Source organism: Neomoorella sulfitireducens, assembly GCF_024733845.1.
In the GTDB taxonomy this organism is placed as follows: domain Bacteria; phylum Bacillota; class DSM-521; order Neomoorellales; family Neomoorellaceae; genus Neomoorella; species Neomoorella sulfitireducens.
Map to the genome: position 1 here is coordinate 403,701 of NZ_JANRHG010000001.1, position 56,795 is coordinate 460,495.

Sequence of the window (56,795 nt, forward strand, 5' to 3'; positions counted from 1 at the left end):
AACTTCCCGATAAGCAAAAAGAGCAAAGCAATAACGGCTACAAAGGCGGATAAGGCCACAACTGCACTTTCGATAATCATTAGGTTCCCCCCTGTCTTTAATTTTAATTTTCGGCTTGATTTCTATATTCCCTTTTATAATAACCTTCTACGGCGTCCCCCCCTTGCTATTTTTAGTAAAAAAATCCTGCATCACTCCCCTCTAAAATTCAATGAACTACACCCCGGAAAAAACTCCATTTAATTGTGGGGCGTAAACACGCCCAGCTTGCTTAATGCTGCTAAAATCACTTCTTCTTTATTTACACCTGCGCCTGAATCAAGGGAAATCAATTGCCAGTTAACCGACTGATTGCTTTTTTTTACCTCCGGATCAGCGTTAATGGCTATAACCTGCCCTCCGGTCTTCAACCCCCTGGTCACATCCATGATAGCCAGGAGGCTGTTGTCCAGGACCACTACGACATCGGGGCGGGTGGCATTGGCCGAGCGCTCCCTGATAAAGTCGTCATCAATCCGAACCACCGCCTGCATCGCCGCCCCTGGCCGGTAGGCCCCGAAATTTTCAAAGACCTGGGCATATTTGCCGGCCGCCAGGGCGGCCTGGGCCACTTTTCCGGCCAGGGCGGTTACCGGCTGGCCGTAACGGCCGTGAAAGCGAATTTCGATCATGACTGCACCTCCCGGAAGCGGCGATCAACCTCGTCCTGAAGGTCCTGGATGGCCGCTTCATCCATGTTTTTAAAGCGCCCCTGGAGCCGCAGGTACTCCCGCACCGGTATCCGGCGTTCCGGGACAACCGTCACCCGCCGCCGCCCGTCGACCTCTTCATAAAGCTGCCACAGGCCACACTCCACCGCCATGCGGGCAAGCTGCACCGTCTGGTCCTCCCGGATGCCCCAGCCCCTGAAGCAGGGGGCCAGGATGTGGATGTAACGAAAGCCCTGGATGGCCATTGCCTTCTGGAATTTCTGCATCAGGTCCAGGGGATAGGCGACCGAGGCCGTAGCCAAATAAGGCGGGTGGTGGGCGGCCATTATGGCCAGCATATCCTTGCGCGGCGTCGGCTTGCCGGCAGGCGTGTCAGGCGTGATCGCCTGGTAGGGGGTAACACTGCCGGCCTGGCCGCCGGTGTTCATATAAGTTTCATTGTCGTAGCAGACGTGAATAATATTTTCCTGACGTTCGGCCGCCCCGGTCAGGGACTGGAAGCCGATGTCGGCCGTGCCGGCATCACCGGCCCAGGAGACTACATTAACGTCTTTAATCCCCTGGATGTCCAGGGCCGCCCTGATGCCTGACGCAACCGCCGGGGCGCATTCAAAAAGGGAATGGTAAAAGGGCACCTTCCAGGCAGTAGTTAAACCCGACCCGCCGATGGTAGCCATACAGGAAGCAGGAATGTTGATAATCGTCCGCGGGCCCAGGACCTTCATGGCCTGGCGCACCGCCAGGGCCGCACCGCAGCCGCGACAGCCGCCGTGACCGCCGGTAAAGAGCTCATCTTCCGGTACTTCAGCTAAAGTCTTGATTAGTTCCATGTTCCCTCACCTCCGGCTCTACAAGCCGTACCATTGATAGGGTGCCGGGGCCGTCCCGGAACCCAGTTGCTCGCTTACCTGCCGGTAAATGCCGGCCAGGTCTTCCACGCCTACATCCCGGCCCCCGAGGCCCAGGATATAACTGTAAACCGGCGCGGCCGGAAAGCCGTACAGGCCGGCCCGCAGTTCCCGGGCCAGAGCACCACCAGCGCCATAGACAATATTTTTGTCCAGGGCTATTATCGCCCGGGCTGCCTGCAAACTCTCCCGTACTGCCGCCGCCGGGAAAGGCCGGAAGAGGCGGATTTTCAGCAGTCCCGCTTTTTCCCCCGCCGCCCTCAAATCGTCGACAGCCAACCTGGCCGTGCTGACCAGGGAGCCCATGGCCACCAGGACTATATCGGCATCCTCCAGGCGGTAGCCTGACACGGCGCCGCCCCAGTCGCGGCCCGTTATGCGGGCATAAGCCCCGCTGACTTCCTCGAGTACCTCGCCTGCATGCTGCAGGGCGGCGTCCTGGTGGTATTTATAGTCCATATACAGTTCCGGGCCGGTAACGGTGTTGACCGCCAGGGGATTATTTACATCCAGTACCGGCCGCCGCACCAGGGGCAGGAAGTTATCTATTGCTTCTTGTTCCGGCACGTCTACCGTTTCCCGGGTATGGGACTGGATATAACCCTCATAATTGACCATTACCGGCAGGCGCACGCCCTCGTCTTCCCCCAGGCGGAAAGCCTGGATGAGGCTATCCAGGACTTCCTGGTTGTTTTCGCAGAATAGCTGGACCCACCCGCACGTCTCCTGGGCCACCACGTCGCCGTGCTCGGGAAAGCGGCTGTGGGGTGCCGCCAGGGCCCGGTTGACGACGGCCATGACTACCGGCTGGCGGAGCCCGGAAGTATGGTAGAGGACCTCGCTCATGTAGGCCAGTCCCTGGGAGTTGGTAATAAGGAAAGACCTGGCCCCGGCCATGGCCGCTCCCAGGGCCGCAGCCATAGCACTGTGGTCTGATTCCACCCGCACAAAATTACATTTCATACTGCCTTCAGCTATGAACTGGGTTATCTTTTCCATGACCGGCGCCGCCGGCGTAATGGGATAGGAAGCCAGGACTTCTACCCGCGCCAGGCGGGCGGCGTGGGCGGCCGCTTCGTTGCCGTTTAATAACAGGCGCATTTCCCTTCACTCCCTGCTTACTTCTCAATAAAGCCCCGGTTGCCGGCATATTCCGGTACCATGGTAATTGCCCGGACGGGGCACTCGACGGCGCAGATGCCGCAACCTTTGCAAAAACGTAAATCGACCCGCACTTCACCTTGATCTACCGCCAGGGCCGCGTCCGGGCAGTAGAAAAGGCACTCGCGGCAGAGATTGCATTTCTGTTTTTCAAACACCGGCCGCCGCTCGCGTATACGCTCCATGGCCGCCCCGGCGGCCATGGTACCCGGCCTGGCCGAAGGTACTACCGGCAGCTCTTTTACCGCCACTTTATTTCGCCTCCTCCGCTGTGACAACAGACATAAAATTATAATTGCAAAATTCATGCCAGCAACCGGTCAAATAGGCCTGGAAAATATTACCGCCCTATGTCTCCTGCCGTTTAACGCTTCTGAAAAAGTTTAAAGCCGGCAACAACAACCGGCCGCAGTTCCTTGTGTTTCAGTTTTTTAACTATTATACCCCCGGTGCAACGCCCGTATATGTTTCAGCTTGACGTTTAACAGGCGACTCTTCCTAACAACCATCTGTCTTTTTTGACATCCGTCCCCGTCCGGCCGGATAAAACCTTGATGCCAGGCAGGAAAAACATCTTGAACGTCGAATGTAACATTAATTTCTGTTTTAAATGTTTCTTATTTGCAACGTTATGCCGTAACCGGCGCAGGAGGAACGAGTACGTGGCGGAAATTGCCTTTATTGCACCCTATGAAGACCTGGCCCATATCGCCCGCCAGGTTAGCGTTGAACTGGGGCAGGACCTGACCATTCACGTCGCCCGGGTACAGGAAGGGGCCAGCCTGGCCTGTGAACTGGCAAAAAACGGCTGCCAGGTCATAGTCAGCCGCGGCGTTACGGCCTGGCTTATCCAGCAGGCCGTAGACTTGCCTGTGGTTGATGTCCCTATCGGCGGCTACGACATTTTACGCGCCTATTACCAGGCCAAGCAGTTCGGCGGCCCCATCGGCATAGCCGACGTTCCCGATGTTATCCAGGGACTGGAAAGCCTGGAGACAATTTTGGGAGAAACTTTTCTCAAGTACACCCTGAAAAACCAGCATGATGACATCCGGCAGGGCATCCTGGCCCTGAAGGAGGCCGGCGCCGAAGTAATAATAGGCAAGATTGCCATGGCCCGCGAGGCGCGCAACTTCGGCTTAAACAGCGTCATAATCACTTCCGGCAAAGAAGCGGTCTACCAGGCCCTCAAAGAGGCCCAGAGGGTTTTACAGGTCCGTCACCAGGAAAAACGCCGTTCCGAGCAACTCAAGGCCATCCTGGACTTTGCCTACGACGGCATTATCGCCCTGGATGAAGAAGGCCGCATCACCGTCTTCAACCCGGTGGCGGAAAAACTCTCCGGCTGGCGCGCCGAAGATGCTATCGGCCGCCCGGTGACGGAGGTCATCCCCGCCGCCCAATGTCATATTTTGTTAAAAACAGGAAAACCGGAACTCGGTGAGCTGCTGGACATCGGCAACAGCAGGGTAGTAGCCAACCGCGTGCCCATCATCGTTGACGGCCGTACCGTAGGTGTAGTGACCACATTCCAGAACATCTCCAGCCTGCAAAGCCTGGAGCATAAGGTCCGGCGCCGCCTGGCCGGGCGCGGCCACGTGGCCAAGTATACCTTTGCCGATATTCTCGGCGAAAGCCCGGCCTTGAAGGAAGCCGTGCGCCTGGCCCGGGAATACGCCGCCGTCCAATCTACAGTCCTTATCCACGGCGAGACAGGTTCCGGCAAGGAAATGTTCGCCCATGCCATCCACCTGGCCGGCCCCCGGCGGGACGGCCCCTTTGTCGCCGTCAACTGTGCCGCCCTGCCGGAAAACCTCCTGGAAAGCGAGCTTTTCGGCTATGCCGAGGGGGCCTTTACCGGCGCCCGTAAAGGAGGCAAACCGGGCCTTTTTGAACTGGCCCACGAGGGGACCATCTTCCTGGATGAGATCGGGGAGATGTCGCCTCGCCTGCAGGCCCGGGTGCTGCGGGTACTGGAAGAAGGGGAAATTATGCGCCTGGGGGACGACCGCATCATCCCCGTCAACGTAAGGGTTATCGCGGCCACCCACCGCAACCTTGCCCAGATGGTCAGGGAACAGGCCTTCCGCGAAGATCTCTACTTCCGTATCAATGTCCTCAACCTGGAAATCCCGCCCCTGCGGGAGCGCGGGGCCGACGTGCTCCTCCTGGCCGAACACTTCCTCCAGGAATTTTGCCGCCAGCTTAAACGCCCGGCAGGGAGCTTAACCCCGGAAGCGGCCGGGGAACTCCTCCGGTACCGGTGGCCGGGTAACATCCGGGAATTGCGCAACTGTATGGAGCGGTTGGCCCTACGCTGTCAGGATACCACCGTCAGCGCCGCCGATGTGCGCCAGGCCCTGGGGCTGGCGGCGGCACCGGAAATCGGCCTGTCCGGCGAAGGCCCGCCGGGAGAAGGGCCGGGAGAAAAATTGGCCGGCCAGGTAAACATCCTGGAGCGCGGCCTGATTATGCGTGTCCTGGCCGAAACGGGGGGCAACAAGGCCGAAGCCGCCCGCCGCCTGGGCGTCAGCCGCACCACCCTGTGGCGCAAGCTGAAAGGGGAAGATAAAGGCGCGTAAGTATTGACCGGGGAGGGGCGGGAAGTCCATATACTTGCGTTCGGACCCAGAGGCGATTTCGAATACTAAAAAAGGGGGATCACCCGGTTGATGATCCCCCTTTTTTTGTCCGGCTATCTCCAACGCTACTGCCGGCATAATCAGCCCGCCGGCTCCAACCGTACCGCAGCCACCTTGTATTCCGCCGTCTTGGCGATGGGGTCAAAGGCGGCGTTGGTCAGGATATTCACCGGCGACTCTTTATAGTGATAGGTCATGAACATGATCCCCGGCGGCACCCGGTCCGTGACCCGCACCTTCGTCACCAGGCGGCCGCGGCGGGAAACGACCGTGACCTTATCTCCCGTCTGCACTCCCAACTCCGCCGCCTGGGCGGGATTGATCTCCGCGTACTCTTCCGGCCGGTAGCTTTCCAGGGACGGCGAATGGCGGGTGGTAATGCCGTAATGGTACAACATGCGGCCTGTGGTGAGGAGTATGGGGTATTCCTCGTCCGTCAGCTCGGCCGGCGGCTGGTACTCGATGCCCTGGAGCAGGCCTTTACCCCGCGGGAACCTGCCGGCATGGAGGAACTTCGTCCCCGGATGATCGGGCGCCGGGCAGGGCCACTGCAGGCCGTCGCCCTCCAGGCGGGCGTAGCTTATGCCGGCGTAGCTGGGGGTGAGGCCGGCCATCTCGGCAAAAATTTGTTCCGGAGAGTCGTAGTGCATGGGATAACCCATCCGCGTCGCCAGGTCGCAGATGATCTGCCAGTCGGGCCGGGATTCGCCCCTGGGTTTAAGCGCCCGGCGCACCCGCTGCACCCGGCGCTCGGTGCTGGTAAAGGTGCCGTCCTTCTCCAGGAAACTGGCGCCGGGCAGGATGACGTCGGCAAACTTCGCCGTCTCGCTGATAAAAAGATCCTGCACCACCAGGAAGTCCAGGTTGGCCAGGGCCCTGCGCACGTGGGTGATGTCCGGGTCTGTCAGGGCCGGGTCCTCGCCCATGATATACATGGCTTTGATATACCCTTCGGCCGCCAGGTCGATCATCTCCGGGATGCGGAGGCCCGGGGTGCTGTCCAGCTGGCAGTTCCAGGCGGCGGCAAAACGCTCCCTTACCTCCGGATTGGCCACCTTCTGGTAGCCGGGGAAGACGTCGGGCAGGGCGCCCATGTCGCAGGCCCCCTGGACGTTGTTCTGGCCGCGCAGGGGATTGACGCCGCTGAACTCCTTGCCCACATGGCCGGTGATCATGGCCAGGTTGGCCAGGTTCATGACATTGCTGGTGCCGCTGGTATGCTCGGTTATCCCTAAAGTGTAGAAGATCCCCGCCCTTTCGGTAGTAGCGTAAAGCCGCGCCGCAGCGTAGATCTTTTCCGCCGGCACGCCGGTAATCGTTTCTACCCGCTCCGGCGGGTAGTTCTGGACCACGGCCCGGAGGTTCTCAAAACCTTCCGTCCGTTCCGCAACAAACACCTCGTCCACCAGGCCTTCATTAATAATGACGTGCATCAGGCCGTTAATCAAAGCCACGTTGGTCCCGGGCCTGATGGGCAGCCACAGGTGGGCGTGCTCCACCAGCTCGATCCGGCGCGGGTCAACGACAATCAATTTCGCCCCCCGCCGGGCGGCCTGCTTCATCTTCTGGCCGATGACCGGGTGGGCTTCGGTGGTGTTGGAACCGATAATGAGCAGGACGTCGTTATGCTCGATTTCGGCGATGGAATTCGTCATGGCGCCGCTACCGAATGCTATGGCCAGACCGGCCACGGTAGGAGCGTGTCAGGTCCGGGCGCAGTGATCGACGTTGTTGGTGCCGATCACCGCGCGCATGAACTTCTGCATCAGGTAGTTTTCTTCGTTGGTACAGCGGGCCGAACTTAAGGCGGCGACGGCCCGGCTGCCGTATTGCTCTTTAATTTCCTGCAGGCGCCGGGCGGTAAATTCCAGGGCCTCGTCCCAGGTGGCTTCCCGGAAACGGCCCTCGCCCCGCTCGCCCGCGCGGATGAGGGGCCGGGTAATGCGGTCCGGGCTGTCGGCAAAGTCGGCGCCGAAACGGCCCTTGACGCAGAGCCAGCCGCCGTTGACCAGGGGGTTGTCATAGCCGCGGACGCGCACCACCCGGTCGTCCTTGACGCTGACCTCCAGGTTGCAGCCCACGCCGCAGAAGGTGCAGGTGGTGCGCACTTTGTCCAGCTCCCACTCGCGGCCCTGCCATAAACTTGCCTTCTCCGCCAGGGCCCCCACCGGGCACACCTGGACGCAATTGCCGCAGAAGACGCACTCCTCCGATTCCCTTAAGGTCAGGTCCATGGCCGGGGTTACCCTGGTGTTGAAGCCGCGGTGGGCAAAGTCGATTACGTTGTTTACCTGGACTTCCGCGCAAACGCGGATGCACTTGCCGCACAGGATGCACTTGTTCATATCCCGGACGATGAAGGGGTTGTCCTCCTCCAGGGGATAGTCGTGTTTTTCCCCCTGGAATCTGTCGCCCCTTACGCCGTAGTAGTAGGCGTAATCCTGCAGGCTGCAGGCACCGCTCTTGCTGCAGGTGAGGCAGTCCCGGGGATGGTTGGCCAGCAGCAGTTCCAGCATCATTTTGCGGGCTTCAATTACAGCCGGGGAGGCCGTCCGCACCACCATGCCTTCACCCACGGCGGTTACGCAGGAAGCCGGCAGGCCGCGCATGCCCTCGATTTCCACCACGCACAGCCGGCAGCCTCCCCAGGGCGAGAGCTTCTCGTCGTGGCAGAGGGTAGGAATAAAGATACCGTTATCCCGGGCGGCCTGCAGGACCGTTGTCCCGGCCGGAACGGTTATTTGCTTGCCATCTATGGTCAGGGTGACGTCAGCCATTTGTTTCCCCCCTAAATAGAAGTGGGAATGCCTAGAGCCTGGATATGGCCCCGAACTTGCACTTTTCCATGCAGCTGCCGCATTTGATGCACAGGGCAGGGTCAATGCGATGCGGCTGCTTTTTCTCGCCACTGATGGCCCCGGACGGGCAGGCCCGGGCACAGGCACCGCAGCCGGTGCATTTTTCAGCGTCAATGGTGTAGACCAGGAGGGCCTGGCATACATGGGCCGGGCAGCGCTTATCCTTAATGTGGGCCTCATACTCGTGGCGGAAGTAATGGAGGGTGGAGAGGACGGGGTTGGGGCAGGTCTGGCCCAGGCCGCACAGGGCCGTGTTTTTGACCACCCGCGCCAGGGCTTCCAGGGTATCCAGGTCCTCCATCCTGCCCTCGCCCTCACAGATGCGGGTGAGGATCTCCAGCATCCTTTTCGTACCCTCGCGGCAGGGAGTACACTTGCCGCAGGACTCCGCCTGGGTAAAGTTCAGGAAAAAGCGGGCCACATCCACCATGCAGGTGTTCTCGTCCATGACCACCATGCCGCCGGAACCCATGATGGCCCCTGCGGCCGTGAGGGAATCGTAGTCAACCGGCAGGTCCAGCTTGTCCTCAGGCAGGCATCCCCCGGAGGGCCCGCCGATCTGCACGGCCTTGAATTGTTTGTCGTCCTGGATACCGCCGGCAATATCAAAGATAATTTCCCGCAGGGTAATGCCCATGGGCACCTCGATGAGGCCGGTGTTCTTGATCTTGCCCGTCAGGCAGAAGACCTTGGTCCCCTTGCTTTTTTCCGTGCCCATGGCGGCAAACCACCGGCCGCCGTTTTTGATGATAAAGGGGACGTTGGCGTAGGTTTCGACATTATTGATATTGGTAGGCTTGCCCCACAGCCCCTGCTGCGCCGGGAAGGGCGGCCGCACCCGCGGCATACCCCGCCGGCCTTCGATAGACGCCAGTAAAGCCGTCTCCTCGCCGCAGACAAAGGCGCCGGCCCCGGCCTTGATGTGCAGTTCGAAATTAAAGCCCGTTCCCAGGATGTCCCGGCCCAGCAGCCCCTTTTCCTCCGCCGCGGCGATGGCCGTTTTCAGGCGCTTGATGGCTAAAGGGTACTCGGCGCGGCAGTAAATATAGCCTTCATCGGCACCTACGGCGTAGGCGGCGATGGTCATGCCCTCAATAACGGTGAAGGGATCCCCTTCCAGGACGCTGCGGTCCATGAAGGCACCGGGGTCGCCCTCGTCGGCGTTGCAGACCACATATTTTTTATCCCCCGGGGCCTGCCGGGTAAAGCTCCACTTCAAGCCCGTGGGAAAACCGGCCCCGCCCCGGCCGCGCAGGCCCGAAGCCTTGATTTCTTCGATAACCTCTTCCGGGGTCATCCGGCGCAAGACCTTTTCCAGGGCCTCATAGCCGCCGGTGGCCACATAGGCGTCCAGGCTTTCCGGGTCCGTTAAACCCAGGCGGGAAGTCACCACCCGCACCTGGCAGCCGTAATAGGGGCTGGTCCCCATCACCGGGATGCCGTCATAGGGAACCGTCCCGTCTTCCACCTGGACCAGGGCCCACTCCCTGACGGGTTCCCCCTGCACCACATGCTTTTCAATTAAAACAGGGACCCGCTCCGGGGTTACATGGCCGTAAAACACCCGCGGTTTCCCCGGCAGGGCTACTTCCACGACCGGCTCGGCGTAACACATGCCGATGCAGCTCGTCTGGTTTATGTCTACCTGCAGGCCGAGCCTGCCTGCTTCCTCTTCCAGGGCCGCCATTACCCTGGCTCCCCCGGCTGCCTGGCCGCAGGTGCTCATGCCCACCGTCAGGGACGGCCTGTCCCCCGGGCGCAGCCGCCCCTGTAAACTATCCCGCCATTCCTTAAGATCAAGCAATTCGGTTTCACCCCCGCCTGTAATCAGACTCCCTTTATTTCCCCGGCCGTAATTATCCCCGGATCCAGCATGGTACGGCTAATATTTCTCCAGGATGGCCGGGATTTTCTCGGGAGTAAGCCGCCCGTATGTCTCCTCGTTAATCATCATCACCGGCGCCAGGCCGCAGGAACCCAGGCAGGCCACCGTTTCCAGGGTAAAGCGGCCGTCGGCGGTGGTTTCATTTTTGCCGATACCCAGGGCTTTAGAAATTGCTTCCAGCAACCGGGCCCCACCCCGGACGTGGCAGGCCGTACCCTGGCAGATACGGATGATGTTCTGGCCGCGGGGTTTTAAATGAAACTGGGTATAAAAAGTGGCCACCCCGTAAACCTGGCTGAAGGGGATTTTCAGTTTTTTAGCAATCTCCTGCATGATTTCGCGCGGCAGGTAGCCGTAAATTTCCTGGGCTTCCTGGAGGATCGGGATCAAGGCGCCTTTGGTCCCGCCATAGCGTTCCAGGACATCCGCCAGGGCTTTTGCCTTAATGTTCATATCATTATTGCCGCTTGCATCCATAAAATGCCCATCAACCCCCTGTAGACGCTTGCTTGCTGCCAATTTAGTGTTATTATAGCACTAAATCTACGCACCGGCCAGTAAGTTTTTTGTCTCTAAATTTTACTATTTTGCATATTTAATTTTGAACGCCCGGGCAGCAAGATTTTCCCCCGGAGCGCAGCAGTTCCGGTCCTATATCCCCTAAATCGCCGCAGCCGGTGAGGCGCATGGCCACGGCCAGGTCGTCGGCCAGGGCCTCCAGCTGCAGCCGCACGCCGGCGGCACCGCCGCCGATGGCAGCAATGGCCAGGGGCCGTCCTACCAGGACCGCCCGGGCCCCCAGGGCCAGCATCTTCAGGACGTCTACGCCCGAACGCACGCCGCCGTCGGCGAGAACGATTATTCTATCGCTCACCGCCGCGGCAATCTCCGGCAGCACCGCCGCCGTCCCCGGCGTATGGTCCAGGGCACGGCCGCCGTGGTTGGAAACGACAATGGCCGCAGCCCCGCCGGCTACGGCGGCTTCCGCGTCGGCCACCGTCATGACGCCCTTTAAAACCAGGGGCAGGGGGGTCGCCGCCGCGATCCGGGCAATCTGCTCCACCGTTTTTGGTTCCACCAGCTGGCCGGCGCCGGTCATGTTCACCAGCCCGGCAGCGTCCACGTCGATCCCCACGGCCACGGCGCCGGCGTCCTCGGCCCGGCGGATGAGGCTCACTATTTCGGCATCCTCCCGCGGTTTGATGACCGGTATCCCACGGCCCCCGGCAGCCTTAATGGCGCCCAGCCCGGCGTCCATTAACTCCGGCAGGGGACCGTCGCCGGTGAAGGAAAGGCTGCCGGCCTCGGCAGCCCCCAGGACGAAGGCCCGGGCCAGTTCTTCTTCACCAAGGCGGCCCTGGAAGTTGACCCTGGCCCCGGCAACGGCCGCCCCCAGGATGGGAAAGGCCAGCTTCCGGCCGAAAAGCCTTAAACCCAGGACCTGATCCTTGTGATCGTGGAGAACGCGCATGTTGACCTGCCAGGCCGCCAGGGCGGCAATATTATTGCGAAACGCCGCCCCGGTGCCGATGCCTCCCATTCCCGGCACGCCGGTAGGGCAGCGCCGCCCGTCGCAGGCCGGGCAGACGCGGCAGATGCCTTCTAAAAGCATCCTGGCCCGTTCGCGGATAGAGGCAAGTGTTGCCGCCATAACCAGATTCCCCCTTATCACATATATCTTGCCGGGCGTGCAGACCGGAAGTCAAATAGTAACCGGCGACCCGGAGTTCCATAAAGCCGCCGGTGCGGCAAGTATTACCTGGTTGCCGGAAAAAAGCCGGGAGCGGTAGATTACTTGCCGGCCGGAACGGCCGCCACCAAGGAAGGGGCGATTTGCGCCCTGAGGACCTGCAGGGCGCGGTCCAGTTGCTCCTGCCGGCCGGCCACCTCGATGTCGGGCTTTAAACCTTCCCCGTCGATAGCCCGGCCGCCGGGGGTCAGGAAATACGCCGTCGTTAATTTTAAAGCGCCGCCGTTGCTTAGATTAAAAATGGTCTGGACGGCCCCCTTGCCGTAGGTCCGGGTGCCGATGAGGAGGGCGGCGTGATTGGCCTGCAGGGCCCCGGCCAGGACCTCCGCCGCGCTGGCCGTGTCCCGGTCCACCAGGATCACCACGGGGAGGTCCTGTCCCGGTCCCCGGGATTGGAGAAGGGTAACCTTATTATCCCGGCCCAGCAGCTGTACTACAGGTTTGCCGGGTAGCAAAAACAGGGACGCCGTCTCCAGGGCGGCATCCAGGTAGCCGCCCGGATTGCCCCGGAGGTCCAGAATCAGGCCCCGCGCACCCCGGTCTTCCAGCCATGCCAATGCCGCCTCCATCTCTTCAGGCGCCCAGTAAGGGAAGGAACGCAGGTAAAGATAGCCCACCTGCCCGGCAAACAGGTGAACGCCGGTCACCGGCGGCCGGATTACCTCCCGGCGCAGGTAATAGCTCCGGCGCGCGGAACTGCCGGGGAGGGTAACCGTCATCTCCACATAGGTCCCCGCCGTTCCCTCCAGCAGCCGGCCTATCTCCTCCAGGGATAGGCCCGTAACCGGACGGCCGTCCACGGCCACCAGCACCGACCCGGGCTTGACCCCCGCGCGGGCCGCCGGCGAACCGGGCACTATCTCTTTAAGCACTATCTGCCCTTCGACTTCCTGAAAGACAACCCCCACACCCGTATATTCTTCATTCAATGAAGAAGTAAAAAAGGGTAAATCTCCCGGTGCTATGTATTCACCGTAAGGGTCGCCCAGGGAATCCACCAGGCCCCGGACTGCCCCGGCCTCCAGGGCCTCGCGGTCCAGAAAACCGGGGTAATTTTTTTCCGCCAGGTCATACACCTCGTCCAGGAGGGACCAGCCCGGCGTCGCGGCCCCCGCCGCAGCCAGGCGGCCCAGGAAAAAGGCAAAAAAGAAAGCCAGGAAAAATACACGCCGCCGCGTCTTCGGCACCATAAATCCCTTCCCCTCTCCAGTTTGATGATTATTAACGATTCGTTACCAGAGGGGCCATTTCCTGCCGCCCCCCGGCTCCCGTTGATTTTTCTGCCAGATAATGCTAGTATAATGGCGAGAGCTAATGGCAGGTGAAAAAAATGATGGCTGATAAAGACCTTGCTATTGCCAGAGAAGTAAAAAAACGTCTTACCGGTAAAATCCCCATATATGAAGTAAGGTTGTTCGGATCTCGCGCGCGCGGGCAAGCCACTCCAGAATCAGACCTCGACCTTTACCTGGAAACCGGAGCCCTCTCCCGGCAACAAAGACGTTTGATAAGTGATGTAGCATGGGAAGTCGGGTTTGAAAACAATGTCGTCATCGTGCCCCTGGCAGTTACCCGTAATGAAGTACAAAACGGGCATTTTGCCCATTCCTACCTCTACCGTTCTATAAAAAATGAAGGGATTAAGGTATGAAAGAAAACAAGCACAAACGCAGCTTGATTGAATACCGGCTAAAAGTATATCCGGGCCGTCCAGGGCTACCTGATTGAAAAAGGTTTTGCTGAGTAAATTACTTCTCTACCCGGGCGCCGAAGCGCTGCACCAGGATGTCCCGGACGGCCGCCACGTCGGCGGCGGTAAAAGTACCGGGATCGCGCCCCATCTCCACGGCGTAGGCCGCCGCCACCCCGGCGGCGTCCCCCAGGACGCACTGGTTGGGCAGCACCCGCAGTTCCGCCCAGGCCAGGGAAGAAATGCCGGCCGCGTAACCGGGGATGAGCAAATTGGGCACCGGGCGGCTGAAAAGGGTGTTAAAGGGGATATAAACCGGGTTCCGGGGCCATCCCTCCGGGCCCGGGGCGGTGTGGGGATAGTCGGGCCGCAGGAAAGGCGTCACCGGCCAGCGGTAGCGGCCGTCTTCGCCTTTTAAATCTTCGAAGTGATAGGCATTGATGTCCTGCCAGTAAAACCCCAGGCCGATACGGTTGACATAATTCCCCAGGTCATGGCCGTCGGCCGGCCCGGGGCCGGCAAGGTGGGTGGCCGTGGTGGTCAGGGCGTAATTGCCGTCTTCCGTCCCCGGCCCTGCCAGCCGTGGGTCCACGACGGTATGAACCGTTTCCCGCAGGTAAAGCATCCCGCCGGTAACGGGCCGGCCCTCCTCATCCAGCACCAGTTCCGCATTGTGGAAGCCGTCGAAGCGGCGCAGGGCCTGAATAAAATCGGGGTTTACCAGCATCTCCCGGGCCCTTTGCCAGGCCGTATCCGTGTCCAGGGCCCCCGGCGCCATGTCGCGGGGACAGGTATCGCTCCGGAGGTCGCGGCCATTGGCGCGGCCGTCGACGTTAAAGATAAGCAGGGCGTTGACCCACCACTCCGGGCTGCCCTGACCGTCCTGGACGGCATTGAGGGGCTTTAAAGCAAAGCCGCGGGGGCCGTACTCATCGTTAAAGCCGGTAACCACCGGGTCGTTTATGTAAACTTCCCTGCCGCCGTAGGCACCCCAGGTGCCCCTTTCCCGGCGGAAAACCATATCGCCGTACTGGCCGGGCCGCACCCCGCGCACCTTGAACATCAGGGTGGACGCCTGCTGGCGCGGGCGCAGCACCGGGACATAATCATCATCAGGGCCGCCGGCCCTATCCTTAAAATGAACAAAATCCGCCGCCAGAAATTCCTCCGGCCAATCCTGCCGGCCCACCGTTATGCCGGCACGGCCCAGGCGGCTGAGCCTGCCGTCTTCCGAGGCGTCGATAAAAACGGCCGCTGCCAGTACCAGGCGCTCCTCACCCCAAACGACCGTCCCGCCGGCATCCCGCTCCAGCCCCCGCAGGCTCATCTCTTTAAGGCGCCCGCGCCCGTCCTTCCGCACGGCGGTTATATCCATGGCCCAGTATGTTTTAAGGTTAGGCAATCGCCCCAGATCGGCGGCAATCTGGGCCGCCAGGTCGTCCGGGCGGTAAAAGGGTCCCACGGCATCAAACCAGTGGGCGAAAGACCCCCCCTGGACCAGCCGTCCGTCCCGGGACCAGTAGCGCACGTCCCAGAAGTTCTGCCCGCCCACCGTGGCCAGGCCGCCGTACTCGCGTTCGGGGTAGGGGACCACCAGGGCCACCGTCCGGCCCGGCGCCGCGACCGCGGCCTTCCAGGCCGCGGCGCAGCCCGCAAGGCCGCCGCCGTAGACGACGACATCCGCCCGCGTATAGGGCGCCGCCAGGGGCCAGACCGGCGGGCGGCTCCCGGCCCCGGATAAAGTAAACATAAAAAATAACCCTGCCAAAAGTAACAGCAACCGTTTGGCCATCAGCTTATTCCCACTGGATTTTTTCTTTAAACCGGGGCCCAGCAGGGACCCGCATTCCTTGTGACCCTAATTTTACTGGAATTAACCACTTTAAGCAATAAAATAAGAAATACTCTCCCCGGAATTATAAGAAAGCCATCATGCGAAAAATTCCTGATCGCAAAAAATCCTTGCTTTAAGCCGGAAATTGTAGTGTAATTTTTTTATGAGTGATTTAGTTACCCGCTCTCAGGAGGTTCTCCGGCATATGTTTGCTCCAAATACCTTCCAGCAAATCTACCACCAGAACAGCGACCTGCTTATCTACCATGATTTAACCCGCGACCCCGTCGTCGCCGCCTTCCTTGAAATCTGCCGCCTGCTTGGCGAAAGTGACAAGGACGCGAAAACGGCCGGCATGGCCGTCGCCGCTGGCCGGGCAGTGACAGGCTCCGGTAGCGTCCCGGGCGCTGTTGCCGTGAGCGACAAAGCGGCGCCCGGCGGGGAGCTGGCCGCCGCCTGCCGCCGCTTTTTCCGGCTGCTGGCGGGGCACACCGAGCTTTACCAGGGGCCCTATGCCGGCGACCCCTGGCAGAGCTACCTCCTCGACCGCATTCTCGAAGCGGAAAATACCTTCACCCTCAAGGCCGGGCAGCAGGGGTGGGATAGCACGGGGCCAGCCCTTAAAGACGCCGCCCGGCAGGACCTGCGCAACCTCCAGGCCCTGGCCGGCCTTGCCCCGGCCGCCTACAGGGCCGCCCTGGCCCTGCTGGAATGTCCCCTTCCCGTCCCCGACTGGAACGGCCTCCGGCCCTTTAAAGCTGGCGGGCCCCTCCCGCCGCCGCAGGCGCCCCGCCTGGAACTCAAGAAAAAACTTCTGGAAACCGGTGACTGGGGAGAGGAAGGCATAGAGCTCCTGGCCGGCTACCACCGTACCTGGGGTACGGGCGTCTTCAGCACGTACTGGGCCTTCCGCTGGGAACGCGGCCCGGCGGGAGGGAGGCTTGCTGGAATCGAACACCCCGACCCCATCAGGCTTTCCGACCTTGTAGGGTATGAGGCCGAGCGGGGCGAAGTCGTCCGCAACACCGAGAAGTTCCTCAAGGGGCTCCCGGCTGTCAACATCCTCCTCTACGGCGCCCGGGGTACCGGCAAGTCATCGACGGTCAAGGCCCTCCTGCACGCTTACGGTTCCCGGGGCCTCAGGCTTGTGGAGCTGCCCAAAAGATTCTTAAGCGACTACCAGGAGATACTAAAAATCCTCGCCCCCCGGCCGCAGAAGTTTATCATCTTTATCGACGACCTTTCCTTTGAAGAGGACGAGGTGGAATATAAGGAACTAAAGGGCCTGCTGGAAGGAAGCCTCCAGGTGCGGCCGGCCAACGTCCTGGTCTACGCTACCTCCAACCGCCGCCACCTGGTGAAAGAATTCTTCGCCGACCGCGCGTCGAATGCTACCGGCGAAGTGCGCCTGCAGGACACCGTCCAGGAGAAGCTCTCCCTGGCGGAGCGCTTCGGCCTGACGGTCATCTTCCCCAGCCCGGACCAGGAGCAGTACCTGGCCATCGTCAGCGAGCTGGCCCGTAAAGCCGGCCTAACAATGGAACCAGCCGAACTGCGCCGCCGCGCCCTGCAGTGGGCCCTCTACCAGAACGGCGCGTCCGGCCGCACCGCCCGGCAGTTCGTGGACTACCTCCGGGGGGAACTGGGATAATGCTTACCAGCCCGCCTTGCAACCCGTGGGGCAAGCCTGCATCCACAAAAACGGCAAACCCGAAACCTTACTTTATCCGGGCTGCTGTGATATAATATTTCCAGCGAGAGGGAGTGGAGAATTGCCCAACAAGCAATGGCACCCGGTCTTTGTGACAGCTTTAAAGGAGGCGTTGGTTGACGCCCCGCCGGGCCAGGTGGAAATCCAGGCGGAAGTAGCCCTTTCCTCCCGGCCGTTGGACGTTGATGTAATCATTATTAAGAAGAAGGCCGACATTGCCCTCAACCATCCAGTAGCGAGGGTGTTCCGCAGGTATAACCTCTTTGAGTTTAAGTCGCCTGTAGATTACCTCGAAGCTAACGACTTTGACAAAGGCCTGGCCCTGGTACGGCTGTATAAAGTAATCGAGCACCCTGAAGCGCTGCTGCTGGATGACTTTACCCTCACTCTGGTCAGCAGCAGTCACCCCCGCGCTATGATGGAGATGCTCAATGCCAGGCAGCTCAAGGTACAGGCAGGCGTCCCGGCGGCCGGAATTTATCAGGTTAAAGGCGAAATGTTTGTCGTGCAGGTGGTGGTCATCAACGAGCTGGAGGACCCGGAAGTCCTTTATCCCTTTGCTCCCTTTATAACCGGGCAGCGGCGTAAAGAGACGCAGGCCACCGTTCTTTTGCTAAAAAAGTTCCTCCAGGATCCGTCTAACCCTTACAGGAAGGACCTGGCGGAATTCACCATTGAGAATGAGCTGGTATTGCCCGAAGAAATGGAGGAGGTGCAGCAGATAATGTATTCGCCTGAAGAAAGGCAGAGGATGAAAGAAATCTTTAATAAATCACCCATAATGCAGGAATGGCTCAAGGAATGGTCCGAGCAGGCCAAAATTGAGGGCCTGGCCAAAGGCCGGGCGGAAGGCGCCCGGGAAGGTAAAATCGAAAAGGCCCAGGATGCCATTTGCACCTATCTAAAAATAAAATATGCTCCCCTTGCTCCTGAATGGCTGGCAAAAGTGAGGGAGATTAACAACCTGGAACTCCTTGATGCCATGCTGGTTCGCCTTTTCCAGGCAGCTACCAAAGAAGAAGCCCAGGCTGTCATCGCGCAGGCGTTGGAAAAAGCGAATGTTTCTTCTTCCACATAAAGTTTGTTGCAGCATTACCGGCGCACTTCTTTTTGTAAGCGTAAAATAACCCCCACCTTGCACCTGAGGTGGAGGTTGCTTTACGCTTACGACATTTCTACCCCCTTATCCCTCGCTACTGCTGTCGAGGCCGAGAAAACGGCGCATTTTCAGGGTGAAAAAATAAAGGTCCTTTTTAAAACTTGAAGCCAGTTCCGGCAATCCTTCCAGGAGCTGGCGAATCTTTGCCGGGTCCAGGTTAAAACCATAAATATTGCGGAAATCATGCCTGAAGGCCCGGAGTTCATCCAGTTTCCGGGCCGTATCATTGTCCAGCAACGCCGGGCGTAAGCCCGGCACTTCCAGGGTCATTTGGTCCAGTAACTCTTTATGCCACTGCTCATCGTCAAGTACTGAGCAATCAATATCCCGTGCTATAATTCTAAAAATCTTTTCTATAGCCGTATAATAATCATGTAGAATAGAACCTATAACCCGCAGGGAGGCTTCATCGCCAAGGCTGAACCCCCCCCAGGGAATCGGCCTGAATCCTGGGGGAATAAATTGTGCCGCGCCAGTTCTCTTTCCAGCTTTTCCAGGTTGGCCACTTCTTTATTAATGCGGGCTTCCAGCAGGAGGTATTTCTCAGGGATCAAATTTTCACTCCTTCCCGGGAGACTTCTTCCAGTAAAGACGGCAGGGCGTCCTCCTCGCACACAATACTAATCTCAAAAGGCGCGGCCAGGCGCCCGGCCCGGGCCAGCATCTGCCAGTAGGGCCCTGTAAAGCCCTTGATAAAGAGATCAATATCGGACCCTTCCCGGAAATCGCCCCGGGCCAGGGAACCGTAGAGGAAAAATTCCTGCACGCCGTAAGTGTCCCGCAGGAAGGAAGCCACCTGCCGGGCCTTCTGCCAGGCCAGGGCCCGGCGCTTATCCAGCTCTTCCTGTCGTTTCATGTCAAGAAGCCGCTTTATGCGGGCAAATTCTTCTGTCATGACATCCTCTCCCGAGAGTTCCTTAAAGATCCATAAATCGGGCAGGCCTTCTGGTTGCGGTCGGTCACCGGGCAGTGCCGCCGATATACCACGTGACTATCTCCCGATAATCTTACGGCAACCCTGGGCAAGGCTTAAAATAATCCCCGCCTGCACAAGGCGGGGATGTTAATCAGCTTATATATCAATCCTCCAGTACCGCTACCTGGTATTATTCGAGTCTCCTGTCTGCCCGTCATTACTACATTGCCCACGGCTTCTCCAGGGCCAGCTTGTAGTAGGCGTGGTCGAGGACCAGCTGCAGAAGCTTCTGCCGGGCATCGGCCAGGCTCTTTTCGGCCTCCAGGACTTCGTTTTTTGTCGCCATGCCCAGCTCGTATTTAAGCTGTGTCACCCGCAAGTTTTCTTCCGCGAGGCTTACGTTGCCCTGCACGGTGCTGTAATTTTCTTCATAAGCCTTTACGGAGTTGTAGAGAGTGCGCACCGCTTCTTTTACCTGCTTTTTAACCGAGCTGGCCTGTAGTTTTGCTATCTCTATATCTTCATCACTGATGTCATTGCTCCAGCCTTCTAGATCCTCTTGCAGGCGCGCCCCTTCTACCGCCGCCACCACGGTCGGGCTCTCCTCCAGGGCCAAACCCTGCTGTACTGCCAGGTCGCCTGCATAGGGGCTAAACTCCACCGTGCTCACCAGAGAAGGCCGTACGCTCTCAGGCAGTCCGACAAGCAGGTTGAGGTCGATGTAGGCTTTGTCCAGACTGTCTCGGGCTGCAGTAAGGGCGGCCCTGCTGGAAGCAAGCTGCAGCTCCAGCCCCTTTAGCGCCTGCCTGCTGATGAGGCCAAGGTCGAAGCTCAGGCGGCCGTTATTTAACTTCTGCTCATCGCTGGCCACGGCAAGCTCAGCCAGCTTTACCTGTCCTTCCTGCTTCAAGACATTATAATAGGCCTTGTGGACGGCCAGGACCACACCGTCCGCCGCCGCCGCGTATTTTTTCTTTGCTATTTCATAATTAAGACTGGCCTGCTCCCTGTTAACGTAATATTGTTCCACACCCGGGGTATATTCTACAGCCCAATTAGAGTTGAACCTTACCAGGGCGTAGGCGGCGCTGTCTTTCGCATCCTCGCTCTGCTGCAGCTGCAACACGCTTATTTTCAGGCTTTCACTTCTAAGAAGGGCTTTCTTCACCGCGTCGTCCAGGGTGAGCTCCAGGCTTTCGTTATCTCCCGCCCGGGCAGGTACCGCTGCAGCTAAAAGAAAGATAAAAATTAACAGCAACATTACCGGCGTCCGGCGCATTGTCCCACTTCCCGTCCTATAGTTCAAACTGCATTTTTAGTCTAAATTATCACGGCACGCCCTGTCAATAAAAATAAGCTAAGAATAAGCTAAAAATTAACTGGGCCCGGGGGTTAGCCCGGGCCCAGCAGGAAATTTACTATTCTATTCCAGGTTCATGGTCACGGTCTTGGTGGCATCGTCATAGCTGACGCTGGCGCCAAGGGCCTGGGCGATGAACCGGAAGGGCAGCATGGTGCGGCCGCTTTCAACCTCGGGAGCTACGTCCATAGTGAGGCTGATACCGTTGATCTTCAGCACGTTGCTGCCGATGGTCAACTGGACGGCGGTGGTGCCCTTCAGCAGGGTCACGGTCTTGGTGGCCTCATCATAGAAGATGTTCTCGGCGTCCACGCCAAGAGCGTAGGCCACATAGCGGACGGGCAGGTAGGTCCGGCCGTTCTTCGCATAAGCGGCCACGTCCATGGCATAGCTGGTGCCGTTGACCGTGTAGGAGCTGCTGCCAAGGACGAAGGTGGCGGTGCGAGCGGTGGCGGAAACGACTTTGGCGATAGCTACTTTATATAGCTCATCATCTGCTTCATCTTTATATGCACCAGAAAGATCCATCTTGTTCAGTGCGTTGCCGCCAATTTTTACAGTAATGTCACCATAATTAACGCGGCTATCAAGGTCAAGACTTATATCAGAAATTACAATGGTATTGATTTTAGTATCCGTTAAGTTACTAAGAGTAAACTCAAATACATCATCATCAGTAGTATTTTTGTCGGACGCTTTAATATCTTTGCCATCTACCTCTACCTTGGGGGTACCGTTGAACTCGACGCCATTGGGGAGCTTAATCCATATATTTTGGTTATTGGATAAAGCTTTCTTCCCTGTTTCCACCAGAGTAATAATACCCGCTTCTCTATCGAGGCCAACAGTCACATCAACTGTTGTTGCAGATACATCGACCCGGCTTATTACTTCTCCTGCTACAACTGTACCTTCAACGTCTCCGCTAAATTCAACTATTACGTCACCAAGTTCAGCATTGGGAAGTACATTGACTTTTATGCCTTTCAATTCAATTTTATCGTTGTCATCTAACGTCCCAGTAACTTCAAGCCACAGCTTTTGTTTGTCATCAAATATCCCTCGGTTAGTTATTCCATTTGGTTCGCTCCAGGCACCGCTTTGATCCATATCAGCGTCGAATTCAATGCCTTCAGGTAGGGTTATAATAATGTCAGTACCATTAGAGAAGGTACCTGAGCTTTCTAAAGTAATGTCATACAGGGTAACATCCTCGCTGGCCAAATAAAGGTCACTGCCAGTGTCCTCATCAGCAGTAATTGTTACATCGCTATCTCCTATTATTGCTACCACTACCGATTTTTCTTCAACATCGTCATTGGTTGGTGAAGAAACTGCCACTTCCACTTCTCCCTCGGGAGCACCGGGCAGAACTGTTATCTTGGCTTCAATCTCAAGTTTGTCAGCAAATGGATTTGAAGTACCAGTTATTTTGAGCTTTAATGTTTCATCAACAATACCCACTACACTAGCATTAAGACCGTACGGTCCTTTTTTAATATTTACATCGCTTTGTACCCATGCAAATAAATCAGAAGGCAACTCCAATTCAATTATGTCGTCCTGTTTCAAGGCACCTTTTTGATTCTCGGTCAAGGTAATTTTTGCAATAGATTTTTGTGTCCCGAATTTTATTGTTTCAGGGGTGCCAGCTGTAACGGTAACCTTTGCATCGCCTTTACGGCCAAGCACGTATTCCTCATCTACATTCCACGCGGTGCCGCCATATACGCTCAAGGCTTTTGCCGTTACTTTTACTACAATATCATCAGCGGCACTTTCTTTTACAGTAACCTGGCCGTCACCTTGATTGAATGCTAAGACTATATCGTTATTACCTGGAGTGACTACTGCCGTAAAACCATCGTCAGCCTCAGTCCCGCTAAGAAATGATGCTGTATTATTTGGGAAAAAGTCAGCAACATTATTTACCGTACCTTTAGTAAATACTACTCCCGAAGGTAATTCAACTGTAATATAAACCGCGCTAATTGAAGCCCAATCTTCCATATCAAACTTTACATAACCCAGCGTCTGGTACACATCTTCTGACACCGTTGCTGTTGTATATGTTACTTTAACTTCTTCTTCAGCAAATGCTGCTCCAATAGGCAGCAGGCTAAATAAGAATACCAGGGTTACCAGTATGCTTATCCATTTTTTGCTTTTACGAGCCTTTAACAACTATTTTCCCTCCTTGAATTTATGCCTTTATGCAGGGTGGTAACTCGTTTTCTTCCGGCACGGGAGGCCTTTTTCCCGGGTATCCCTCCTTTACTTGCATTTTCGCGGTTGTTGCTGCGGCGTAGTTCTACAACGATTGCTGCGTAAGGGGTAAACTTCATCAGGTGAGGAATATTCTACGCTGCCGCCCATTTTTCCTGCTGGTTTGGACGGCTTTTCCTCAACCAGCCAATTAGTTAGACACCGGAAGGCTGTGAAAAGTTCCCGGGTAGAGAAATTTTTGCGCGGCTTTTTTTGCAGGAACGGGGACGGGAAGGCTAAATTACAGCTTCTGCCAGGTTGCGGTGCGAACGGTGCTACGATATACTATGGTTGCAGCGTAATTAAAGTAAGGACAACATGCAGGCGGCTCCATAGTATGCCCTTGCATATATGTTTCGTTGGCCGCAAATTTTTTCTTACCGTACCGTGACGGAAACGGGAACTTTTTGTCCTTATTTTTTGTCTAAAAAGTGTCCGGGGAATCCGGGCCTCCAGGGGTGTTTCTTTTGAACCTTGGGAGCAATAAGGCGCCCGGCAAGAAGAACGGCGCCGTTTCCTTCGAAGAACTGGTCCTGGCCTACCAGGATAAGGTATACAACCTGAGCTACCAGCTTACCGGCAACCACGCCGACGCCCAGGACCTGGCCCAGGAGGTCTTTGTCCGGGCTTACACGGCCCTCGGCAAATTCCGTTACGAGGCCGACCCGGGCACCTGGCTGCACCGCATTACTGTAAATTTATATTTAAACCTGCGGCGGAAGATAACCCGCCACCCAGTGGTTTCCCTGGACGCCCCCCTGGACACGGGGGAAGGGGAAGTGACCAGGGAGGTGGCCGCCGGGGGCGACCCCCAGGAACGGGTGGTTGAGCTGGAGCTGCAGGGCTTTATCCGCGGGGCACTGGCGCAACTGCCGGCGGAGTACCGGGCGGTGCTCGTTTTAAGAGAGCTCCAGGGTTACAGCTATGATGAAATCGCTTCCCTGCTGGGGTGCCCCCCGGGGACGGTCAAGTCACGCCTGAACCGGGCGCGGCAGGCAATGAGAGATATAATAACGCAAATGGCGGAGGAGAAACCGGCCGGAAACCGGCCTTGAGGTGAGGAATTATGCGGTGCCTTGAAGCGCGGGAGCTTTTCTCCCCCTACCTGGACGGGGAGCTCTCGCCGGCAGAAAATGAATTGCTCCGGCGGCACCTGGACGAATGCCCGGCCTGCCGCGGGGAAATTGAACAATGGCTGGATATTTCCCGGGCCCTGCGGGGTCTGGCGGCTCCGGTGGCGGCTCCGCCGGGGTTCCCGGCGGCGGCTGCGGCCCGGCTGGCGGCCCGGCGGAGATCCTGGACGGCCGTGCGGCGCTTCGCGGCGGCTGCCGCGGCGGTGGCCGTGCTGGTCGCCGGCTCCCTTGGCTACGCCGGGCGGGGCCTGTGGCCGCAGTTGCCGGCCTTAACCGCCGGGGGACAGCACCAGGACGGCGGCCAGGTGGCCGTCATCGACCCGGCCGGGAGCAAGGAGCCGCCGGCGGTTAGCCAGCCGCCGGGAAGCAATACAAATATTACACCGGCCGGGCCTGCCGGGCAGCAGCCGGCGGGCGGGGAAACTCCGGGTAACGGCCTCACACCGTTAGAACCCGGTGAAAAAACCGTGCCCGCAGGAACCGGCACCGGTACCGCAACAGGCGCGGGTGCCGCTAAAGACGGGCAGCCTGTCCAGGTGGCCGCCGGCGAGCCGTACGTGGCCCACACCTTCTTGAGCGACAGGTACCTGGCCACCAGCACCATGCTGAAAATAGCCGTGGCCGATACGGCTGGGGCAGGCACCGGGGCCGCCGGCATGGCGGCCGGCAGCGGCGCTACCATCCAGGTTATCGCCGACCAGGACGACGGGCAGGAGAAAAAGGTCATCTATATGTTCAAGGTGGATGAAAGCAAGGCCGGCACGCTGCTCCCCGCCCTGGAACGGCTGGGCCAAGTCATTGAGAGCAGCAGCACCTCCAGGGACCTGACGCAGCAGTTCAGCGAAACGCTGGAGCAGTACCAGGCCAAGGTGGCCCAGGTAAACGCTGCTACAGGCGAGGAGGAGAAAGAAAAGCTCGCGAAGGAAGCCAGGGCCCTGGAGCAGCAGCTCCTCACCTGGGAAGAGGAAACGAAACAGCACACCATCATTTTGTGGCTGGAGACGAAGTAAGGGACCCGCGCGGGTCCCTTAAGTTTTTTACTGCTATTATTATATTAGCCGCCATATAGCTTGAAGCCGAACTGCTTAAATTATCGTTGTTTATAAGCCATTCCCTGGCGGCATATAATCCTATCCTTGACAGAAGAGTAGCGTAAATTTCACCAACTAAAAAATTGGTCATAAAGAGTTTTGTTCCCTGCTTCCTGGCGTCCCTGATTAATTCTAAAGCACGGGAATGGTTTTCATCGGCTCTATTGAGTATAGCTACTACGGCGCTGGTATCAATTAAAACCCGCATTAACTTTTGTGCTCCCTGGAAATATAGTCATCATGACGCCTCGACAGGTCTGCCGGTCCTTCAAAGGCGCCGCCCATACGTAAAAGGTTATTGCCAGGCCAGAACGTTCCTTTTTTTTGAGCACCTTTCCTGGTTATTTTTTTGGAAAAAAATAATATTTCTTTTGCCTGTTGCTCATCAATTTTTTTCAGCATTCTTTTTAGTTCTTCCTTGGCTGTGCTTATTGCAGTAAGCCTCCTTAATTAGTCCTCTTAAACATTATTATACAATTACATTAGCTTTATTTTTAACATTTCTTCATAAGCAGAAGCCGCCACAATATAGGCGACAGGTTTTGACCTCTGAAGAACTACTGCCGGTTCACCGGAATCTATAACCCGGGCGATTATCTTGCTGGCATTCTGCCGGATTTCCGTAACATTAGCCATGTACATTAATAACAACCCTCCTGGATGGATTGTTATTAATAGTATAGCTAATAATGGTCTATATCACAAGGCCTATTATAAGGCCATATTACATCCGCGCCAGGACGGCGGCGGCCTGGGCGCGGGTGAGGGGGGAGAGGGGGGCGAAAACGCCCGGGGCCAAGCCGCGCATGAGGCCGTATGTCCAGGCGCGGGCCACGGCGTCCCGACCCCACGCCGGGACGGTTTGCCAATCGTTAAAGGGCAGGGAAACTGCCGGCTGCGCTGCGGTCGACCCTGCGGCTTCGCCGTCAACGGCGTCTTTAACTGTTATTTCCAGGTAGCGGGTGAAGAAGGCCGCCGCCTCCACCCGGCTGACGGGCCGGTCCGGGCGGAAGGTACCGTCTTCGTAGCCGGCGACGAGCCCTTCGGCCCGGGCCACGGCCACGGCACCCCGCGCCCAGGCCGGGATGGCGGCCGCGTCGGTGAAGGGCAGGGTTTCCCCGCCGGCCGGCGTCCACCCTGCCAGGCGCACCAGCATGGCTACCAGCTCCACCCGCCGTACCGGGATGTCCGGGCGGAAGCTGCCATCCTCATAGCCCTCCAGTATGCCCCGGGCGGCCATTTTTTTGATATCCGCTTCCGCCCAGTGGCCGGGCGTATCCCAGAAGCCTCCTGCGGCCGTGCTTTCCAGGTCGATTTTCTGCCCCGTCACGCCGCCGGTTTCCCGGTCCAGGGCCACCAGGAGGACGCTTTTAATCCCGCCGGGCAAAGGCCACTGGAAATTTCTCCCGGCGTTCAGGTGAATTATCTCCTGCCTGCCGTCGTCATAGTTCAAATACAGCCGGCCGGCGGTTGTAGTACCCGTAAGGAGAAAGCCGTCTTCCCTCGGCAGGACCGTAACGGCCAGTTCCGGCGGCCAGCTGCCGCTAAAACTAGTAGCTGCGACCCGGGCAAGTACCGGCCCTTGGGGCCCTTCCAGCAGGGTGAGGGTCACGGGCACCCAGGCCGGCAGGCCGGCGGCGTCCACCCGGTAGCCGTTTATGGTGACCAGGGTGCGCTCGCTCAAGGTGTAGCTGCTGCCGTCGGCAGTGCGCAGGATGCCTTTTTTGCCGTCGACAGCGGCCAGGACCTTGTTACTCTCACCGGCCGGGGCGGCTATGTCGACGCGCCGCGCTTTTTCCTTTTCCGGGTCCAGGGTCAGGCGCACCCAGTCGCCCGGGCTTAAAACATCTATTCCGGCCGGGAGCCCCCAGCGGAACACTTCCGTGCGGCCGTACAGGCCGTATATACGGAACTGATTGGCGTAGTCCATGAGGTAGAGACTGCGCCGGTCCGGGCTTATATAAAGGACGCGGCCGTAGGTGACGGTGCTGTAGGCCGCCAGGGCTATAATCTCCCGGCTGCCGGGCATGAGGTTAAATACCGTCCAGTCGCCGGGGCGGATGGAGGAAATCCCCGTCTGGTCCCCGTCGCGCTCGACCGGCGCGCCGGGGAACAGGGTGTAGGTCGCACCCGTGGCCAGGGTGATGCTGTCGTCCTCAACCCGGGTCACCTGGCCAACGGCCAGTTCCCTTTTCACGGCAATGTATTCCACCAGGCCCGTCGCCGGGTCGAGGACCAGGCGCACGGCCATGCCCGGCACCAGGGATTCGGGCCCGGCGCCTGCGGCGGCGCCATAGGGCAGGTCGGCAACGGCGGCATCGACCAGTTTATCGGCAAAGGTGACGGCTACCTGCGGGCTTAAAGTATAGGTGCTCTCGCTTCCCAGGAAGCGCAGTTCCCCCTTCTCCGGGTCGATGCGGGCGATAATGCCCTCCTTTTCTTCATAACCGGCCAGCACCCGCCACAGGGTCTGGGTGGAGGGGTTTACGGTGGCCCTCAGGGCAAAGCCCGGTGGCAGGTCCCCCGTTCCGGCCGGCCGGCCGTTGACGGCCAGGCTGCCGGTGGGATGGAAGTAATAGCCGCCAGCGCGGGATTGGCCGTTGATCTCCAGGAACAGGACGCCCTGGCTGGTATCCAGGGCCTGGACCCCGGCCGCCTGCCAGCTCCGGCCTACTATGTACAGGGTGCGGGGACCCAGGTAAATGTCAGAACCGGGGAGGATGTGGGCGGCACCGGCCGGCGCCGCTTCACCGTCAACGCAGTTTTTAATGCCTCCCGGCGGCGCGGCGATAATGCTCCCGTCGCTCAATACCACCCGGCCGTCGGCGGCGACCCCGGCCACCACGCCCTGCTGCAGGGGCTGGCCGTAGGCCAGGGCGAAGTCCTGGACCGGCTGCCTGGTCCCGGGCAGGGCGTTTTTGTTGACGGCGACGGCCCGGACTATAACGGTATACGTGCCGGGGACAGGGTCTTTTATGTAAACTTTCTCCAGGTTGTTGGTACGGTCGGGTTTGCCGGTGCCGTTATAATCATTGCCGAAAAACTGCCGGCCGCCGGGCGCGATCACCACCAGGTCTAGATCGTTTACCAGGGCGGGCGCCGCCCCCGGGGCCGCCGCCGGGTCGGTCCACGCCAGGGTGGCCCTTAAAGGTACGGTCGTGTCCGTCACCTCGACCTTGAAGGTCATTTCCTCTCCCTTGGCCAGCCCTTCGCGTTCGTCCACCAGGTGCATAGTTTCCTCTTCCAGGGCCAGGATCGTCCCGGCCAGGTCCAGGATGCCGGGAAAGGCGGCCGTCGGCCCCTCCGGCGGCGTCCGGGCACCGTTTACCAAGGCGGCCTTCAATAGTGCCGCCGAAGGTTCGGTAAAGCCCTTCAGCTTCAGGTACTGGCGTAAAACCGCTGCAGCGCCGCCGGTCACGGCCGCCGCCTGGCTGGTGCCGCTCATGACGCTGTAGTTTTCGTCGGCAGGGAAATTGCTCGCGGCACTGCGGGAAAGGGGAGCGACGATCCCCGTCCCCGGCGCCAGGAGGTCGGGTTTTAAGCGCCCGTCCCCGGCGGGGCCGCGGCTGGAAAAGCTGGCCTGGCTGCTGGCGTCGTTGGCGTCGGGACTGAAGGCCGGGCGCACGGACTCGCTCGCCCCCACCACCAGGGCGTTCTTGCTGTTGGCCTCGGTGGTGAGGGACCCCTGGACCGGGCCGCCGTTGCCGGCGCCGAAGACGGGGAGGAAGCCGGGGTACTGGTGGACGAAGCCGTCGATCTGGGCGGCAGCGTCGCGGTAGGCGTTGGCGCCGCCGCCCCAGCCGTTGACGTGGATGCGGACGCCGGCCTCATAGGCAGGGCGGAAGAGACGGGAAAGGTCTTCCGGGACCACCATTTCGCCCCTGGAGTTCAGCAGGCCCTGGAAGTAGAGGCTCGCCCCCGGGGCGATGCCGCGGTACTGGCCGTTTGATGCCGCCCCGGTGCCGGCGATGATGCCGGCCAGGTGGGTGCCGTGGCCGGTGGGGTCGTCGGCCTTTTCCCGGCCGGCCCAGCTCTTGAGCATTACCACCTTGGGCATCTGGCCGGGAACGCTCTCAAGGTCGGGGTGGATGTCGCCGGCGCTGCCGGCATCCAGGCCGCTGTCGGCAAGGCCCACCATCTCGCCTTTGCCGGTGAGTCCTGCCGGCGCCACCAGGCCCGGCGCGGCCAGGGGACGGGCGCCGGTAATATCGGCAGCACGGTCGCTCAGGAAACCCTCACCCCCGCGGCCGGGGGGAGGTCCCAGGAGGAACAGCAGGAGCAGGAGCGCGGAAGGGAAGATTACCCAGGAAAGGGTCTTTGTTTTATGTAAATTTATGCCCATATATGTATACTCCTTGCCGGGCACAACTGCCGCGCGGACGGCGGCGGTTGTTTTAAGACGGCCGTTGTTTGCTGAACGTGACGGGCGGCAGGCGCGGGGTTCAACCCCTTTCCCGGGCCTGCCGCAGCACCGCCAACATAAACTTCGGCAGGGCCAGGGTTCTTTTGACCCTGGCCGGCTCCCGGAGCACCCGGTACAGCCATTCCAGGTTCAGCCGCTGCACCCAGGCCGGTGCCCGCTGCACCCGCCCCGCCAGGACGTCGAAGCTGCCGCCCACGCCCATGGCCACCGGCACGCCGAGTTCCTCCAGGTGGGCGGCGATCCAGTATTCCTGCCTGGGGGCGCCCAGGCCCACCAGGAGGATGTGGGGCCGTGCCGCCTTGATGGCCTCTACAAGGGACGGTATTTCCCCGGGCGTCAGGTAGCCGTGGCAGGTGCCGGCCACCGTAAGGCCCGGATGCTCCCTTTGCAGCCTCGCGGCCGCCTCCCCGGCCACGCCGGGGGCGGCGCCGTAGAGGAAAAAGCGCCAGCCCCGGCGCGCTCCTTCGGCCGCCAGGGCCTGGATGAGGTCGATGCCCGTAACCCGTTCCGGCAGCGGCGTCCCGAGCTTCCTGGCCGCCCAGAGGATGCCGGCGCCGTCGGCCGTCACCAGGTGGGCACGGTTGATTACGGCCTGGAGTCCCGGCTCGCGGCAGGCCCGGTAGGCGATTTCCGCGTTCAGGGTCACCACGTGGTGGGGGGTGCCGGCCGCGATAAACCCTGCCACCCTGGACACCGCCCCGGCCAGGGTAAGGGCGTCGACGCGGTTGCCCAGGACATAGCAATTTGACATAATATTCCCGTCTCCTTAAAAAGGGGTATTAACTGCCGCCCCGGGGCGACAGCCGCGCCCTCCTCACCGCAGGTTGGGAATGGCGGCCAGGATTTCCGCCAGCTTTGCCTGGTCGACCAGGTAATAGCTGATGCCGTCGACATACCTGCCTTCTCCGGGAAGCATGTATGAGTTTACGGCGCCCGCATCCAAATCCTTCATGCTCCACGCCAGGGAAAGCATTTCCTTTGCGCCCAGGTTGGTCGTGACTTCCTGGCTGATTTCATTGACCAGTTTCGGGATTTTGGGGATGGTGCTCAGTTTCAAGGTCTGGTCGAGGAGGGCCTTCAAGAATTTCTGCTGGCGGGCGATCCTGGTGATGTCTCCCTCGGGATCATTGCGGTAGCGCACGTAGCCCAGGGCGTCGTAGCCGTTAAGGCGCTGCAGCCCCGGCTGGAGGTTAATGCCCTCTTCCGGGTAATACATGCGCTTGTCTACTTCAATTTCGACGCCGCCGAGGATATCGATAATTTTTTCAAACCCCTGGAAGTCGACTTCCACATACTTCTCGATATGGGTGCCCAGGAAGCCGTTGATGGTGTCCATGAGCAGTTTGGGGCCGCCGAAGGCATGGGCGGCGTTGATCTTGTCATAGCCGTGGCCGGGTATTTTTACCCGGGTGTCCCGCGGTATGGAGAGGAGGTCGACTGCGGGTTTCCCGGGGTCGAGGACCGCCAGGATAATTGTGTCGGACCGGGAGGGTTCATCGGGCTCGCGCCGGTCCACGCCTATGAGCAGGATGGTCTGGGGCTGGTTAAGCGCCGCCCCGGCCGGGTTGCTGCCGTCTTCATCGCCCCGGCCGGTCGACAGCCCCCCGGCCAGCCAGATGTTGGCCAGGTGGTAGCCGGCAAGGGCGAAGACGCCGAAGGTAAAAAAGGCCAGCATTAACAAGCCGAGTAGCAAAGGAAGGGAGCTGCGGCGGCGCCGGGCTACCGCCTGCCCTTCACCCCAGAATTCAGTTTGATAGCGGTCTGATGTCGCCATGGGTTCTGCCTCCAAACATATAGACGATGGAATTGCCTTACTGGTTCCACCGGTATGCAGGATTTTTTCCCGGGCAAAGCAATGGGCGCCCTGACGCGCCCTCTATATGTTCCTGCCGCACCGGCCCCAAGGTCGTCCCGTTTATCAGGATTTAATTCGACACCCGGAATGTGATTCCTGTTAGTAATTTTTTTCTCCTGACGAGGGCAAATAATTGCAATTTTTTTTCAAGCTATAATTCACAAAGTACACGTCTTTATGATATAATAAAAACGGGGATAGCGAGAGATACTATTTAGTAAAAGCCTTTAGTTTCCTGCAATTCCCCCGTTTTACTTATTTATTACGAAGAAGGGAGGTACAGAAATGTTAAAGGACATCCAGCGCAATCTCCTCCGCGAACGCAAGGCGCTCTTGGAACAGTGGGCCTATGCCTCGGAAAGAGAACGGCCCCACCTGCTCGTCAGGATTATGGACATCGACGAGCAGCTTGAACTGGGCAAAAGCAAAAGCAAGCCCAGAGCCAGGCTTCCCAAGCGAAATGTGGTCTAGGAGGAGCAAAAGGCGCGGTATTGCAACCGCGCTTTTTTCGTGATTGCCGGCCCGGCGGGCGCGGCAACGGGGGGACGACGCAGCGGCTTCAGGCCGCGGGTCCCCCCGGAACGCCGTCCGGGCTGCCGATCCCGCGGAGGATGATTGCCGCTGCTTCGGCGGCGATGGCGTCCGGGCTGTAGCTTGTCTCGCCGTTGAAGACGACCTGGTGCCCCAGGGATAAAATAAAACCGGTTATGAGGCCGGCCGCCAGCCGGGGCGGTACCGGCCGCATCTCACCCCGCCCGGCGGCTGCCTGGAGATAGGCTTCCAGGCGCCGGAGCATTTCCTCTTTGGCCGCAAGGAGCAGCTTCTGGGTAGCGGCGTCGATGGGCGGGTGATCGCTTAAGAGAATTCTGGCAATTTCCCGGTTCGCCTGGAAGTAGCCCAGGTTCTCCCGGAAAAAACGCTCTACGAAACCGGCCAGGGTTGGCTCCCGGGTGACCTCCTGCAGGCGGTCCAGGTGGTCTTTGATGAGATGCAGCAGCATCTGCTGGAAGAGGTCTTTTTTGCTGCGAAAATACTCATACACGGTCCCCTTCCCTACCCCGGCGGCCACGGCGATGTCGGCTATTTTGGCCTGGTAAAAGCCGCGGGCGGCGAAAACGCTGGTGGCGGCTTCCATAATCTGCCGCCGTTTGTCCCCTGCCCCACGGTTCATGTTTCTCCCCTCCCCTCCTCATGCTTTCGCTGTCTAAAACATTTCCCGGCCGGCATTACCGGCGGCGGTTCGTCTCCACCCCCGGTAAGCCCGTTAACCCTTGCCTACGCCCCTGCTCCCTGCCGGTACCGCAGCGGTCGCAGGAGGCGTGCCAGCCGCCGGCCCAGGTCCTCAAAGAGGGTATAAAGTACCGGTACCAGCACCAGGGTCAGCATCGTGGAAGCGACCAGGCCGCCGATGATTGCCGTGGCCAGGCCGGCTTCCATTTCCGCCCCTTCGCCGATACCTATGGCGAGGGGGAGCATGGCGAGTATGGTGGTCAGGGCCGTCATCAGGATGGGCCGCAGGCGGGTACGGCCGGCGACCATGATGGCCTCCTGCCGCGGCATTCCCTCCCGGCGCAGGATGTTGATATAGTCTACCAGGATGATGGCATTGGAGAGGACGATGCCGGCCAGCATGATAATGCCGATAAAGGCAACGACGTTAAAGGTCCTTCCTGTGGCCAGCAGGGCCAGGACTACCCCGGTCAAAGACACGGGGATGGAAAACATGATCACAAAGGGATGGAAGAAGGATTCGAACTGGGCCGCCATGACCAGGTACACCAGGATTACGGCCATGATGAGGGCCAAACCCAGCTGGCCGAAGGTTTCTGTCATCATCTCGACCTGACCGGTGTATTCGACGCTGTAACCCTGGGGCAGGTCAAGCTGTGCCATTTGCGCCCGCACGTCTTCCAGCACGGCGGCCAGGGGCCGCGTCCCGCTTAAATTGGCCATGATGCTGGCCACGCGGTCCTGGTTGTAGCGGTATATGGTGCTGGGGGTGGTGTCTATTTTAAAGGTGGCGACTTCCTTCAAAGGCACCTGCACTCCCAGGGGTGATAATACTGTAAGGTTTTCCAGATCGGCGATATTGCGGCGGCCTGCTTCCGGTAACATGACGCGGACGTCGTATTCGTCGCCGCCGGTACGGTAGCGGGTGGCTACCGTACCTCCCACGGCCGTGGCCACCGCAGCGCCTACCTGCCCGGCTCCCAGCTGGTAGAGGACGGCCTTTTCGCGGTCGACGATAATCTCTACCTGGGGGCGGCCTTTGGCGATGCTGTTTTCGACTCCCACGGCGCCGGGCACGGCGGCTACCAGCTGCCGGGCTTTTTCGGCCAGTTCTTTGAGGCGCTCCAGGTCAGAACCGTGGATGTCGACCTGTACAGGGGCGCCGCTCATGGCCCCTCCGAAGCTGGAAGTAGCGGTGACGTTTATCCTGGCGCCCGCGATTTTCTGTACCTGGGCCCGGATGGACTCCGCGACTTCGGCAGAACTGCGGCGGCGCTGTTCCAGGGGAACAAGGTTAATATTGATGCTGGCTGCCTCCGGTGCCTCGCCGCTCGTAAAGGTGATCATGCCCCCGGTGCTGCCTATCTGCTGGTAAATACTCTGGACTTCCGGCTGCTGGCGGGCAACCTCCACAACGCGGTCGGCTACCGCGGCAGTTGTCTCCAGGTTGGTGCCCTTCGGCAGTTCTATGGTGGCAGTGATGGTTCCTTCGTCAGTGGCCGGTAAGAATTCCACGCCGACGGCCGGCACCAGGGCCAGGCTGCCGGCAAAGATAACGGTCACTGCCGCTACCGTCAGCTTGCGGTGTCCCAGGGCCCAGGCCAGGAAACGGCTGTAAGCGTCGCTCAAACGTACCAGCCACAGGCCGTTAACCAGGCTGTGCCAGAAATTGCGGGCCGTCGTGGCTTCCGGCGGCAGGCTGCCGGCCAGGAGGCGGCCCGCTACCGTGGGGGTGACGGTCATGGAAACGATCAGGGAAGCCGTCAGGGAAAAGGCCACCGTCAGGGCCAGAGGGCCGAAAATTTCTTTGGCCATGCCCTCGATAAAGGCGATAGGCAGGAAGACGGAGACGGTGGTCAAAGTCGAGGCCACCACCGCCGTGAGCACCTGCCGCGTCCCGGTTACGGCCGCTGTCATGGCTTCCCGGCCTTCCTGGCGGTGGCGGTAGATGTTGTCAAAGACGACGATGGCGTCGTCGACCATGCGCCCTATTCCCAGGGAAAGGCCGCCCAGGGTCATCATATTGAGGGTCATCCTGCCGAAATAGACGAGGATAAAGGTGGTAATTACCGAGATGGGAATGGTGAGGCCGATGACCAGGGTGGCACGGAAATGCCGCAGGAAGATGAAGATAATCAGCATGGCCAGCAGCCCGCCGTACAGTATATCCCGGTACACGCCGCCGATGGCGCTCTCGATGTAGCCGGACTGGTCAATTACCGGTTCCAGGGTTACCCCGGCCGGTAATTCATCCTGCAGTTCGCGGATGGTTTCTTTAACGGCCCGGGCGATCTGCACCGTGTTGCCGCTGGTTTGTTTCTGGATGGAGAGGCCGATGGCCGGCCTCCCGTTGAAAAGGGCATAATTGTAGCGATCAGCGTGGTAATCCCGTACTTCGGCTATATCCCCCAGGCGCACTGCCCCTGCCGCGGTGGAGATGGTAACCTGGCGGATCTGTTCCAGGTCGTTAAACTCGCCATCGACCCGTACTAGGACCTCTTTGCCGGCGTCACTGACCTTACCTGCGGAGAAGGTTCTATTCTCCGTCCCCAGGGCCTGGACCACCTGGCTGATGGAGAGGCCGTAGAGCTGCAACCGGGCCGGGTCCACCAGCACCTGGATCTCCCGCTCCAGGCCGCCGGTGACGTTGACCGAGGCGACGCCTTCCAGGCGCTCGAGGCGGCTCTTGATGGTGTTTTCCACCAGGGCCTTCAGGCGTTGCTCGTCCATGTCGCCGTACACGGCCAAGGTCATTACGGGCATCATGTTGGGATCGAACTTGACGATCACCGGTTCGTCGGCTCCATCGGGTAAGAAACCCCCGACCTGGTCGACTTTCTCGCGTATATTCAAAGCCGCGAAATCCATATCCTGGCCCCAGTCAAATTCCAGGAGGACGATGGAGGTGCCGGACGTACTGTACGATTGGATGTTCTTTACGCCCTGGACCGTCCCCAGGACTTCTTCCAGGGGTTGGGTAACGGTCTTTTCAATTTCTTCCGGCCCGGATCCCTGGTAAGAGGTTATCACCGCAGCGTAGGGCAGGTTAAGATCGGGCAGGAGGTCTATCTGCAGGCGCGCCAGGGAGACGCCGCCGAGGAAAATTGCTACAACGACGGCCACAGTTACCGCTACCGGGCGCCTGATGAGTGCATGCAGCCAGTTCATGCCCCGGCCCCCCCGTCGACCACTTCCACCGGCTGGCCTTCGCTGACAAAGTCCTGGCCTTTGACGATTACCATTTCGCCTTCCGCCAGCCCGCCGGTGATTTCAATGTTTGTATCATCGGCGATGCCGGTGGTGACCGGCCGGCCTGCAGCCCTGCCGTCGACTACGGTATAGACCACGTCCTGGGCGCCGCTCTTGACCACGGCGTTTTTGGGCACCAGCAGGGCATCATCAACCTGCCTGGTAATGTAGGTAACCGTGGCGGCCATGCCGGGCTTCACCTCGGCCGGCGCATCGGGCAGGCCGATCTTGATTTTATAGAGCCGGGAAATGGTATCGGCGGCCGGGCTGACGCTGTCTACCCGGCCTTTCAGGGAGCCGGCCGTTGCTGCCGGGACTTCTACAGTTACTTCCTGTCCCGGCTTTAGGTAGTTGACGTCCTGGCCGGTGACGCCGATTTCCACCTGGCGTTGGCCGGAAGTCACCAGGGTAACCACCGCCCCCTGGGCCAGGGTACCGGGTTCCAGGAGGCGCGCCGCCACCTCGCCGTCTACCGGTGCTTTAATATAAGTATTCTCCAGGGCCACCTCGGCCTGGCGCACGCCTGCCTCGGCTGCGGTGACCCGGGCGCGGGCGGCCTCCAGGGAGGCGCGGGCTGCAGTCAGGTTCTCCTGGCTGACGGTCGCCGCCAGGGTGGCGGCATCCAGCTGCTGCCGGGAAGCGGCACCCTGGTCATAGAGGGCCTGGATGCGTTGCAGGTTGGTCGCATCCAGGGCCGCCTGGGCTTCGGCCTGCTTTACCACAGCCCCGGCCTGCTCCAGGCCAAGGCGCGCCTGCTCCAGGTTCGCCTGGGCCTGCTCCAGGCCTGCTTCCAGGGCGCTGTTGTCCAGTTCGGCTATTACCTGGCCCCGGGCCACTTTATCGCCGACGTCAACAAATACGGACTTTATCTTCCCTGTGCTGGCAGCCATTACCTGGACAGTGGCCCCGGCCCGGACGGTGCCGCTGACCCGTACCGCCCGGGCAATGCTGCCCCGCTTTACCGGTGCCAGTTCCACCGCCACCCGGGGTGCTTCCGCCGGCCCGGCCTCCTGCTTGCCGCATCCCCCGCCGGCAACACCCAGTAAAAGTACCAGCATGGCCAGGAAAAAAGAAAAGCCGTTCCTCCATCCCTTTCGCACTGCGGTCTCCTCTCCTTTTTCACCAGACTGACCGGACGGTCGGTCACTTTCTCATTATACAATACTGGCGTTTATAATGGCAATAAAAAATAAAGGTGGCAAGCAGGACCATTTACCGCTCACCACCCCTTGGGATAATCGTCACAGCCGGAAGGGCCGCGCCTTAACGGTTCAGCCGCGCCTGCCTGCCCTCGGAAGGATTACTCTGCCCCAGGACGTCGAGCATGGTCAGGGCTTTACCTGTACCCAGGGCCACACAGGAAACCGGGTCTTCGGCGATATGTACCGGGAGGCCCGTCTCTTCACTCAGGCGGAGATCCAGGCCGTGGAGAAGGCTGCCCCCGCCGGTCATGACAATACCTTTGTCTACCAGGTCCGCAGCCAGTTCCGGCGGCGTCTTTTCCAGTACCTCTTTGACCGCCCCGATTATCTGCTGCAGGGGCTCCTGCACGGCAATATAGATTTCTCCGGCGGTGATGTTAATCGTTTTGGGCAGGCCGGTTACCAGGTCGCGGCCGCGCACGTCCATGCCGGCTTCTCCCCTGTATGATGGATGGGCGGTGCCGATATGTATCTTTAATTCTTCGGCGCTGCGCTCGCCGATCATCAAGTTATGTTCGCGGCGGATGTAACGGACAATGGCTTCATCGAACTTGTCCCCCGCCACCCGTAAGGAACTGCTGCAGACGATGCCCCCGAGGGAGAGAACGGCAATGTCGGTGGTGCCCCCGCCAATATCCACCACCATGGAGCCGCTGGGCTCGGATATGTCCAGGCCGGCCCCCAGGGCCGCCGCCAGGGGTTCTTCAATGACATAGGCCTGCCTGGCCCCGGCCTGGAGGGCCGCCTGGCGGACCGCCCGCTCCTCAACGCTGGTAACCCCGGAGGGAATGCAGACCATCACCCGCGGCCTTAACAGCCCCTGGCGGCCGCAGGCCTTGGTTATAAAATAGCGCAGCATCTTTTCGGTGCTGTCGTAGTCGGCGATTACCCCTTCCCTCAAGGGACGCAGGGCAACGATGTTTCCCGGTGTCCGGCCCAGCATGAGCCGGGCTTCTTCCCCCACGGCAAAAATCTGGCCCGTATCCCGGTTGAAAGCTACTACCGATGGCTCCCTTAATACGATCCCCTTGCCCTGAACGTATACCAGAACAGTGGCTGTCCCCAAATCAATCCCGATATCGTGTTGCCCCAGGCCAAGCATTAATCCTTCTCCCTTCCTCTCCCGCACAGTTATGTTAATAATTCTCCAGGAGAGGAAAGAATTCCTGTCGCTTTTTCAAGAAACCCGCGATTCTTTATATTTTTTCCTGGTAGCTTCCCCGCCCCGCAGGTGCCGCTCGGCCTTGTTGGCGTTGAGTACCTCCCGTACCTCTCCGGCCAGCCTGCTGTTAAGGCGCGGCAGGCGCTCGGTAACGTCCTTATGCACGGTGCTTTTGCTGACATTAAAAACATTAGCCGCCCGGCGGACAGTACAGCGGTACTCCACGATGTAGGCGGCTATTTGCAATACCCTTTCCTGGATATAGTCCTGCATGGGGGCAGCCTCCCAATTTCAACTCCGCTATAATTTTATTGGCAGGCTGCCGAAAAAAGAACTTACTGCAAAACGGAAACCGGGTCGATGGCATTACCGTTTTTTAGCAATTCCAGGTGCAGGTGGGCCGGGGCCCCGGCTTCGGCCGTGCCCGGTTCCCCCAGTTCTCCCAGTACGGTTCCTGCCTGCACCCTGTCCCCCTTGGCGACCTTAATGCTACTCAGATGGGCGTAGACCGTCTCGTAGCCGTTGTCCAGGTCGATGACCAGGCGGTAGCGCCAGGCATCGCTGTACTCCACCTGCTTCACCACCCCGGCAGCCGCGGCTTTAACCTCGCTGCCCGCGGGGGCTTCCAGGTCTATGCCCGGGTGGAAGCGGTAGTCGCCGAAGGCCGGGGCATAGGCAAACCCATAGCCCTTGACCATTTTGCCGGCAACGGGCAAGGCCAGGGACGGCGAAACCGTTGCCGGGGCAGTATAGGCCCCTGCCTGTCCTTCCAATTCAGGCGGCACGGTGGCAGAACCGGCAAGGGGCTCAAGGGGCGACGGTATTCCCTGGGAGACTTCCGCCTGCCCGGACGGGGTGAAGGTTTCGACGGCGGGTTTTTGAAATACGGCGTCATTGGTCACCAGGTAGTAGCTGCCGCCAAGGAGCAGGGCCAGCAGCACCAGGTAGAGGCCGCGCCGCTTTATTACCCGTTGCAGCCGGCTACTCCATTTTTCCTGCCCGGATAGGGGTTTAAAAGCTAAAAGTTTTTTCCATGAGGCCAGAATCTTCAGCATGTAGTTGCATCACCTCAGCTGGATTCTGCCCCATTTTTTACCATTTAATACCTGCGCCGTCTACTGACGTTAACCTTTTCTTCACCGGTTTTCAATCTTTACCCCCCGGTAGTAATAGGTAAGGATCTCGGCGAAGTTTTTGCCCTCTCTGGCCATACCGTTGGCGCCGTACTGGCTCATGCCTACACCATGGCCATAACCCGTGGTGTTAAAGGTAATGCAGTCTCCCTGGACCAGCCAGGTGAAATAGGTTGACGGCAGGTCCAGGAGACGGCGCAGTTCGACGGCACTAAAGGTCCTGTCGCCGATCTTGATGGTTTTAACGCGACCGGTGGCGGTCCTTTCCAGGACCCTTATGGCCGTGCCCCCGGACGGTGCCAGGGACGCCGCCGGTACGGAGGTGAGGTCTACCCCCAGCTTCCGGTCCAGTTCTTCCAGGGTGAAGGTTGTGGCGGCCTGGTAACGGGGTGCTTCCTTATCCCAGGGGGAAGGTACGCTCTGGAGGTAGGGCAGGTCCTGTCCCCAGACGGCAGCGGCGCTTTCCGTCCGGCCGCCGCTGTTGGCATGATAGACGGGATCGATTAGCTTGCCCTGGTAGGTAAGAACCATACCGGCGGTGGCCCGGACGGCTTCCTGGATTTTGCCTTTATTGCGCCAGAAATTTATCAGGCCCCAGCGCTCCTGTAAAACGTCGTCGTCGGCATAGGCCTGGCAGTGGGCCGGGTCGGTGCAGATATCGGCGCCGGGGTGGTGGTCGTCGGGCTTGCTCCGGGCATCTTCTATCTTTTTCAGGGTATAGGTGCGGGCGGCCACGGCCTGGGCTTTAAGGGCCTCAAGCTCGAAATCGGCCGGCATCTCCCCGGCTACCACCCCGGTAATATACTCTTCCAGGGGTATTATCCTGATATCCCCCCCCTGGTGAAAGTAGACACGTACCAGCTGTTGCCCGGACTGGACCTGTACCGGCGGCTGTAAAAGGCTGATCCCTTCGATAATTATGGCCGGCAGGATAATCACGGCGGCAAAAATAAGGATAATGAAAAGTCCCAATGCTTTGCGCATGGCGCTCACCCCCGGCGGCGTTAAGCTTATAGGTTTTGTCCACCTGCTATGTCCATATATATGAGGGCTTGACCAAAAAAAGACCGCCCCGGTGAGGGCGGCAAGTATATAAAAAATAACCCGGCGCCGGGCCGGTTCAAGAGAAGTCTATCTGGCAAAATATATGGTAACTGCTATAGCCAGGGTTCCTACGAGGACGGTAAAAAATGTGGCTATGCTCCACCAGTGATAGTTGTCCAGTTTGTTATCTATATGCTGGACGTCTTGCTTTATTTCCCGGCGCAGGGTTTCCATCTCCTGCCGCAAGGAACCAGTTTCCTGCTTCATCTCCTGCTGCGCTGCGGTGATCTCTTGCTTAATCTCTTGCCGCACTGCGCTGATCTCTTGCTTCATTTCCTGCCGAAGGGTATCTACGTGCTGCTTCATTTCATACCGCACGGCGCCGATCTCTTGCTTCATCTCCTGCCGCAAGGTATCTCCCTGCTGCTTCATCTCCTGCCTCAGGATTTCTTTTGCATCCATTATTTGCTTTTGCAGGTCGCTTTTTAAATCAGCAATCCTGTCAACGAGCAGGTAAAAGCCAAAATCTACTGCCTTTTCCTCAGCACCGGCCGCTGCTTCCTTCTTCCCGCGCTCTACTTCCTGCCTGATTTCTTCGGGCACCGCCGCCACCCCTTTCGCCCCTCTCTTAAGTAAATTCTACCATAGCCGTTACTAGTAATAAAAGGGCGTGCTGCTTTCAAACGTAGTAGCGAACCATATCTACCTGTCTTCCCTGCTAATCTTCGCTCCCAGGGCCTGGAATTTGCCCACCAGGTCCTCATAGCCCCGGTCGATGTGATGGACGCAGGAAATTACCGTTTCCCCTTCGGCCATGAGGCCGGCTATGACCAGGGCGGCGCCGGCCCGCAGGTCGGTGGCTTTGACCGGTGCGCCGGTGAGTTTTTCCTTGCCCTTTACCACGGCGCAATGGCCTTCTATAAAGATGCTGGCTCCCATGCGCTTCAGCTCGCCGACGTGCATGAAGCGGTTTTCAAAAACCGTCTCGGTGACGACGCTGCTGCCCCGGGCCGTGGTAAGGAGGGCCATGAACTGGGCCTGCATGTCCGTAGGAAAGCCGGGATAAGGCATGGTTTTGATGTCTACCGCCCTGAGGGGCAGTCCCGCCCGCACCCTGATGCCGCCGTCCTCTTCGGAAAGTTCGGCCCCGGCTTCGGCCAGCTTGGCCATAACGGCCTTCAGGTGGGTGGAGATGACGTTCTCCAGGAACACGTCGCCGCCGGTGGCGGCAGCAGCTATCATAAAGGTCCCGGCTTCCACCCGGTCGGGGATGACGGCGTGACGGGCGCCGTGGAGCTCCCGGACGCCTTCAATCCTGATCACCCTGGTGCCGGCGCCGCTGATGCGGCCGCCCATGGCGTTGATGAAATTGGCCAGGTCGACAATCTCGGGCTCGCCGGCGGCATTCTCGATGATGGTCGTTCCTTCGGCCATGGCAGCCGCCATCATGATATTTTCCGTTGCCCCGACGCTGGGAAAATCCAGGTAAATAGACGCACCCCTCAGGCGGTTTGCTTCGGCCTCAACGTTGCCGTTATTGACATAAATGCTGGCCCCCAGGGCGGCCATGCCCTTAAGGTGCAGATCGATAGGCCTGGCGCCTATGGCACAGCCGCCGGGGAGGGATACCCTCACCCGTCCCAGGCGCGCCAGGAGGGGCCCCATAACCAGGAAGGAAGCCCGCATGCGGCGGACAAATTCATAGGGCGGTTCTACGCCCTGTAACGAGCCAGCCTCAACCCGCAAAGACCGCACCCCGTCAGGGTAAACTTTGGCCCCCATTTCGCTGATAACCTCGCACATGGTATCGACGTCGGCCAAGCGGGGAATATCCTCCAGGTAACATTCATCCCCCGTAAGCAGGCACGCGGCAATAATGGGCAGGACGGCGTTCTTGGCGCCGCTGACGGTAACCCGCCCCTGCAGGCGCGACCGGCCTCGAATGACGATTGCCTCCAATTTTTCTATGCCCCTTTGGCAATTAAGCTGTTGATAAATTCTATTATAACATATATCGGTTAATACTCGCCACCTAAAAGGGGTGAACCTAAATGAATATAGGTGTCGCCTTCGACGCTATGATAACGCAGGGCCACGTTGGCGTTCACCGGGCGGCCGGCGACTTCCAGGGAACGGGGTAGTTGGGGTGAATAGGCGCTGATGGAGAGCAAATCGGCATCTTCTACCCCTTCAACCCTTTCCGCTTCAAGGGCCTCCAGGACGGCCATGGCCCGCCGCTCCCTCTCCTCAGGTGAAAGCCTCCCGGGAATGACGCCTACCATGGTGTAAGTCAGGTGGGGCTTCACTTGCCAGGTATTAAAGGCTTCTTTTACCCTTTCCTGCCAGGCAAGCATCTCCCTTTCCCCTTCCCGGGGCCGGCCTTCAATGTTGATGAGGAGGTAGGTTTCACCATCTTCCCCGGCCCCGGCCAGGCTCTGAAGGGTGAAGAACAGGGCCACCCCCGGCTCCGGTTCCCCTTCCCAGTACAGGGCGCGAAAGCCTTCTTCTTCCTGCCGGGTAAAACCCTCCATACCCGTAAGGCCAAGGGCGGCGGCAGCGCGCCCGGCCATTTTATATAGGGATTCCTGGTCTACATAAGTGGAGATAAGGCTGCCCCATGCTTCCAGGGCAATGGTATCCAGGTTAGCCCCGCCGGCATCCAGGGCGGCAAGCAAGAGGCGGGGCACTGCTTCCCCCCCGGCCACAGGCCGATCGGCAACGGCAGCATTTTTGCCTGTAGTGGCCAATCCCCGCGACCCGGGTGCAAAGAGGTGCCCGGCCAGTGCCAGGCCGGCGGTAAAACTCAGGAGGAGGACGATTAACAGGAAAATCTTAAAATTAATGCGCAGGAAATTAAAAGAGAACCGGCGCAAATTAAATGCCCCCTTGCAAAAAAGGATTATACCTATTTTTGCCGGGGGACCTGTTAATTAAACGTTTCTTACAATTCGCCGGCGGCTTTAAGGCGGGCTATAGCCCGCTGCAGGGCGGCTTCGGCCCGGGCCACATCCAGGCCGGGGGGGCGTTCCCGGAGGCGCTTTTCGGCCCTCTCTTTCGCCTGGCGCGCCCGCTCCACATCGATTTCCGAGGCTTTTTCCGCCGTGTCGGCCAGGATGACCACGTGCTCCGGCCCGGCTTCCAGGAAACCGCCCGAAACGGCCAGGCGTTCTTTCCCGTCGTCCTGCCGGCGATAGGTTACCACCCCGGCCTTCAGGGGGGTAATAAGGGGGGCGTGGCCGGGCAATATGCCCAGGTAGCCCAGGATGCCCGGGGCTATAACATCTTCAACCTCTGTCTTTAAGGTCACCCTTTCGGGTGTAATAACCTCCAGCTGCAGGGGAGGCATTTACATCATCTCCTGCCCCTTCTTGACGGCTTCATCAATGGTACCTACCATATAAAAGGCCTGTTCGGGCAAGCTGTCGTGACGGCCCTCCAGGATCTCCTTGAAGCCGCGGATGGTTTCCTTAAGTGGCACGTAGACGCCGGGCTGGCCGGTAAAGGCTTCCGCCACGTGGAAGGGCTGGGAAAGGAAGCGTTGCACCTTGCGCGCCCGGGCAACGATTAGCTTGTCGTCTTCCGAGAGCTCGTCCATGCCCAGGATGGCGATAATATCCTGGAGCTCCTTGTAACGCTGCAGGATGCGCTGCACGCCCCGGGCCACCTGGTAGTGCTCCTCGCCTACGATCCTGGGGTCGAGGATGCGGGAAGTGGAATCCAGGGGATCCACGGCCGGGTAAATGCCCAGCTCGGCGATCTGCCGGGAGAGAACCGTTGTGGCGTCCAGGTGGGCAAAGGTCGTGGCCGGCGCCGGGTCCGTCAGGTCGTCGGCGGGGACGTAAATGGCCTGGACGGAGGTAATGGACCCTTTTTTGGTGGAGGTTATGCGCTCCTGGAGGGCGCCCATCTCCGTGGCCAGGGTGGGCTGGTAACCCACGGCCGAGGGCATACGTCCCAGGAGGGCCGACACTTCGGAGCCGGCCTGGACGAAGCGGAAAATGTTGTCGATGAAGAGGAGGACGTCCTGGCCCTCGGCATCCCGGAAATACTCGGCCATGGTCAGGCCCGTCAGGCCCACCCGCAGGCGGGCTCCCGGGGGTTCGTTCATCTGGCCGAAGACCAGGGCCGTCTTGTCGATGACCCCGGATTCCTTCATTTCCAGGTAAAGGTCGTTACCTTCGCGGGTGCGCTCGCCAACACCGGCAAAGACGGAAAAGCCGCCGTGCTCGTAGGCAATATTGCGGATTAGTTCCATGATCAGGACCGTCTTGCCCACGCCGGCGCCGCCGAAAAGGCCGATTTTGCCGCCCTTGGCGTAGGGGGCCAGCAGGTCAACGACTTTAATGCCCGTCTCCAGGATTTCCGTCGACGGCTGCTGTTCCTCAAAGGAGGGTGCCGGCCGGTGGATGGGCAGCCGTTCCGTGGCTTCTACCGGTCCCTGGTTATCGATGGGTTCTCCTAAAACGTTAAAGAGCCGGCCCAAAGTTACCCTCCCTACCGGGATGGTAATGGGGGCGCCGGTATCCACGGCCTTCATCCCCCGCTGCAGGCCGTCGGTGGAAGACAGGGCCACACAGCGCACGGTATTGTTGCCCAGGTGCTGCATGGCTTCCATGGTGATATTAATATTTTCATTCTTGATGGTAATGGCGTTATACAGGTCGGGCAACTGATCGCTGGCAAATTCGACATCAACTACCGGGCCGATTACCTGTACTACCTGTCCCTCATTCAATCCGTATCCCCTCCTTTACTTCAGGGCGTCCGCGCCGGCAACGACCTCCAGGATCTCCCTGGTAATGGCCGCCTGGCGGGCGCGGTTGAAGGATAGGGTTAATTTATCGATCATTTCGGCTGCATTCTCGGTGGCGTTGTCCATGGCCGTCATCCGGGCCCCGTGCTCGCTGGCCTTTGCCTCCAGGAGGGCCTGGTAGACCTTGATCTCGCAATAGCGCGGCAGGAGGGCTTTTAATACCTCCGCCGGTGATGGTTCATAGATATATTCCCTGCCGTCCTCCCCGGTCGCGCCGGCTTTGATGGGGAGCAGGGGTTCGATCCGGGGCACCTGGCGCAGGGCGGAATAAAAGCGGGTATAGACGAGGTTTACCTCATCCAGGGTGCCCTCCAGGTACAGCTCCACCAGCTGGCGGGCCAGCTCGCGGGCCTGGATGAGGTCCGGTTCGTCGCCGATATCGGTAAAGGAGCGGACGATCTCTACCTGGCGGCGGCGGAAATAGTCCCTGCCTTTCCGTCCGACGGTCACCAGGGCTGCCGGGCGCTCTTCCGCCTGCAGGCGTTCTTCTGCCAGGCGGATGAGGTTGGCATTGTAGCCTCCGGCCAGGCCCCGGTCGCCGGTCAACAATACATAACCGGCTTTTTTTACTTCCCTGGCTGCCGCCAGGGGCTGCGTCTCCGGATCCACGGCCCCCATGAGACGGCCGACAACTTCTTCAAGTTTTTCAGCATAGGGCCGGGCTGCCGTGACCTGGGCCTGGGCCTTGCGCAGCTTGGCCGCTGCTACCATTTTCATGGCCCGGGTAATATGCTGGGTACTCCTGATGCTGCGGATCCGGCGCTTCAGGTCACGCATGTTGGGCATGCCGGCTCACCACCTTAGGCTTTCCCGGCAGCGGTAAAGCTGCCCTTAAATTCTTCGATACTCTTCTTTAGCTGCTCCTGGAGTTCCTCGTCCAGCTGGCGTTTTTCGCGAATGCCGGCCAAAACTTCCGGGTGCATGCTGTGCAGGAAGCGCAGGAATTCCCTTTCAAAGGGCCGTACCCTTTCTACCGGCAGGTCGTCCAGGAAGCCGTTTACGGCGGTATAGAGGACCACTACCTGTTCTTCAACCGGCATGGGCTGGTACTGGTCCTGTTTTAAGATCTCCATCATGCGCTCGCCGCGGGCCAACCGCGCCTGGGTGGTCTTGTCCAGGTCGGATCCGAACTGGGCAAAGGCCGCCAGCTCCCGGTACTGGGCCAGGTCCAGGCGTAGCCGCCCGGCCACCTGTTTCATGGCCTTGATCTGGGCCGCGCCCCCCACCCGGGATACCGACAGGCCCACGTTGACGGCCGGGCGCTGCCCGGCGTAAAAGAGGTCGGACTCCAGGTAGATCTGGCCGTCAGTAATGGAGATGACGTTGGTGGGAATATAGGCCGACACGTCCCCGGCCTGGGTTTCGATAACGGGCAGGGCCGTCAGGGACCCGCCCCCCAGGGCGTCGTTCAAGCGGGCCGCCCGTTCGAGCAGGCGGGAATGGAGGTAGAAGACGTCGCCCGGGTAGGCCTCCCGTCCCGGCGGCCGCCTTAGCAGCAGGGAGAGCTCGCGGTAGGCGGCGGCGTGCTTGGACAGGTCGTCATAGATGCAGAGGACGTCCCGGTGCTGTTCGTACATGAAATACTCGCCCATGGCGCAGCCGGCATAGGGGGCGATGTAGAGCATGGGGGCCGGCTCGCTGGCCGTGGCCGAGACGACGATGGTGTAGTCCATAGCCCCGGCTTCCTCCAGGCGCTGGACGACGCCCGCCACGGTAGAAGCCTTCTGACCTATGGCTACGTAAATGCAGATGACGTTTTGCCCTTTCTGGTTGATGATGGTATCAACGGCGATGGCCGTCTTGCCCGTCTGGCGGTCGCCGATAATCAACTCCCGCTGGCCGCGGCCGATGGGAATCATGGAATCGATGGCCTTCAGGCCCGTCTGCAGGGGCGTATTCACCGGCTGGCGGTAAACGACGCCCGGCGCCGGCGATTCCACCGGCCGGAATTTTTCCGTCTTGATGGGACCCTTGCCGTCAATGGGCTGGCCCATGGCGTTGACTACCCGGCCGATCAGGGCTTCTCCTGCCGGGACTTCAACAATGCGCCCGGTACGCTTGACCTGGTCCCCTTCTTTAATGTGGGTGTAGGGGCCCAGGACGACGGCGCCGACGTTGTCTTCTTCCAGGTTGAGGACCATGCCGTAGACGTTGCCGGGAAACTCCAGCAACTCGCCGGCCATGGCTCGCTCCAGGCCGTAGATACGGGCAATACCGTCGCCGACCTGGGTGATGATGCCCGTATCGGCTACTTCTACTTCCAGCTGGTACTGTTCGATCTGGTTCTTCAGGATGCTGGTTATTTCATCGGGCCGGATGCTCAAGACTGCTTTTCACCCCTTTACACGCCTGGGTTGTTTTCGTTCGCTCCGTGACCCTTGCGGAGCGGTCTGCGGCTCAGCCGTGCTTAAGGCGCGGTTCCCGGCCTATTAGGCATCCTTGCCTCAAAGGCCGGCCTCGCTCTTCGGCTTCACCAAGCCCGCTTAGCCGCTCGGGTCAAGTCGCTCACTCCAAACAACACCAGCCTTTAAACAACAAAACAGTGCTATTAGAAAAACTCCTGCCTCATGCGCCCTTCAAGTGGGCGCCCAAAAGTTCCAGCTTTTTCTTTAGACTGGCGTCGAGGACCCGATCCCCCAGGCGGATGACCATCCCGCCCAGGAGAGAAGGGTTCACCCGGGTCTGCAGGCGGATGTTTTGGCCCGTCAGCCGGGCCAGCCTTTCTTTCAGGGCGTCGGTGACTTCTTCTGAAAGAGGTGCTGCTGCCTGTACTTCCACAGCGAGCACCCTGTTTTCCCTATCAACCAGGTGCCGGAATTGGACCGCCATCTCCGGCAGGGTCCGCTCCCGGCCTTTGGCCAGGACCAGGTGGAAAAAGTTTTTTAACAACGGGTCGATATCCGGGAAAAGGGTATCAATTATTCTTTGCTTCTCCCGGGCGGGAATGAGCTGGTGATACAGGACGCGGCGCAGCTCATGGTTTTCTGCCAGGGCCCGGCCGGCCGCTTCCAGGACGGCGGCAAAACCTTCCGTGGTGCCTTTATGCCGGGCAATTTCAAAAAGGGCACGGGCGTAACGCCTGGCAATGGCCTGGCTGCTCATTGCAGTCGCTCCACTTCATCCAGTGCTTCCCGGGCCAGGCGCTCCTGGTCGTCGGGTGTCAGGGTACGTCCCAGCACCTTGCCCGCCGCCAGGACGGCCAGGGCCGCGGCCTCACTGCGGATGGCGGCCAGGGCTTTGCCCTTTTCGCCTTCAATTTCGGCCCGGGCCTGTTCCAGGGCCCGCCCGGCTTCTTCTTTAGCCCTAGCCACAATCTCGGCCCGCGTTTCTTCGGCCATTTTGCTGGCCCGGTCCAGTATGGCCTGGGCTTCCTGGCGGGCGTCCTGGAGTTGCTGCTGGTATTCCTTGAGCATTTGCTGCGCCTTCTCTTTAGCCGTAGCCGCGTCCCTTAAATCGCCTTCAATTTTTACCTCACGGTCGGCCAGGATCTTGCCCAGGGGTTTGTAAAGAAGAATATAAAGAACCCCCATGACTACCAGGAGGTCGATGACCTGGAACAAAAAGGTCCACACATTAAAATTCAAGGCATGAAAAATGCCCTCCACACGGCCACCCCCCTTTCGCTGTACCAAAAACAGTTGCGGGGCGAATAAGACGGCCAGGCGCCTTACCCGCCCTGTAGTTTTCTAGAGCTTGGTCCACATGAGGATGGCAATAACGAAGGAAAAGAGCGTCAGGGCTTCCATGAACGCCAGGGCTAGGAGCAGGGTGGTGCGGATGTTGCCGCTGGCTTCAGGCTGGCGCGCTATACCTTCCATAGCCCCGCGGGAAGCATAGCCCTGGCCGAGGGCCGAACCCAGTGCTGCCAGGCCGATGGCCAGGCCGACGCCGATAAAACCTAGTGCTGTCATGTGCATATCCTCCTCTAAGAATGGCTTCCTTTGTGGGCTGGCTATGTTGTGGTTAGCCAGCCACTAATTTCTGTTCATTCCCAGGTAACTAATCCCGTAAGTGCGGCTCCTTTAATGACCGTGGATAAAATTAGCTATATAAGTAACTGTCAGCAGGGTAAAAACAAAGGCCTGGATCAAGCCCATGAGGACGCCCAGGATCATAATGGGTGTCGGTAATAAAAAGGGCAGCATGATAAACAGGATAGTCACCACCATCTCTTCCCCGAACATATTGCCGAATAGACGCAGGGACAGGGAAACCGGCTTGACCAGCTCCTCAATTACATTCAGGGGAAAGAGAAAGGGTGCCGGCTGGAAAAAGTGCTTAATGTAGCCCACCAGGCCCCTTTTCCGGATGCCGATAAGCTGGACCAGGATGATGGTGGTCACAGCAAAGGCCGCCGTGGTGGAAAGGTCCATGGTCGGGGGCTTCATCCCGGGAATAAACCAGGAAAGATTGAGGCTGAGGATGAATATAAACAGGGTGGCCGCCAGGGGCAGGTAGCGCCGGCCCTCCTTGCCCATGGCTTCTTCCAAGAGACTGTAGAAAAATTCCATGAGCATCTCAAAGATGTGCTGGATACCCCGGGGTACAAAAGTTAATTTCCGGGTTGCCAGGAAAACTCCTGCCAGTAAAAGAACCATGATAATCCACGTGTTGACTACCGTGGAGTAGACCGGTATCGGACCCAGGGAAAATACCTCATGGGGGCGAACATGGGCCATGATCTCTCCTAAAGCCTGCAGTCCCATTATTAATCCCATCCCTCCTTTCTCAGCATAATAAGAATAGCCTCGCCCATGTAGACCATCACCTGGAGCAACAGCCCTGCAAGCACCCCAAAAAGAAACTCTATCCCCCCGGCCAGGGCCAGGACCAGGAGGGCCAGGGCCACGGAGGAGCGGATTAAAGAACGGCCGAGGAAACGATTAACGGCCTTAGGCGGCAGGTTGTCCAGGCCGGTGACGGCCCCTAGCTGCCAGCGAAATAACCCCAGGGAAACAGGCAAAGCTACACCCACGCCGGCAGCAAAGGCATAGTGAGCGGTAACGAGGCCGGCCACTGCTTCCAGAGCAGCCAGGACCAGCATCCCTTTCTCAGTCCGGGTGGGTTTTATCCTGATCATCGGTTTTAATCCCCGGTGCTTTCTTTTCCAGGACCCGCAGCTCGCTTAAAATCGAGCGGAATGCCACCCCTATTCCCAGAAAAACGCCAAGTAGCAAGAAAAGGGGTGATGTGCCCCACCGCCGGTCCAGCCATAACCCGCCGTAAAGGCCTAGGAGGATGGCGGCAGTCATAGTGACCCCAAAGGAAAAGGCCATATTGGCATAGCGCGCGTAATCCCAGTAGTCACGCTTTTTGGCTGCCATTAATGTTAAATTGTGCCTGGAAAAAATTTTTATACCCTATCGATGTTAAAAAAGTATTCTCTATTCCCGGTGAAATTCCTGCCGCAAAATGTCGCTTCTTATGCAAAACATAGAGACACTTTATGCAGGCGTAAATTCCTGGGGCCTGGCAACTGCCAGGCCAAAGTAATGGCGCAGGGCGCCGCGGATACGCCGGGCGGCCTGGCCGTCGCCGTAGGGGTTGACGGCATGGGCCATGCGCAAGTAAGCCTGCCGGTCTTCCAGGAGTTCGCCGGTAGCATCCAGGATCTCCTGATAGCCGGTGCCCACCAGGCGCACGGTGCCGGCAGCAACAGCTTCCGGGCGCTCGGTCACTTCCCGCAGCACCAGCACCGGTTTACCGAGGGCCGGCGCTTCTTCCTGGAGACCGCCGGAATCCGTCAGCACCAGGTAGGAACGGGCCATCAGGTTGACAAAGGGCTCGTAGTCCAGGGGGTCGATCAAATAAATACGCTCCCGGCGGCCGAGGATTTCCCCCGCCAGCTCGCGGACCCGGGGGTTGTAGTGGACGGGGAAAACGACAACAACATCTTCATAGCGCTTTACCACCTCCCCCAGGGCGCTGAATATCGCGCGCATGGGCTCGCCCCAGTTCTCCCGCCGGTGGGCAGTTACCAGGATGAGCCGCCACCCCTGCGCGATCAATTCCTGCAGGCGGGGATCGGTAAAGGAGTAACCGGGGCGGACGGTGGCCTTTAAGGCATCGATTACGGTATTGCCGGTGACGTAGATGTGCCCGGCCGGTACGCCCTCGCGCAAGAGGTTATCCCGGGCGGTGGCCGTGGGGGCAAAATGGATGTCGGCCAGGGCCCCGGCCAGGCGGCGATTCATCTCCTCCGGGAAAGGAGCATAGCGATCCCCGGTCCTCAAGCCGGCTTCAACATGGCCGACGGGAATTTGCCGGTAAAAAGCGGCCAGGGCCGCCACAAAGGTGGTGGTGGTGTCCCCGTGCACCAGGACCACATCCGGCGGGGAGGTTTCTAAAACCCCGGCCAAACCATTTAAAGCCCTGGTCGTCACTTCTTCCAGGGTCTGGCGGGGCCGCATGATGTCCAGGTCATAGGCAGGTTGGATGCGGAACAGGTGCAGGACCTGGTCGAGCATCTCCCGGTGCTGGGCCGTGACTGCCACCCGGCAATCGAACTCCTCGGGGAAACGATTCAGTTCTTTTACCACCGGGGCCATTTTTATGGCCTCGGGGCGGGTGCCAAAGACAGTTAAGACCTTTATGGGCGGCATGAAAAACTTCCTCCGCAAAGACGGCCCGGGGCGGTTTGCCTTGCAGGCGCCCCCGGAGCCGTCGCCTCTTACTTCAGGTATTTTTTCGCCCGGAGTTTATGGACGTGCTCCTCCAGGGCCTGCTGGATATCGACACCGTACTGGTCTTCCAGCACAAACATGAGGGAAACGGCCGTCTGGGCCACGTCCAGGAGCTCGCGGGTAATGGCCGCCAGGACGGCATCATGGTCCACCCTGACCGCCTCGCCGCTCAGGCCCCGGAGTTTGCCGATGGCCTGGGCGAGTTCCCCGGCTTCTTCCATGAGCTTCAGGGCGGTGGATTCCATGGTTGGCGTCAGGTTGTCCAGTTTGGGCAAAGCAATAATCTTTTGCTGCAAAATTACCCCTCCCACCGGGGAGGCTTCTCCAGTAGCCTCCCTGACTTTACCTGCCGAGAAAGCAACACCCCCCGACCTCCACTACCGGGGCAGGTGGACGATTTCCAGCCCGGCTTCCCACAGCCAGTCATGGGCAACCGGGTAGAGCCGGGCGTAAACGACTCTTTTAATCCCGGCCTGGATAATGGTCAGGGCGCACCTCTCACAGGGATAGTCGGTAACGTACATGGTGGCCCCGGACCGTTCTTCCGGCGAACACTCCAGGAGGGCATTGATTTCGGCGTGAATGGTCCGCCGGCAGTGCTCTCCATCCATGAGGCAGCCGGCGTCCAGGCAGTGGGGCAGGCCGTGGGGGGCGCCGTTGTAGCCGGTCCCCTTTATACGCCTGTCCTTGACCACCAGGGCGCCCACAGCCCGCCGGTTGCAGGTGCTGCGGCCGGCCACCTGGAAGGCTATATCCATAAAGTAATCGTCCCAGTCTTTTCGCATAAACTTCACCCGTATGGAAAGTAACAGGTAAAATTTTAGCGGGTCGTACCCGCCAAAAAAATTAAGCCGCGTGTATCCGGGGTTATTTTAACATAATTTCCCCCGGGCTACCATAGTTTTTTACATCAATAAACCCGCCGGTTTAGTTGCCGGCGGGTACTGCAAATCAATCAAGTCCCGGGTACAGGGGATAGGCCCGGCAGAGCTCGGCGACGATTCCCCGCGCTTCATCAAGCTTTTTGCCGTCCGGGCCGTAGGAGAGGGCCAGATCGATGGCCCGGGCTACCATGCGCATGGCGTCGGCGTCCATGCCCCGGGTGGTCAGGGCGGCCGTCCCCAGGCGGATGCCACTGGTTACGCTGGGTTTCTCCGGGTCGAAGGGGATGGCATTTTTATTGACGGTTATCTGCACGGAACCCAAAATATCTTCGGCCTCGCGGCCGGTAAGGCCTTTATTGCGCAGGTCCACCAGGATCAGGTGGTTGTCGGTACCCCCGGATACCAGGTTAAAGCCGTAACCCTGCAGGGCTTCGGCCAGGGTACGGGCATTGGCGACAATTCTTTCCTGGTAGCGCTTGAATTCCGGCTGCATGGCCTCTTTCAGGGCCACCGCCTTGGCAGCGATTATGTGCATCAGGGGCCCGCCCTGGATGCCGGGAAAGACCGCCTTGTCGATTTCCCTGGCGTATTCCCGGGTGGTAAGGATAATACCTCCCCGCGGACCCCGCATGGTCTTGTGGGTGGTAGTGGTCACAAAATGGGCGTAAGGTATGGGGCTGGGGTGGATACCGGCGGCCACCAGCCCGGCAATATGGGCCATGTCCACCATGAGGAGAGCGCCTACCTCATCTGCTATCTCCCGGAAACGGGCAAAATCGATGACCCGCGGGTAGGCGCTGGCCCCGGCGACAATTAACCTGGGCTTTACTTCCCGGGCGATCCGGTCTACTTCATCGTAATCAATCCGCCCGGTATCGGGGTTGACGCCGTAAAAGGAAAAATGATAATACCGGCCGGAGAGACTGACCGGGCTGCCGTGGGTCAGGTGGCCGCCGTGGGCCAGGTTCATCCCCAGGGCTTTATCGCCGGGTTTAAGGACGGCAAGGTAGACGGCGGTATTGGCCTGGCTGCCGGAATGGGGCTGGACGTTGGCATGTTCGGCGCCGAAAAGGACTTTGGCCCGTTCCCGGGCCAGGTCTTCGACCACATCTACCCACTCGCACCCCCCGTAATATCGCTGGCCGGGATATCCTTCGGCGTATTTATTGGTCAGGACCGTCCCGCAGGCAGCCATGACGGCACGGCTGACGAAGTTTTCCGAGGCGATGAGTTCCAGGTGGGTACGCTGCCGCTCAAGTTCACCCCTGACGGCCTCGACCAGCTCGGGGTCCACCTTTGCTACAGTTTCTAGATTCATTAATATTTCCCTCCTGTTCCTGGCCGGCGACTTTTAGCTGGCTTGCTGCCAGGCTTTTTCATCCCCGGGTCCCACATTCCCGTCGTGATTCTTTAATTGCTCCAGGTGGCTTTATATACAGCCCTTTCGCCGCCTATCAAAGGCGGGCGCGTCCGGGCCGCCGTCACAGGGGCGCAACCGATGGTTTTGACCTGCAAGCGCACGGGCACGGCTACCGGCCGCAGGTGCATGCCGATGAGGGTGGTGCCGATATCCAGGCCGGCATGGGCCTGGAGCCCGGCTACCACCACCGGGCGGTGGAAGGCGGCAAAAGCCGCCGTGGCCAGGGAACCGCCGGCCTTGGGCGCCGGCACGACCGTTACCACCTCGAGGTTGTAAAGCCGGGCGGCCCCGGCCTCGATAACCAGGGCCCTGTTTAAATGTTCGCAACACTGGGCCGCCAGGTATAGCTGGGCCGGCCTGGTGGCCTGGAGCAGGCCTGCAATTACAGCCCGGCCCACTTCCAGGGAAGAAGACGTGCCGATCTTCTGCCCCATAATTTCGCTGGTACTGCAGCCGGCAACCAGGATCTGGCAGGGTTTTAAGGCGGCGACTTCAATAAGCTCCATCGCAGCCGCTTTAACCAGTGCGGTAATGGCGTTTAAATCGGCCATTTTACCCGTCCTTTCTACCCTGCCCTATTCTTTCCGGCAAGAGTAACTGGCCTCAATGGCACTGATTTTAGCCACCCGCCGGGCGTGACGGCCACCGCTGAAACCGGCTTCCAGCCAGGTAGCTACGATTTCCAGGGCCAGGCCGGGGCCGACAACCCGTTCGCCCATGGTAAGGATATTGGCGTCATTATGTTCCCGCGACGCCCGGGCGGAAAAGGTATCATGGCAGTGGGCGGCGCGGATGCCCGGGACTTTATTGGCCGCGATGCAGACACCGATACCCGTACCGCAGCAGAGAATGCCCCGGTCGTATTCCCCGCTGGCTACAGCCTCGGCGACCTTGCGGGCAAAGTCGGGATAATCTACCGCGCCGGCATCATAGGTGCCGAAATCGTAATTGGCAATCCCCTGCCGGTCCAGGTACTCTTTAATTACTGCTTTGAGATGGAAACCGCCGTGGTCGCTGCCCAGGGCGACGCGCAATTTAACTGCACCTCTTGCCATAAAGATTAAATACTATTTAATTATTCGCCGTGTTAACGCTAATTCCTGCTCAAGTTACCAAACCTACTTTTTTCTACCCTACCCTGAAAATAACTTCTCTCCAGGCTGGCATTGTTTTTGCTCGCTCCAAACAAATGCCAGCCCGTTATTTTCATCCTTCTGATGGTGCCGCGTTAGCGGCATGGGTGTCCTGTGCATATTTCTCCAGGGCCTGTCTAATAAGGCCGGCCAATTCCCTAGCTGTAGCCTGGTAAACTTCCAGGGGGCGGCCAAAGGGATCGGGAATGTCGTCATCTGCAGCCTGGATCACTGGTGCAGCTTCCCCGGCGCCTGTAACCTCCTGTGCCCTTTCCGCGGGCTTTTGAGGGTCTTCCCGGGCGTACTCCTTCAAGGTAAAGGTTTTGCCCCCGGCGGCCGGGTAAAAGTGCAGGAGAAATTCCTTGTGGGAGCGGGTCATGGTTAAAATCAGGTCAGCGTCTTCCACCATGGCCCCTGTGACCCGCCGGGCGCGGTGTTCCCGGAGGTCGATGCCCATGGCCGCCAGGGCCCGGACGGCTTCCGGTGTCGCCGGTTCACCCTCCCGGGCTGCCAGGCCGGCCGAGGTAACATCAACATCTAAACCCCGTTCTTCCTTTATGCGGGAGGCAATGGCCGCCGCCATGGTACTGCGGCAGGTGTTACCGGTACAAATAAACAGGATGCCCGGCATATCTTACACCCCCACCAGCATTTTTAAGCCGATACCTACCAGAATCAGGCCGCCGACAATCTCGGCCTTGCTGCCCAGGTAGGCACCCAGGCGCCGGCCGGCCAGGAGCCCCAGGGCCGTCATGATCCCGGCAATAAAGCCCATGGTCAGGACCGTCAGGGGGATATTGACGCTGATGGCGCCGAGGCCAAAGCCGACGCTGAGGGCATCCAGGCTAACGCTGCCGGCTATGAGGAGGACCGCCGTCAGGCCGCTGAGTATCCCCCGGCGGCCGGGTACCGCCCGCAGCACCTGCCCGGCCAGGCCGCCCCCTTCTTGCGGCGAGGCGACGGCCTCCCAGAGCATCAGTCCCCCCATACCGGAAAGGACCAGGGCGCCGATAATGGCTGCCAGTTTTCCCAGGATCCGGCCCAGGATCAGGCCCAGGTAGAGCCCGGTCAGGGGCATAATAATGTGAAGAATGCCTACCGTACCGGCAAAAACCACTGCCTGGCGCCCCCTGAGACCGCCCATGGCCAGGCCGGTGGCCAGGGAAAAGGCATCGGTGCCCAGGGCCATGGCTACCAGGATGATACCTAAGGGCTCCATGTGTCAATACCCCCACTTTAAGCATGGATGATACGGTTAGCCGCCGACTTGCGCAGGCGGTTCATAATTGCCAGGCCCAGGCCTTCTTCGGCTATGGCTTCGGCCAGGATGATGTCGGCATGGTGGCGGTCGCAGTTGCGCAGGGCGTTAAAGAGGGTGGCGGCAATGGTAGCCGGCCGGGAACGGCTTCCCAGGACCTCCAGGTAATCCGGCCGGGGGTCCTGCCGGTAGGCGACGGCCGTTTCGGCGGTTGCCAGGACGGCCACCCGGAA

The 56,795-nt window shown here is 59.5% G+C and carries 58 protein-coding genes (2 of these 58 cut by a window edge); 7 read left to right on the forward strand and 51 right to left on the reverse strand.

Going from position 1 to position 56,795, the window contains the following annotated elements; all coding sequences use genetic code 11:
- The 5 genes from NWF31_RS01870 to NWF31_RS01890 all read right to left on the reverse strand — a co-directional run.
- On the reverse strand, positions 1-80 hold the 5' portion of the coding sequence (locus NWF31_RS01870) for a GntP family permease (RefSeq protein WP_258358796.1). 1,267 nt of this gene lie to the left of the window's left edge; only the first 80 of its 1,347 coding nucleotides appear in the window; it begins with the start codon at positions 78-80; its stop codon lies off the left edge, out of view.
- Between the two features lie 159 nt (positions 81-239).
- Positions 240-671: a 2-oxoacid:acceptor oxidoreductase family protein gene (locus tag NWF31_RS01875; protein ID WP_258358797.1), complete on the reverse strand. Its 432-nt coding sequence runs from the start codon at positions 669-671 to the stop codon at positions 240-242.
- Positions 668-1,540 carry a thiamine pyrophosphate-dependent enzyme gene (locus tag NWF31_RS01880; RefSeq protein WP_258358798.1) on the reverse strand — a complete coding sequence of 291 codons (873 nt, stop codon included), beginning with the start codon at positions 1,538-1,540 and terminating at the stop codon, positions 668-670. Before NWF31_RS01880 ends, NWF31_RS01875 begins: the two co-directional genes overlap by 4 nt.
- 18 nt (positions 1,541-1,558) lie before the next feature.
- Positions 1,559-2,719 carry a transketolase C-terminal domain-containing protein gene (locus NWF31_RS01885; protein ID WP_258358799.1) on the reverse strand — a complete coding sequence of 387 codons (1,161 nt, stop codon included), beginning with the start codon at positions 2,717-2,719 and terminating at the stop codon, positions 1,559-1,561.
- Positions 2,720-2,736: 17 nt separating this feature from the next.
- Complete coding sequence (locus NWF31_RS01890; RefSeq protein ID WP_258358800.1) at positions 2,737-3,030, reverse strand: 4Fe-4S binding protein; 294 nt, start codon at positions 3,028-3,030, stop codon at positions 2,737-2,739.
- A gap of 411 nt (positions 3,031-3,441) precedes the next feature.
- On the opposite strand from NWF31_RS01890, the gene NWF31_RS01895 reads away from it, so the two are divergent.
- Positions 3,442-5,361, forward strand: a complete 1,920-nt coding sequence (locus NWF31_RS01895; RefSeq protein ID WP_258358801.1) for a sigma 54-interacting transcriptional regulator — start codon at positions 3,442-3,444, stop codon at positions 5,359-5,361.
- Between the two features lie 140 nt (positions 5,362-5,501).
- Here the strand turns inward: NWF31_RS01895 and fdhF are convergent, their stop codons facing one another.
- The 5 genes from fdhF to NWF31_RS01920 form a co-directional block, all read right to left on the reverse strand.
- Positions 5,502-8,198, reverse strand: coding sequence for a formate dehydrogenase subunit alpha (gene fdhF / locus NWF31_RS01900; protein WP_258358802.1), 2,697 nt, complete (start codon positions 8,196-8,198; stop codon positions 5,502-5,504).
- Between the two features lie 31 nt (positions 8,199-8,229).
- Positions 8,230-10,083, reverse strand: coding sequence for an NADH-quinone oxidoreductase subunit NuoF (gene nuoF, locus NWF31_RS01905; protein ID WP_277998710.1), 1,854 nt, complete (start codon positions 10,081-10,083; stop codon positions 8,230-8,232).
- Between the two features lie 78 nt (positions 10,084-10,161).
- Positions 10,162-10,641 carry an NADH-quinone oxidoreductase subunit NuoE gene (gene nuoE / locus NWF31_RS01910; RefSeq protein WP_258358803.1) on the reverse strand — a complete coding sequence of 160 codons (480 nt, stop codon included), beginning with the start codon at positions 10,639-10,641 and terminating at the stop codon, positions 10,162-10,164.
- Between the two features lie 118 nt (positions 10,642-10,759).
- Positions 10,760-11,815, reverse strand: coding sequence for an alpha-hydroxy-acid oxidizing protein (locus NWF31_RS01915; RefSeq protein ID WP_258358804.1), 1,056 nt, complete (start codon positions 11,813-11,815; stop codon positions 10,760-10,762).
- 140 nt (positions 11,816-11,955) lie between these two features.
- Complete coding sequence (locus NWF31_RS01920; RefSeq protein WP_258358805.1) at positions 11,956-13,104, reverse strand: S41 family peptidase; 1,149 nt, start codon at positions 13,102-13,104, stop codon at positions 11,956-11,958.
- 140 nt (positions 13,105-13,244) lie between these two features.
- Here NWF31_RS01920 and NWF31_RS01925 point away from each other — a divergent pair, with 140 nt between their 5' ends.
- The gene (locus tag NWF31_RS01925) at positions 13,245-13,565 is read left to right on the forward strand and encodes a nucleotidyltransferase family protein (RefSeq protein WP_258358806.1); all 321 of its coding nucleotides are present in this window, start codon (positions 13,245-13,247) and stop codon (positions 13,563-13,565) included.
- Positions 13,566-13,662: 97 nt separating this feature from the next.
- Here the strand turns inward: NWF31_RS01925 and NWF31_RS01930 are convergent, their stop codons facing one another.
- A complete protein-coding gene (locus tag NWF31_RS01930) occupies positions 13,663-15,354 on the reverse strand; it encodes an FAD-dependent oxidoreductase (protein ID WP_258358807.1) in 1,692 nt (563 codons plus the stop codon).
- Between the two features lie 289 nt (positions 15,355-15,643).
- On the opposite strand from NWF31_RS01930, the gene NWF31_RS01935 reads away from it, so the two are divergent.
- Together NWF31_RS01935 and NWF31_RS01940 are read left to right on the forward strand one after the other, a co-directional pair.
- Positions 15,644-17,089: an ATP-binding protein gene (locus NWF31_RS01935; protein ID WP_258358808.1), complete on the forward strand. Its 1,446-nt coding sequence runs from the start codon at positions 15,644-15,646 to the stop codon at positions 17,087-17,089.
- A gap of 121 nt (positions 17,090-17,210) precedes the next feature.
- Positions 17,211-18,227, forward strand: coding sequence for an RpnC/YadD family protein (locus NWF31_RS01940; RefSeq protein ID WP_258358809.1), 1,017 nt, complete (start codon positions 17,211-17,213; stop codon positions 18,225-18,227).
- 105 nt (positions 18,228-18,332) lie between these two features.
- Here NWF31_RS01940 and NWF31_RS14720 read toward each other — a convergent pair whose 3' ends face one another.
- The 5 genes from NWF31_RS14720 to NWF31_RS01965 all read right to left on the reverse strand — a co-directional run bounded on the left by NWF31_RS14720 (position 18,333) and on the right by NWF31_RS01965 (position 22,768).
- The gene (locus NWF31_RS14720; RefSeq protein ID WP_340674339.1) at positions 18,333-18,767 is read right to left on the reverse strand and encodes a ribonuclease toxin HepT-like protein; all 435 of its coding nucleotides are present in this window, start codon (positions 18,765-18,767) and stop codon (positions 18,333-18,335) included.
- Positions 18,695-18,862, reverse strand: coding sequence for a hypothetical protein (locus tag NWF31_RS01950; protein WP_258358811.1), 168 nt, complete (start codon positions 18,860-18,862; stop codon positions 18,695-18,697). Before NWF31_RS01950 ends, NWF31_RS14720 begins: the two co-directional genes overlap by 73 nt.
- The gene (locus NWF31_RS01955; protein WP_258358812.1) at positions 18,859-19,203 is read right to left on the reverse strand and encodes a nucleotidyltransferase family protein; all 345 of its coding nucleotides are present in this window, start codon (positions 19,201-19,203) and stop codon (positions 18,859-18,861) included. Before NWF31_RS01955 ends, NWF31_RS01950 begins: the two co-directional genes overlap by 4 nt.
- Before the next feature lie 241 nt (positions 19,204-19,444).
- Complete coding sequence (locus tag NWF31_RS01960; protein ID WP_258358813.1) at positions 19,445-20,503, reverse strand: TolC family protein; 1,059 nt, start codon at positions 20,501-20,503, stop codon at positions 19,445-19,447.
- Between the two features lie 144 nt (positions 20,504-20,647).
- Positions 20,648-22,768 carry a copper amine oxidase N-terminal domain-containing protein gene (locus tag NWF31_RS01965; RefSeq protein ID WP_258358814.1) on the reverse strand — a complete coding sequence of 707 codons (2,121 nt, stop codon included), beginning with the start codon at positions 22,766-22,768 and terminating at the stop codon, positions 20,648-20,650.
- A 548-nt stretch (positions 22,769-23,316) separates the two neighbouring features.
- On the opposite strand from NWF31_RS01965, the gene NWF31_RS01970 reads away from it, so the two are divergent.
- Together NWF31_RS01970 and NWF31_RS01975 are read left to right on the forward strand one after the other, a co-directional pair.
- Complete coding sequence (locus NWF31_RS01970; RefSeq protein ID WP_258358815.1) at positions 23,317-23,904, forward strand: RNA polymerase sigma factor; 588 nt, start codon at positions 23,317-23,319, stop codon at positions 23,902-23,904.
- A gap of 11 nt (positions 23,905-23,915) precedes the next feature.
- Positions 23,916-24,992, forward strand: a complete 1,077-nt coding sequence (locus NWF31_RS01975) for an anti-sigma factor family protein (protein ID WP_258358816.1) — start codon at positions 23,916-23,918, stop codon at positions 24,990-24,992.
- On the opposite strand, the gene NWF31_RS01980 is transcribed toward NWF31_RS01975, so the two are convergent.
- The 6 genes from NWF31_RS01980 to NWF31_RS02005 all read right to left on the reverse strand — a co-directional run bounded on the left by NWF31_RS01980 (position 24,967) and on the right by NWF31_RS02005 (position 31,270).
- Positions 24,967-25,281 carry a PIN domain-containing protein gene (locus NWF31_RS01980; protein WP_258358817.1) on the reverse strand — a complete coding sequence of 105 codons (315 nt, stop codon included), beginning with the start codon at positions 25,279-25,281 and terminating at the stop codon, positions 24,967-24,969. The genes NWF31_RS01975 and NWF31_RS01980 overlap by 26 nt on opposite strands.
- Complete coding sequence (locus tag NWF31_RS01985; RefSeq protein WP_258358818.1) at positions 25,281-25,475, reverse strand: hypothetical protein; 195 nt, start codon at positions 25,473-25,475, stop codon at positions 25,281-25,283. Before NWF31_RS01985 ends, NWF31_RS01980 begins: the two co-directional genes overlap by 1 nt.
- A gap of 75 nt (positions 25,476-25,550) precedes the next feature.
- Positions 25,551-25,715: a type II toxin-antitoxin system Phd/YefM family antitoxin gene (locus NWF31_RS01990; RefSeq protein ID WP_258358819.1), complete on the reverse strand. Its 165-nt coding sequence runs from the start codon at positions 25,713-25,715 to the stop codon at positions 25,551-25,553.
- An 82-nt stretch (positions 25,716-25,797) separates the two neighbouring features.
- Positions 25,798-29,415 carry a S8 family serine peptidase gene (locus tag NWF31_RS01995; RefSeq protein ID WP_258358820.1) on the reverse strand — a complete coding sequence of 1,206 codons (3,618 nt, stop codon included), beginning with the start codon at positions 29,413-29,415 and terminating at the stop codon, positions 25,798-25,800.
- A gap of 100 nt (positions 29,416-29,515) precedes the next feature.
- Positions 29,516-30,247, reverse strand: coding sequence for a WecB/TagA/CpsF family glycosyltransferase (locus NWF31_RS02000; RefSeq protein ID WP_258358821.1), 732 nt, complete (start codon positions 30,245-30,247; stop codon positions 29,516-29,518).
- A 63-nt stretch (positions 30,248-30,310) separates the two neighbouring features.
- Positions 30,311-31,270 carry an LCP family protein gene (locus NWF31_RS02005; protein WP_258358822.1) on the reverse strand — a complete coding sequence of 320 codons (960 nt, stop codon included), beginning with the start codon at positions 31,268-31,270 and terminating at the stop codon, positions 30,311-30,313.
- A 366-nt stretch (positions 31,271-31,636) separates the two neighbouring features.
- On the opposite strand from NWF31_RS02005, the gene NWF31_RS02010 reads away from it, so the two are divergent.
- Positions 31,637-31,822 (forward strand): hypothetical protein, encoded by a 186-nt coding sequence (locus tag NWF31_RS02010; protein ID WP_258358823.1) that lies wholly within the window; start codon positions 31,637-31,639, stop codon positions 31,820-31,822.
- An 88-nt stretch (positions 31,823-31,910) separates the two neighbouring features.
- Here NWF31_RS02010 and NWF31_RS02015 read toward each other — a convergent pair whose 3' ends face one another.
- The 29 genes from NWF31_RS02015 to NWF31_RS02155 form a co-directional block, all read right to left on the reverse strand.
- Positions 31,911-32,522, reverse strand: a complete 612-nt coding sequence (locus tag NWF31_RS02015) for a TetR/AcrR family transcriptional regulator (protein WP_258358824.1) — start codon at positions 32,520-32,522, stop codon at positions 31,911-31,913.
- Positions 32,523-32,626: 104 nt separating this feature from the next.
- Positions 32,627-35,749, reverse strand: a complete 3,123-nt coding sequence (locus NWF31_RS02020; RefSeq protein WP_258358825.1) for an efflux RND transporter permease subunit — start codon at positions 35,747-35,749, stop codon at positions 32,627-32,629.
- Complete coding sequence (locus NWF31_RS02025; protein WP_258358826.1) at positions 35,746-36,930, reverse strand: efflux RND transporter periplasmic adaptor subunit; 1,185 nt, start codon at positions 36,928-36,930, stop codon at positions 35,746-35,748. Before NWF31_RS02025 ends, NWF31_RS02020 begins: the two co-directional genes overlap by 4 nt.
- A 163-nt stretch (positions 36,931-37,093) precedes the next feature.
- On the reverse strand, positions 37,094-38,134 hold the full coding sequence (locus tag NWF31_RS02030) for a rod shape-determining protein (RefSeq protein WP_258358827.1): 1,041 nt from the start codon (positions 38,132-38,134) through the stop codon (positions 37,094-37,096).
- A 75-nt stretch (positions 38,135-38,209) separates the two neighbouring features.
- A complete protein-coding gene (spoIIID, locus tag NWF31_RS02035; protein WP_258358828.1) occupies positions 38,210-38,467 on the reverse strand; it encodes a sporulation transcriptional regulator SpoIIID in 258 nt (85 codons plus the stop codon).
- A gap of 62 nt (positions 38,468-38,529) precedes the next feature.
- The gene (locus NWF31_RS02040; protein WP_258358829.1) at positions 38,530-39,249 is read right to left on the reverse strand and encodes a M23 family metallopeptidase; all 720 of its coding nucleotides are present in this window, start codon (positions 39,247-39,249) and stop codon (positions 38,530-38,532) included.
- A gap of 81 nt (positions 39,250-39,330) precedes the next feature.
- Entirely contained in the window at positions 39,331-40,311 is a 981-nt protein-coding gene (gene spoIID / locus NWF31_RS02045; protein WP_258358830.1) for a stage II sporulation protein D, read from the reverse strand.
- 147 nt (positions 40,312-40,458) lie between these two features.
- Positions 40,459-40,983 carry an apolipoprotein A1/A4/E family protein gene (locus NWF31_RS02050; protein WP_258358831.1) on the reverse strand — a complete coding sequence of 175 codons (525 nt, stop codon included), beginning with the start codon at positions 40,981-40,983 and terminating at the stop codon, positions 40,459-40,461.
- A gap of 90 nt (positions 40,984-41,073) precedes the next feature.
- Complete coding sequence (gene murA / locus NWF31_RS02055) at positions 41,074-42,330, reverse strand: UDP-N-acetylglucosamine 1-carboxyvinyltransferase (RefSeq protein ID WP_258358832.1); 1,257 nt, start codon at positions 42,328-42,330, stop codon at positions 41,074-41,076.
- A gap of 59 nt (positions 42,331-42,389) precedes the next feature.
- Positions 42,390-43,244, reverse strand: a complete 855-nt coding sequence (locus NWF31_RS02060) for a YwmB family TATA-box binding protein (RefSeq protein ID WP_258358833.1) — start codon at positions 43,242-43,244, stop codon at positions 42,390-42,392.
- 68 nt (positions 43,245-43,312) lie between these two features.
- Complete coding sequence (locus tag NWF31_RS02065; RefSeq protein ID WP_258358834.1) at positions 43,313-43,717, reverse strand: F0F1 ATP synthase subunit epsilon; 405 nt, start codon at positions 43,715-43,717, stop codon at positions 43,313-43,315.
- Positions 43,718-45,106 carry a F0F1 ATP synthase subunit beta gene (gene atpD / locus NWF31_RS02070; protein WP_258358835.1) on the reverse strand — a complete coding sequence of 463 codons (1,389 nt, stop codon included), beginning with the start codon at positions 45,104-45,106 and terminating at the stop codon, positions 43,718-43,720. It lies immediately after the preceding gene.
- A 15-nt stretch (positions 45,107-45,121) separates the two neighbouring features.
- Positions 45,122-45,970, reverse strand: a complete 849-nt coding sequence (gene atpG, locus NWF31_RS02075) for an ATP synthase F1 subunit gamma (protein ID WP_258358836.1) — start codon at positions 45,968-45,970, stop codon at positions 45,122-45,124.
- Between the two features lie 14 nt (positions 45,971-45,984).
- Entirely contained in the window at positions 45,985-47,508 is a 1,524-nt protein-coding gene (gene atpA, locus NWF31_RS02080; protein ID WP_258358837.1) for a F0F1 ATP synthase subunit alpha, read from the reverse strand.
- A 241-nt stretch (positions 47,509-47,749) separates the two neighbouring features.
- On the reverse strand, positions 47,750-48,286 hold the full coding sequence (gene atpH, locus NWF31_RS02085; RefSeq protein WP_258358838.1) for an ATP synthase F1 subunit delta: 537 nt from the start codon (positions 48,284-48,286) through the stop codon (positions 47,750-47,752).
- Positions 48,283-48,789, reverse strand: coding sequence for a F0F1 ATP synthase subunit B (gene atpF / locus NWF31_RS02090; RefSeq protein WP_258358839.1), 507 nt, complete (start codon positions 48,787-48,789; stop codon positions 48,283-48,285). The genes atpH and atpF overlap by 4 nt, the downstream gene beginning before the upstream one ends.
- A gap of 81 nt (positions 48,790-48,870) precedes the next feature.
- Complete coding sequence (atpE, locus tag NWF31_RS02095; RefSeq protein ID WP_422880226.1) at positions 48,871-49,101, reverse strand: ATP synthase F0 subunit C; 231 nt, start codon at positions 49,099-49,101, stop codon at positions 48,871-48,873.
- A gap of 105 nt (positions 49,102-49,206) precedes the next feature.
- Positions 49,207-49,890, reverse strand: a complete 684-nt coding sequence (atpB, locus tag NWF31_RS02100; protein ID WP_258358840.1) for a F0F1 ATP synthase subunit A — start codon at positions 49,888-49,890, stop codon at positions 49,207-49,209.
- Between the two features lie 2 nt (positions 49,891-49,892).
- The gene (locus NWF31_RS02105; protein WP_258358841.1) at positions 49,893-50,264 is read right to left on the reverse strand and encodes a hypothetical protein; all 372 of its coding nucleotides are present in this window, start codon (positions 50,262-50,264) and stop codon (positions 49,893-49,895) included.
- A complete protein-coding gene (locus tag NWF31_RS02110; protein WP_258358842.1) occupies positions 50,236-50,508 on the reverse strand; it encodes an AtpZ/AtpI family protein in 273 nt (90 codons plus the stop codon). Before NWF31_RS02110 ends, NWF31_RS02105 begins: the two co-directional genes overlap by 29 nt.
- Positions 50,509-50,628: 120 nt before the next feature.
- Positions 50,629-51,786, reverse strand: a complete 1,158-nt coding sequence (wecB, locus tag NWF31_RS02115; RefSeq protein ID WP_258358843.1) for a non-hydrolyzing UDP-N-acetylglucosamine 2-epimerase — start codon at positions 51,784-51,786, stop codon at positions 50,629-50,631.
- 68 nt (positions 51,787-51,854) lie between these two features.
- Positions 51,855-52,163, reverse strand: a complete 309-nt coding sequence (locus NWF31_RS02120; RefSeq protein ID WP_277998711.1) for a MazG-like family protein — start codon at positions 52,161-52,163, stop codon at positions 51,855-51,857.
- 81 nt (positions 52,164-52,244) lie between these two features.
- The gene (locus NWF31_RS02125; RefSeq protein WP_258358844.1) at positions 52,245-52,652 is read right to left on the reverse strand and encodes a deoxycytidylate deaminase; all 408 of its coding nucleotides are present in this window, start codon (positions 52,650-52,652) and stop codon (positions 52,245-52,247) included.
- Positions 52,653-52,818: 166 nt separating this feature from the next.
- Positions 52,819-54,069, reverse strand: a complete 1,251-nt coding sequence (gene glyA / locus NWF31_RS02130) for a serine hydroxymethyltransferase (RefSeq protein ID WP_258358845.1) — start codon at positions 54,067-54,069, stop codon at positions 52,819-52,821.
- Between the two features lie 92 nt (positions 54,070-54,161).
- Entirely contained in the window at positions 54,162-54,722 is a 561-nt protein-coding gene (locus NWF31_RS02135; protein WP_258358846.1) for a TIGR01440 family protein, read from the reverse strand.
- 24 nt (positions 54,723-54,746) lie between these two features.
- Positions 54,747-55,205, reverse strand: coding sequence for a ribose 5-phosphate isomerase B (gene rpiB / locus NWF31_RS02140; protein WP_277998712.1), 459 nt, complete (start codon positions 55,203-55,205; stop codon positions 54,747-54,749).
- Between the two features lie 172 nt (positions 55,206-55,377).
- Complete coding sequence (locus tag NWF31_RS02145) at positions 55,378-55,935, reverse strand: low molecular weight protein arginine phosphatase (protein WP_258358848.1); 558 nt, start codon at positions 55,933-55,935, stop codon at positions 55,378-55,380.
- 3 nt (positions 55,936-55,938) lie between these two features.
- Positions 55,939-56,523 carry a manganese efflux pump MntP gene (locus NWF31_RS02150; protein WP_258358849.1) on the reverse strand — a complete coding sequence of 195 codons (585 nt, stop codon included), beginning with the start codon at positions 56,521-56,523 and terminating at the stop codon, positions 55,939-55,941.
- A gap of 17 nt (positions 56,524-56,540) precedes the next feature.
- On the reverse strand, positions 56,541-56,795 hold the 3' end of the coding sequence (locus NWF31_RS02155) for an L-threonylcarbamoyladenylate synthase (RefSeq protein ID WP_258358850.1). The gene runs 816 nt beyond the window's last position; only the last 255 of its 1,071 coding nucleotides appear in the window; the start codon falls outside the window, past its right edge; its stop codon occupies positions 56,541-56,543.

Bases quoted from the DNA above. Each gene is read 5' to 3' on its own strand.
- NWF31_RS01875 (WP_258358797.1), bottom strand. From the start codon at position 671: ATGATCGAAATTCGCTTTCACGGCCGTTACGGCCAGCCGGTAACCGCC.
- NWF31_RS01880 (WP_258358798.1), bottom strand. From the start codon at position 1,540: ATGGAACTAATCAAGACTTTAGCTGAAGTACCGGAAGATGAGCTCTTT.
- NWF31_RS01885 (WP_258358799.1), bottom strand. From the start codon at position 2,719: ATGCGCCTGTTATTAAACGGCAACGAAGCGGCCGCCCACGCCGCCCGC.
- nuoE (WP_258358803.1), bottom strand. From the start codon at position 10,641: ATGGATGCAAGCGGCAATAATGATATGAACATTAAGGCAAAAGCCCTG.
- NWF31_RS01915 (WP_258358804.1), bottom strand. From the start codon at position 11,815: ATGGCGGCAACACTTGCCTCTATCCGCGAACGGGCCAGGATGCTTTTA.
- NWF31_RS01920 (WP_258358805.1), bottom strand. From the start codon at position 13,104: ATGGTGCCGAAGACGCGGCGGCGTGTATTTTTCCTGGCTTTCTTTTTT.
- NWF31_RS01925 (WP_258358806.1), top strand. From the start codon at position 13,245: ATGATGGCTGATAAAGACCTTGCTATTGCCAGAGAAGTAAAAAAACGT.
- NWF31_RS01930 (WP_258358807.1), bottom strand. From the start codon at position 15,354: ATGTTTACTTTATCCGGGGCCGGGAGCCGCCCGCCGGTCTGGCCCCTG.
- NWF31_RS01935 (WP_258358808.1), top strand. From the start codon at position 15,644: ATGTTTGCTCCAAATACCTTCCAGCAAATCTACCACCAGAACAGCGAC.
- NWF31_RS01955 (WP_258358812.1), bottom strand. From the start codon at position 19,203: ATGACAGAAGAATTTGCCCGCATAAAGCGGCTTCTTGACATGAAACGA.
- NWF31_RS01960 (WP_258358813.1), bottom strand. From the start codon at position 20,503: ATGCGCCGGACGCCGGTAATGTTGCTGTTAATTTTTATCTTTCTTTTA.
- NWF31_RS01975 (WP_258358816.1), top strand. From the start codon at position 23,916: ATGCGGTGCCTTGAAGCGCGGGAGCTTTTCTCCCCCTACCTGGACGGG.
- NWF31_RS01980 (WP_258358817.1), bottom strand. From the start codon at position 25,281: ATGCGGGTTTTAATTGATACCAGCGCCGTAGTAGCTATACTCAATAGA.
- NWF31_RS01985 (WP_258358818.1), bottom strand. From the start codon at position 25,475: ATGCTGAAAAAAATTGATGAGCAACAGGCAAAAGAAATATTATTTTTT.
- NWF31_RS01990 (WP_258358819.1), bottom strand. From the start codon at position 25,715: ATGTACATGGCTAATGTTACGGAAATCCGGCAGAATGCCAGCAAGATA.
- NWF31_RS01995 (WP_258358820.1), bottom strand. From the start codon at position 29,415: ATGGGCATAAATTTACATAAAACAAAGACCCTTTCCTGGGTAATCTTC.
- NWF31_RS02000 (WP_258358821.1), bottom strand. From the start codon at position 30,247: ATGTCAAATTGCTATGTCCTGGGCAACCGCGTCGACGCCCTTACCCTG.
- NWF31_RS02005 (WP_258358822.1), bottom strand. From the start codon at position 31,270: ATGGCGACATCAGACCGCTATCAAACTGAATTCTGGGGTGAAGGGCAG.
- NWF31_RS02010 (WP_258358823.1), top strand. From the start codon at position 31,637: ATGTTAAAGGACATCCAGCGCAATCTCCTCCGCGAACGCAAGGCGCTC.
- NWF31_RS02015 (WP_258358824.1), bottom strand. From the start codon at position 32,522: ATGAACCGTGGGGCAGGGGACAAACGGCGGCAGATTATGGAAGCCGCC.
- NWF31_RS02020 (WP_258358825.1), bottom strand. From the start codon at position 35,749: ATGAACTGGCTGCATGCACTCATCAGGCGCCCGGTAGCGGTAACTGTG.
- NWF31_RS02030 (WP_258358827.1), bottom strand. From the start codon at position 38,134: ATGCTTGGCCTGGGGCAACACGATATCGGGATTGATTTGGGGACAGCC.
- spoIIID (WP_258358828.1), bottom strand. From the start codon at position 38,467: ATGCAGGACTATATCCAGGAAAGGGTATTGCAAATAGCCGCCTACATC.
- NWF31_RS02040 (WP_258358829.1), bottom strand. From the start codon at position 39,249: ATGCTGAAGATTCTGGCCTCATGGAAAAAACTTTTAGCTTTTAAACCC.
- spoIID (WP_258358830.1), bottom strand. From the start codon at position 40,311: ATGCGCAAAGCATTGGGACTTTTCATTATCCTTATTTTTGCCGCCGTG.
- NWF31_RS02065 (WP_258358834.1), bottom strand. From the start codon at position 43,717: ATGCCTCCCCTGCAGCTGGAGGTTATTACACCCGAAAGGGTGACCTTA.
- atpG (WP_258358836.1), bottom strand. From the start codon at position 45,970: ATGCCCAACATGCGTGACCTGAAGCGCCGGATCCGCAGCATCAGGAGT.
- atpH (WP_258358838.1), bottom strand. From the start codon at position 48,286: ATGAGCAGCCAGGCCATTGCCAGGCGTTACGCCCGTGCCCTTTTTGAA.
- atpE (WP_422880226.1), bottom strand. From the start codon at position 49,101: ATGCACATGACAGCACTAGGTTTTATCGGCGTCGGCCTGGCCATCGGC.
- atpB (WP_258358840.1), bottom strand. From the start codon at position 49,890: ATGGGACTGCAGGCTTTAGGAGAGATCATGGCCCATGTTCGCCCCCAT.
- NWF31_RS02105 (WP_258358841.1), bottom strand. From the start codon at position 50,264: ATGATCAGGATAAAACCCACCCGGACTGAGAAAGGGATGCTGGTCCTG.
- NWF31_RS02110 (WP_258358842.1), bottom strand. From the start codon at position 50,508: ATGGCAGCCAAAAAGCGTGACTACTGGGATTACGCGCGCTATGCCAAT.
- wecB (WP_258358843.1), bottom strand. From the start codon at position 51,786: ATGCCGCCCATAAAGGTCTTAACTGTCTTTGGCACCCGCCCCGAGGCC.
- NWF31_RS02125 (WP_258358844.1), bottom strand. From the start codon at position 52,652: ATGCGAAAAGACTGGGACGATTACTTTATGGATATAGCCTTCCAGGTG.
- glyA (WP_258358845.1), bottom strand. From the start codon at position 54,069: ATGAATCTAGAAACTGTAGCAAAGGTGGACCCCGAGCTGGTCGAGGCC.
- NWF31_RS02135 (WP_258358846.1), bottom strand. From the start codon at position 54,722: ATGGCCGATTTAAACGCCATTACCGCACTGGTTAAAGCGGCTGCGATG.
- NWF31_RS02145 (WP_258358848.1), bottom strand. From the start codon at position 55,935: ATGCCGGGCATCCTGTTTATTTGTACCGGTAACACCTGCCGCAGTACC.
- NWF31_RS02150 (WP_258358849.1), bottom strand. From the start codon at position 56,523: ATGGAGCCCTTAGGTATCATCCTGGTAGCCATGGCCCTGGGCACCGAT.